The sequence below is a fragment of the Massilia sp. TWR1-2-2 genome (genome assembly GCF_049897565.1).
Lineage (GTDB): Bacteria > Pseudomonadota > Gammaproteobacteria > Burkholderiales > Burkholderiaceae_D > JAFCUW01.
On sequence record NZ_JAFCWM010000025.1, the window covers coordinates 1 to 56,141 of the forward strand.

Below are 56,141 nucleotides of genomic sequence, written 5' to 3' on the forward strand. Positions count from 1 at the left end.
AGACGAACTGACCGCGGTGCAGTCGACGCAGGCACATCCAAACGCCATTGCCATCCCAGCAGACCAGCTTCAAACGAGTGCGGCGTCGGTTGCTGAACACGTACGCCGTGCCGTCGCAGGGGGCGCAGCCCAACGCCTGCTGCACATGTAGCGAAAGCCCATCGATGCCGGTGCGCATGTCCACAGCCTGAGTGGCCAACAAGAATGACGCTGCCTGCAGCTTCATGCCAGAGCGCGCAGCAATTCTGCGACCCAGCTCGTCGGCAACGCCGGCGGCAGCGTCACGATCCATCCGCTTGGGCTGCGCAAGTTGATTGCCGGTGCGGTGCTGACGGGATGCTGGATCGAGAGCGGCAGCAGCGCCGGCGCCGCATCGACCGTGCTTAAGCGGCGGGCCCAATAGTTCAGCTGCCGCTGGGGGTAGCCATGATTCAATGCAAAGGCTCGCTGCGACTGACCGCTATCGCGCCACTGCGCTACGCGCCCTTCCCACAATGCCGCTCGTCTGTATCCGCCATCCCAGATCTCCATTTTGAAAAATGGAGTATGGCCACCTCACATCGGCAATGGAAGGTGGATGGGCTGGACGCTTACCACCTAACTACGTTGAGAGTTCATGGTCAAGCGATATGCTTGCGACCCATTTTTTGCCATGGTATGTCGCCCGGCGGCCATCGGTGAAAAATGGGGTAAGTCGAGAGGTGGGTTAGCGGAGGGACAGGGATTTCGCGGGGCTGAAGAAGAGTACGTTGAGGATCGGGGTGGTGACACCAACCGGCCCAGTGAGATTGATTCGGTGTGGAGATACCGGCTAAGCTGCATTATTAGCGGGAGAGGTTCGAGCGAATCGGGTCGCGGCTGCGCCCTGGAAGCGTCCGCCCCAGCGCGCGCAATTCAATCTTCGTCACCCACCAGGCATCGCCTTGGAAGGTAAGTTCAATCGCGTCCATCTTCAACGTCATGCCTTCGATGGGGCGCTGCGGCTTCGCTGGGAAGTGACTGTTCCACTTGCTGGTGTCCTCATTGTTAGTTTGGTAGTACGCCGATGCAGCACAACGAGCGTTTTCAGTAGCCTTGTATCGTTTCGTGCCACAGACTGGCAGCTTCCAGCCGCGTCGCAAAGCTGAAGCGGGAAGGCCACGAAGCGGTCGACACGATCCACCATTTCGGCCTGGCTCAGGTGGACGAAAACCCAGCTGAGAACTGCCGAGACGTCACGCGCCTGCTCCAGTACGCGCGCATTTTCCTCATTGATCCAATGGCGCATCGAGTCTTGCGCCGCGAAGCCTTTGTCGCCCCGGCCAATGACGTCATTAACCCGCCAGCCCGCGTCTTCCCTCACGAGCAGGTACCGCAGTGTGCGCTGCTCAGATTCCCCCTGTTGCGGCCAAACGTTAAAGGAAACGTCGATTGTATCGATGCCCGATCGTAACTGCCCTGAACTGGGACTTCTGGAAGTTCAGATCGGGTGCGATCTCGTGTGCGTTCAGGACGTTGTCACCGCAAACAGCATATCCGCACTTTTCGTCGCCCCTGGACAGCGTGCTGCAGAGGCGCTTGTTGGTGGTAATCGCCGCGTCCGCGTGTTTCGAGTAGAACGCGCCGGGCCGCATATCAAAATGCGCCCTAATCTGAGGCCGGGAGAGATAGGCTTTGTAAAAGCCGCTGAGGAATTCTATCTGTTGCTGCGCGTCTGAATATGAAGACTTGGCCAACGCGAGCGCCGTTATTACTGCGCACAGGACAAGCGCTATGGGTACGGCGAGGGAATTCTCTGAAGTTTTCATGGCGTCGCTGAATTTTTTGGACGTCTGCATTGTCGGTCTTGGATGGAGCCGGAGGATTGGCCGTCGTCAATGGCCTATTGGCTTATGGGGCCGCTCGAGATGCATTCTTCTCTATCCGCCAAAGAGATAGCGGCGGCGCCAGCCTACTTCGGTCATTGCGTTAGCTCAAGTAGAGGTTTCCCGACAGCAGCATGATGCTGAGTCAGACCGACCGGAGAGCCGAATGAAATCGACCGTTTGCATACTGATTTTTCTAAGTCTGCTTACCCCAATGTGTGCTGCGCAACCTGCCAAAGTTGCACCCCGCATGACAGGCCAACAGCTTGTTGATCAGTTCCTCGGGCCGCCGAAAGAGTACGGGAAGATGAGCGGCCGCACATACACGTACCACCAGCTCGCGCAGGGATACCTGGACGGCATCAACGACGCGACAGAAGGAAAACTCTGGTGTTACACGGGCCGCTGGAAGCCGCATGAGCGAGACAGCGAGCTGATCCTGGAACTGTCGAAGTTGCCGGCGGCTACCCTCAAAGGCACCGCAGCGCCGCTGGTGCTCGAATTTCTCATCAAGAAGTATCCCTGTCACACCTCGCCCAACCCCAATCAGTGAGACTGCAATGAAACCTCGATTTGCGGCGGTCGCCGCTGGCTATCCGACAAGCCCTCCCCACGATACGGCAGCACTTTTTAGCATTATCGGATGGGAGGACTTGGTTACCAATGGAAATTATGAAAATACCTGCGCTATTCGGGTCAGCATCGCGCTTGCCAGTGCAGGCGTCCGGATTCCAGGGCGAATGAGTATCAGGAAAGGTACGCTGAAGGGGCGCTTGATCGAGCCTGGTCAGGCGCGTCTGTCGATGATTCTCGCACGACGGAATATGCTCGGGGCACCAGAAAAATTCAAAGGCTCGCCTGCCGCCGAAAGGGGTATCGGGATGCGGTGCGGGATCGTTTCGTTCTGGCGCCTTTATCCAACGCGTGTCGGCGACAATCAAGGGCATATCGACGTCGTCTCGCCAAACGAATATAACTTCCTGACGTGCAAAGGCCACTGCTATTTCGGCGCAGCGGAGATTTGGTTTTGGCCGCTAAGATGACACTGCTTGCGATGGGCAAGCGCGTCGACTTGCATTAGTGGTCGCGCCCCTCGGGCTGATGGGGCCGATTGGTCAAAATTTGATGCATGTCACAATTATTCCGCCTTACTTGTGGAAAACTACGACGCATTGATATTGATCAAACTCATTGCCGATGAAGACCGAAATAGACATCTCGCGCCTGTCAGTGCTCCGAGGCGGCGACGCCTTGCTACGCCGATGCTGTGCGCTCGCGGCGCTCCTGTTGGCAGCGCAGTGTGCCTGGGCCGGTTCGGTGCCGGAACGCATCCGTTCACTGGCCAGCGAATACGCGCAGGCCGTCCGCACTGCCGCATCGCCTTACGACGAACGGGCATGGCTCGAACGCTTCTACGGCGCGCGCGACTATGCGCCGGCCTGGACGGGTGGGGCGGCGGCGCAAGCGCAGGCGTTGTTGGGCAAGGCCGAGGAACACGGTCTGGCGGCGCAGGATTACGATCCGCGCGCGTTGGCGGTACGCATGCGCGCGCACGGTTCAGTGGCCGCGGACGAGGCCGCCGACCAGGACGCCGCGCTGACGCTGGCGCTGCTGCGCTACCTGGCCGACTTGCACGCCGGGCGCGTCCGCTCCGACTTTGCGGTGGCGCGCGTGGTCGATCCGGTCAAGTTGCTGCAGCAAGCGCTGGCCGATCGCAATCTGGCAGCGGCGGTCGAGGCGGCCGAGCCGCGCCTGGCGGTGTATCAGCGGCTGAAGGCCGCGCTGGCCGAATACCGCAAGCTCGCTGCATTGCCGAGCGCGGCCGTCCCTGCGATCCCGTCCACCCGCGCGATCGAAGTCGGCGCCGCGTACGCCGGTGCGCCTGAGCTGGGCGCGCGCCTGGCGCTGCTTGGGGACTTGGCCCCGGAGGCCGTTACGCCGGCCAGCACCTACAGCGCCGAACTGGTGCAGGCGGTCAAGCGCTTCCAGGATCGGCATGGTCTCGACGCAGACGGCAAGCTCGGTCGGCAGACGGTGGCGGCGTTGAACGTGCCATTGTCGGCGCGCGTGCGTCAGATCGAACTGTCGATGGAACGGCTGCGCTGGCTGCCGGACCTGTCGGGCGGACCGTTCATCGCGGTCAACCTGCCGTCGTTTCGGCTGTGGGCGTTTAAAGCGGCCGGCGCCGCGCCGGTGCTGGCAACGCGCGTCATCGTCGGCAAGGCGGTGCGCACGCAGACGCCGTTGTTCATCGGCACGCTGCGCTATATCGAGTTCAATCCGTACTGGAACGTTCCGCCCAGTATCCTGCGCGATGAAATATTGCCGGCGGTGCTGAAGGACCCGGGCTACCTAGTCAAGAACGACATGGAAGTAGCCGGCTCCGGCGCGCAGATGGTCGATGCGGCCACACTTGCCGCGCTGCGCTCAGGCAAGATGCGGGTGCGCCAGCGGCCCGGCCCGAAGAATGCGCTCGGCGGCATCAAGTTCGGCTTGCCAAATACGATGAACATTTATCTTCACTCGACGCCGGCGCGCGCATTATTCGCGCGTTCACGGCGCGACTTCAGTCATGGCTGCATTCGTGTCGAGGATACTGTGGCGCTGGCCAACTTCGTCTTGGGCGACCAGGCCGGCTGGACGCCAGAAGCGATCGACGCGGCGATGGCGCCCGGCCCGAATCGCACGGTGCAACTGAAGGCGTCGATGCCGGTGGTGATCTTCTACGCCACGGCCATCATCGATGTCGACGGGCGGCCGCTGTTTCCGGACGACGTCTACCGGCTCGACGGCGCGCTCGAACGTACCCTTGCGGCCTTTTCTGCCCAGTCGCTATAAAAAGCCCATGCGCCGCCCAGATCCGCGGTCCGGCTTGGCCCGCCATTCGAACGCCAGTTCGGCGAGCCACTCATCCGCGCCAGCCTCACACCCGAGCAACGCGAATCGCTTCCGCACATTGGCAAAATCACCTGGCGTCAAGCCGTCCATCGCTTCCAGCGCTTGCAGGCATGGCCGCGACAGCACCGGCTCATGAAGAAGGTCGCCCAGCATGCGCGCCCGTTGCGCGAGGGTGAGCGGCTTGAACTCCAGCCGAAACGTAAAGCGGCGGAGCAACGCATTATCCAGGCGGCTTGCGTGGTTCGTCGCGCAGAGGAAGACGCCGGCAAACGGTTCGAGCTGGCGCAGGAATTCAGCGGTGACCGTTTCGGTGCAGCGATGCGCCGCCGCGTCGCGCGCGCCCAGCACGGTCTCGGCCTCGTCGAGGAAAATCACTTGCGATTTCGGATCGCATTCGCTGAACAGGCGCGCGACGTTCCGCTCCGATTCGCCAAACCACTTTACGTTGATGTCGGACGCCGTCAGGTACAGCAGCTCGCGCCCCAGGCTGTCGGCGATCTGGCGGGCCAGCTGCGTCTTGCCGGTGCCGGGCGGTCCGTTCATCAGCACCGTGCCGGCGCCATTGCGCGCGATCGCATCGATCACCTGGGCAGCGGTGAAGGCGCCTTCAAGGTGCAGGTAGCCGGTATCGAAGGGCGTCACCGGCTGCGGCAACGCGCCGCCGGCGGAAATCTGCAAGACCCCGGCGTGACTGTTCAGATGCGTCATCACCACGCGGTCGTGCGCGCCGGCCTTGCCGTCCGCAAGGCCGACCGCCCGCGCACACTGCGCAAGGAGCCGCGGTGAAAAGTCGCGCCGCTGCGCCACCGCGGCGATGGCCGCACCGGAGACGCCGGCCGGCTCCAGCAGGCGCTGCGCAATCTGGCGGCGTACCTGGATGTGCTGGGTGTCGAAGCGCAGGCAGAACGTGAACGGGGCGAGGTCGAGGCCATCTGCCTCGGCGACGATCCATACCGTCGGGTGGACGCTGGTCGGCATCGCGCGGTCGAACCACGCCTGGCTGCCGATCGCGCCCGGCACTGATATGCGCCGCGATCCGCCGGCTGCATCCGGGAATACGCCATCGGCCTCGTCAACCACCAGCAGCGCCGGCGCGGCGGGGCCGAGCAATTGGCCTGCGGCCTGTAGCGCGGTCAGTCGTTGTATGCGCGAGGCGCTGCTGCCTTCCTTGTCCCTGCCTGGCACCTGGTATGCCGGACACGTGAGCCGGCCGGCCAGGTGGCGGGCGAATGCGCTCTTGCCGGTGCCCGCCGCGCCCACCAGCAGGATGTGGATGCCGGCACTGCGCCGCGCGAGCGCGGTTTCCACTATCGCGTGCACCATGCGTTCCTCGTCTTCAAGGCCGGGCCATTGCAGGGGCGCTTCGGCAGGCCTGGCAACTGGTTCCACCATCGCCAGCAGGAGCGCTTCGGCGCTGGCGCGCGGCTGCTCGAAAAGGCGCCGGCCGAACGCGGACAGGTGCAGCATCTGGCCGAGCGAACGATCGTCCGCCAGCGACGGCGGCAGCAGGCCGGCCTGGTACAGGCGGCCGCCGGGAGCGAGCGCGCCCCGTACCTGCTCCGCGGTGGACCCAGTGGCGGCGGCGAGCGCGCGGTAGACCCGCTCCACCGGGGTGCCGATGTCGAGGCACGACAATCCGCCGACCGACAGTTCGCACGCTGCGGCCAGCTCGAGCAGCAGGTACTCGGTGTCGTCGAGATCGAACAGCGCGCGCACCTGGCGCAGGTTGTCGCCGATGCCCAAACCGGCAGCGCCGCGGCCAGCTCCGAGCGCTGCGAGAACGGCGCGGTACATCGGCTCCAGCGCTGCCGGCGTGTTCGACAGCTTCTTGCCCAGCCATAGGTGCAAGTCATGCGCGGTGCCGGCAGCGGCGGCGTCGAACAGTGCGATCCATTCCGGTCCGTATTCCACCGCCGGCAGGGCGTCGAATTCGGCGCGCGCCGCCATGGCAGCCGGCCGCAGCGCACGTCCGAGCTCGTCGTGGAAGTGGCCGTTGACGCTGTCCTGCTCGGCCAGCGAAATTCGGACGGCGGCAATCAGGACGTGCAGGTTGGCGGCGTCTTCGCGCTCGCGGGCATTGCGGGAGGTGTCGTTTGGCATAGAGTCAATGTCGTTGAACAGGTATGCATTATTGGCGCGGGTAGCGACAAGCTATGTCGCTAGCGAGGATGCGCGCACGATCGCCACGCCATGCGTTCGCTGGCGGCGCAGGAACGCCGACAGCGCTTCCCGCGTCGATTCAAATGGCAGCGCCGCGCCAATCGCAATGACGTCGAGCGGCAGCGCGCCGATATCGATCGCAACGACCGCCACCAGGCGATTGTCGACCACGACGAAGTTGATCCCATCGTCGGCTTGCGCGGTCGCACCCAGCGCGATCGCTATCCATTCGCGCTCGTGGCATGACGCCGGAGCACGAAAGCGCATCAGGCAGGCGCCGATACATTCGCGGAATTTGTCCCAGCATGGCGTCAGCAGCTCGGTGCGATGCTGTTCGCCGAAGCGATTGACGGCGCTGACGAAATAATCTTCGCAGCACTGATACAGCGTTTGCACGATGGCGAGCTGCTGTTCATGCGAGTAGATGGCCGGCAGCAGCTGCATGTTGGCCCCCGCATGCGCGGCTGTAAAGCGCCGACAATCCGCGTCGCAGGTGCCCCGTCAGCCGCCGGCGCTATATATATGCGACATTTTGCCGACCATTTCCCTGATCTGCGCGCGCAGTGATGCCGGCGCCAGCACCTCGACGCCGTCCCCCATCCCCAGCAGCCACCATTGCAGTTCCCTGGTATTGGGAACCGTCGCGGTCAGTTCGAGCCGGCCGTCGTCAAGCTCCACCAGCCGCTGGCCCCTCGACAGCGCCGTCTCGTGAAGGTGCTCTCCCGCGCGCCGCGAGAACACTGCCTTGAGCTCGACCGGATCGCCGTTGCGCACGCCCAGGTTGCCCGACTCGATATAGGCGTCGATCGAGAAGTCGGCCTGCTTGCGGCTGGCCAGGTACAGCATCTCGGCCGATTGCACGCGGTGCATGGCGAGCGTGCGCACGTCGTCGTAGTCGGCGAACAGGCACACCAGGTAGATCAGCGGGCCGCGCTGGATCACCGCCAGCGGGTGGACCGCTTCGTAGACGACGGCAGAAGCGACGTCGCGCTTCTTGTAGGCCAGCTTCAGCTGCCGGTCGCGCATCAGCGCGTCGTACACCACGCGCTGGCATTGCTGGTCCACTTGCGGCGCAATCAGCGGCTGCATCGGGCTGATGGTGCGCACCTTGTCGAGCCACGTATTGGTTTGCGCATCGGTCTCGATGGCGCGCAGCGCCTGCCCGGCCGACTTGAAATACGGCTGCAAGGCGTCCAGCGTGGCAGGCGGCAGTGCATTGGCCAGGTGCTGTTCGACCAGGGTGAAGGTGAGCGCCTCCGGCACCGACAGGCCGGGCAGGTCGAAGTTGGGTGAGTCGTGGCGCCAGCTCCAGCCGAACGGTTTGTCGCGGTCATCGACCACCAGCGGGAATACCTGCAGCAGCTCCTGCAGGTCGCGCTGCACGGTGCGCTCGGTGACGATGAATTCCTCGATCGCCAGGCGGTCGCGGATGTCCTGCACCGTGATTTTTCGCGGCGCGCGCGGAATCATGTGCAGCATGTGCCATTGCCGGAGGAGGGTGTGCTGATTCGTCGCCATGCGCTGTGTCCGAGTTGGTTGCCAGCCGACAATGTAGCAAACATCCGGCTTGGCCGGGGCGTTTGCGACGTGGCTTGTCGCATTGGTCCATATGATGAAAGCCTGCACAAAACAGGAGGAACCCATGCTGATTACGATTTCACCCGAGCAGGTCGAGCGCGTGCGCGCGCTGGTGGCGCCAATCACCGCGGCGCATTTCGACGAGGGATGCGAGCCGCCCGGCTACTCCATTCACGTCTGGTTCGGCGGCCCGTACGGCAACAGCGCCGAGGCGCACTGCGGAAGCCAGACGGTCGATCTTGGCGAGATGTCGGTGCAGCAGGACGGCTGGAATACCGCCGATGCGGCGAAGGACAACGCCGATGATTGATTGCGAATCGGCGGCACTCTTTGATCTGGGCGCGCTGCACGACGACCCTGATGCGGGCCGGTTCGACCTGGCCGAAGCCTTGCGCTGCTACCGCCTGGCGGCGGCGCGCGGCAACGACATGGCGCAATTTAACCTGGGCGTGATGTATGACCTGGGCCGCGGGGTCGAGCAGGATGCCACGCGGGCCGCGCGCTGGTTCTATTGCGCGGCACTGCAGGGCAACGCATCGGCGCAAAACAGCCTCGGCGTCATGGTCGAGCATGGCCAGGCCGGCGGCGGCCACCTGGCCCGGGCGGCAGAGTGGTATCGCCTGGCGGCCGGGCAGGGCAACGCGGAAGCGCAGTGCAATCTGGCGGCGCTGTACCTGCACGGCCGCGGCGTTGCGCAAGATTATGCCAGGGCGCTCGCGTTGTACTGCGCGTCGGCCGGGCAAGGCAACGCAGAAGCGCAGGCGTGGCTGAGCGCCATCGGCAATGCGCTGCCGGCTGACATTTTCAGCTAGAAAATTTTGCGATATGATCGCTTTTTAAGCACAACGCAAAGGGAATGAACGTGAAAGATCTGATGGGCGAATTCATCGAGCGGCAAAGCGCGCTGGCCACCGAAATCGAGAACAGGTTTGCGGAGTATTTCCGCGCCGCTGTCGTGCCACCGTTTGGCGACAACGGACCGGTGCGGGCAGGCTATGGCATTGTGTCGCGTCTGCTTGCGTCGCCTGGCTGCAGCGCCGAGGCGGTGGCGAAGCGCATCGCCCAGCTGCCGTCGGGCCAGGGCGTGTATGTCATCATGACCGATTACGCGGTGCCGGGCGCCGGCGCCTCGAGCTTCGGCGTGCCCGGCAGCGGCCTGAAGGCAATCTACCGCGGCCACTCGTCGAACATCCGCGAACGCGTCATGGGGCATGTGACGCATGGCGCCTACATGGCCATGTGCGCCAGCAAGAAGGACAAGAAACCGTGGAGCGCATTCTTCAAGATCGAGGACGCGCCCGGTGATGGCGGTCTCGACATTACAAGCGCGCCCTACAACGGCGCGACGTGGGCGATCGTCGCGTTCGAAATGAAGGACTCGACCAGGCCTTTGCGCGAACTGGCCGAGAACGGATTTTCCGGCGCCTTCGGAACACCGGCAAGATCGGTCAAGGAACCGAATACCCCGCTGGCCAATTTTGCCGTGGCGGCATAGCAGCGCCGGCGAAGCCTACGCGTGCACGAACAGGCGCGACAGCAAGTTCACCTTGCGCATCTGCTCCGGGGTACTGACCCTGGTTGTTACCAGCCCCGGATGCATCACCACCACCGCCAGGCTTTGCGCGCGCGATACGGCAACATTGAGGCGATGCTCGTCGAACAGGAACTCCATGCCGCGCGGCGAGTCGTTGGCGTCGCTACTGCACATCGACACGAACACGATGGCCGCTTCCTGGCCCTGGAAGCGGTCCACCGTGCCGACCTTGGCCGCGTCGCCGCCGGCCAGCAGCGCGAGCCGTGACCTCAGCTTGTTGACCTGAAAATTGTACGGCGCGACGAACAGCATGTCGTCCCAGCCGACCTGGCGCTCGTTGCCGTTCTTGTCGACCAGTGTGCGGGTCAGCAGTTTGGCGGCGAGCGCGGCGATTGCTTCTGCTTCTTCGTCGCTGGCCTGGCTGTTGCCGTCGTGGCGCACCGGCACGATGACGATGCCGGCGTCTCGGTCCAGGGCGCCGGCATAGCCGTCGGGCACGCGCACCACCTGGCGTTCGTTGCCGTCGGCGGCGCGCAGGCGGCCTTCGTAGATGGCGTCGGAAATGAAGCGGTTCACGGCCGGGTGCATGCGCGACGTCGTGTCGAGGAACACGCCGGCGTCTTCGGCGATGGTGGCCTGAGCGCCCATGAAATAATCGAGCGTCGACATGCCGCTTTCGCCGGGGTGGGTGCCCTGGGTCGGCTGGCCCAGCTGCATCTGGTCGCCGATCAGGACGATGTTGTCGGCGGCATGGCTCATGCCCACCAGGTTGGCGACGCTGACCTGGCCGGCTTCATCGACGAACAGGTAGTCGAACTGCTTCTCCAGCTCTGCGCGGCAAAATCCCCACGCCGTGGTGCCGGCCACGCAGCCGGGCTGGATCCATTCCGCCAGCGATTTATTGTCGAGCACGACAACGCCCAGATCGTCGAGGACGGCGTCGGTATGCTTGGTGCAGGCAAACGCGGCGACGATGCCTTGCTTGCGGCACACCTCGGCCGTGCGGATCAGCAAATTGTTGATCGCCTTGTGGCTGTTGCTGCTGATCCCCACCTTCTTACCTTGCCGCATCAGCTCGGCAATAACGTGCGAGGCGGTGTAGGTCTTGCCGGTGCCCGGAGGCCCCTGGATCGTCAGGCAGGTTTGCTGCAGGCCGGACACGGCTGCAATGATGCCGGCCAGGCGATCGGCGCTGCCATTGCCGGTGACGATCGGCTGGCCGGGCACAATGCCGGCGATGCGCGGCGGCCGGCGCTGCAGGAAGTCGACGATCGCCGACGTGCCGGCGCCGCCATCGAGCCAGGCTTGCGCCACGCGCTCGATGGCGCCGGGAATCGGATCGGGCTTGACGAATTCGTTGGGAATGAGCGTGATGTGTGCCGGCGGCTCGGCCCTGGTCCTGATCAGCACCTGGCCGGCGGCCGAGTCGATCGCCGCTACCGTGATCTGGGCGTCGGGCGCTTCCAGCACGTAGTAAGCGCCCGCCAGTCCTTTGCATTCCTGGTTCGGATCATAGCGGTATTCGTACGTGAGGTTGCGCTCGCCGGGCTTGGACTTGAACGGCGCGCGGTCGGTGCGCCGGCAGCCGGCTATGCAGTCGAGGTCTTCGAACAGTTCGCTCTCGGTGTTGCCCAGCCGGTCGAACAGTCGCCAGAACATCGGCTTGTTTTCGCGCCGGTGAAATTCGAGCAGCCAGGCCAGCGTTTCGGCCAGCGGTACGCCGGCAGCGCCTGCGTCGCGTTCGCGCGCGGCCATCGCCAGCAGGTCGGCGTGCAGCGGCGGCGGCTCGATGTGCACTTTCGGCGCCGCATCTTGCTCATGCGCGGCGGTTGACCCGTAAGCGATGCCGTTGACCTGCTGCTGCTCGCGCAGCCAGTCGACCAGCTCCTGGGTCGAGTCGCAATCGTCCTTGTTGTAGTCGCGGATGTCGGACAGGCTCTTGTCCTGTTTCCACGCGTCGGGCGGCGGCGTGCGGCCGGCGTTGTCGAGCGCGAACTGACTGCGCCAGGCGTCGTAGACGACGACCGAATCGCCGCCGTTGGCCACTTCCGTGTTGCGCTTCGGCCGGTAAAGGTGTTCGACGTTCTTGATCGAATAGCGTGGCTCGCCCAGCAGCAGGCATCCCTTGACGACCTTGTACAGGTCGACGAACACCTCGTTGCGCAGCAGCTGGTCCACTTCCATTTCGCAGATGCCGTGCCGGCCCATCAGTTTCCGGCAGGCAGTGATTTCGTAGCTCGCGTAGTGGTAGATGTGCATGCCCGGATCGCGCAGCCAGCGGGCGTAGGCCCACGCGATGAAATCGGCGAAACACTGCTTCTCCTGGGCGGCGTCGTGCGCCCAGAAATCGATGAACTGGCGCTGCCCGTCGTCGTCGAAATAAGTGCTGCCCCACAGATATTCGAGGCCGCCTTTTTCGAGCGGAAAGCCTTCGATATCGAAGAAGATATCCTGCGCCGACGGCGGCGGCAGCAGTTCGAGCCCCTGGCCGGTTGCGCGCAATATGTCGAACCGCGGCCGCTCCAGATTGGCGCTGGCGCACTGGATCGCTGCCTGCGCGCGCAGCCTGGCGAGCACCGGCGCGTTGATGCCCTTGATGGCCGAGCCCAGCGGCAATTCGGCCAGCTGGCGCATGGTGGCGATGCCGGCGGCGTTGAGCTTGCCGATCTGGCTCTTGCGGATATTCGCCACCTGGATCAGGTGGTCGCGCTCGAGCAGCAGGCCGTTGGCGTAGTCGGACCAGTGTCCCCACGCATCGGAATCGGCCGGGTCGGGCGGTGCATCGCTTTCGAAGCGCGCCTGCGCCTGCAGGAACTCGGCCTTGATGCACTGATAGTAGGACAGGTAGTCGGTGGTCTTGAACGGCTGGTCGTCGCCATTGCCGAGTGCCACGGTCAGCGTCTCTGGCAGGCGCTGCTGCACCGGCGCCAGCATGTCGGCGTAGCAGCACATCTGCAGCAGGTAGGCCGGCTTGACGGCCGACGACAGCTTGGTGTCCCACACGACGTAATGCCAGTCGCCCAGCGCCGACTGGCCCGCCACCTTGACGAGGAAATCGGCAACGCCGGCAAACGGCGCCAGCTCCAGATAAGCCTGGTAGATGATGTCGGCGCCTGCATGCAGGGCGGCGCGGGTGGCGGCGGCGCGTTCCTCGCGCGGCCCGTCGGCCGGAATGACGTGGACGCTTTTTCCGGCGGCGCGAAACAGTGCCAGCCTGGCCGACTCGTGCGCGAGGCCGCGCTCGGCCAGCAAGGTCATCAGGCCATCCGGCGCGTCCGCCGCCGGCACCCGGTCCCGGTGCTCGAGCGCAAAGCGCGCCATCCAGCTGGCAAACGGGCTGTCGACAAACGTCGTCAGGTCGGTCGGGGAATACACGATGGCGGCGCCATTTTTCTGCATGTTGTTGTCCTGGTCAGGAGTCCGGCTAAAGGCGCATCCCGGGGTGGTCAGTTTGCCTGTTCACCGGTAGGGCGGGAGTGAGAAAGTATCTCATGGGCAATTTTTCGGCGCAAGGCGGTCCCTCGCTTCGCGAGCTTGCTTGCAGACTGCCGACCAGCCAGTCGGCAATTTGGCTGACACGGATGAAGCGCTTGAATGGCAGGGTGAGGAAACGATTGCACACCGCGGGTTGCGAGGCAGCCGGCGCGGCCTAGTCCGCTGGCCCGGCTTCCTCGCGCAGCCGGGCCGGCCACAGGAAGCTCGGCAGCGACAGGCGCACTTCATCGTCGGTCTGGTCCGGCACGGCGCGCAGGTCCAGCGCCCACTCGCGCACGACTTTGCCGGCAGCGATGTCGAGATAGAGTTCGTCGTCCCAGACTTGCTGAGGCGGGTAGCCGGTGTAGCGCCGGCGCCCGCGCGAGGCGCGCAGTATCCCGCTGAACCACGTCGCGTCGATTGGGTCCTCGGCGTGCGGAAACAGCGCGAGAGCGTCGGCCGCATGCGCGCTGAGCCTGGTCAGGCACATGACGCGGTCCTGCCCGCGATGCCGGAGTTCCCAATCGGCGTAATAGCCGTTCGAACAGCCCGGCCGGCCACGAAAACGGGGACGCGACGGCAGCAACGCCAGGTAGGCATCGAGCGGGAAGCAATCGATCGAAAAGCGCGTGCCGTCGACGTGCAGCGGTTCGGCAAAATCCATGCTCATGGCGCGTCCCTTCGGTTGTCAGGCAGCTGGCCGCGGCTGGCCGGCAGATGCGCCGAACGCCTGTTCGGCCAGCACCTGCAGCAGCCTGACCTGGTCCGCGCCGATATCGTCACGGCCCAACACCTCGTCAATGAGCTCTTGCCCGCGCGCCGTATCCTTGAGTGCATCGACCAGTTCCGTGCCGGTCGGGCGCACGCCGCGTCGCAGCAGAAGCGCCACCATCTCGGCGCGCTGGGCGACCAGGTCGGATTCGTCCGAGTAGAGGTCATACGGGCGCGACGTCAGCGCGGTGCGCAGGGCCAGTTCGCCGGCGCCCTGCAGGTCAGCGCCGGCCGCCAGCAGCATCTCGACGGTTGCCTCGTCGAGCGAGGCGACGCCGGCAATCAGCGCCGCGTCGCCGTCTGCGTGCAAGTTTGCGCCGTGCGCGAGCAACCAGCCGAGGGCGTCGATGGCCATGTCCCTGGCGGCGGCTGCCAACGCTGCGGCGCCATCGGCGCGGATGTCGGCGTCCTCGGCCAGCAGAAACTCGAGCATGGCCGTGTTATCGGCTGCCGCGGCTGACGGCAGCGCCGCGGCCAGCATGTCAGCGCGGTCGAGGCCGCCCTCCAGCAACGCCAGCAGGATGCGCTGGTAGTCGGCATCGGTGCGCTCGGGCGTCAGGTGGCCGTCCTCGTGCAGGAAACGCGTGTGCACACCCGCTGCAGGCGTGCGCAACGCGGCATACCCGTCCGCGCGGGGATCGGCGCCGTGCTGCAACGCCAGGCGTACGCCGTCATCTTGCGCATGCCGGCAGGCCGTCTCGAGGAATTTGTTCCAGAACGCGGAGCGCCAGTCGTCAGGGCGCGTGCCATCATGGCTGAAGGTTTCGCGCAGCCCTGCCATGCGTCCGGCAACGAAGGCGCCCAGCCACGCGTCGCTGGTCGTGACCGGCAGGCGCGGGCCGTTGGCCATGACGGCGTCGGCGACCGCTTCCGGCCATGCGGTGTCGAATTCGTCGATGTGTTCGCTCAGCAGTCCGACTGCGAGCCGAAAATCAAAATCGAACGCGGACCCGTTGGCCAGCACGGCGGCAAGCTTCAGGTGCGGCGCCAGCGCCGATGTGGCGAGGAAACAAAGCATGGCGTCCTGGTAGCGCGGCACGTTGTGCATCGGCGTCATGTGGTGCTGTTCGAGCAGCCCCTGCCATTGCCGGCGGATCTCGTCCAGGGTAGTGCATCGTTCGAGCGGAAGATGCCAGTGCAGGTTGTCCATGGTTTGGTTCGGGTGGTGAAAGTTGAAGTGAAAAGCCTGGCGACGGCCGCTGACCATAGTATATATTGGCGCCAGGAAATATTCTCATCTACGTTTTATTCGACAGGAACGCGAAATATGGTTCAACAAACTAAAAGCCGCAAAGGGCTGACGCTCAATGGCATCGCCTGCCAGATCGTCAATGCAATTTTGCTGTGGGAACGGGGCGTGCCGGACAACGACAAGTACGGCACCCGCAATGATTGCCATCTCGTCATCAACCGGCTGATTCGGGAATATCATGACCGGCTGGAAGTGGAACGACGGATTGCGCCAGCCCAGTACACGCCGAAAGCGCTGGCCGCGAAGGCGAGGAAGGAACGGCTCGTCAAGGAGCATGCTGTGCCAGTCGCCTGCATCATGCGGGAACTCATCGACCGCCAGTGCAAGGCGGCAAATGGCGACATGGACGCGCTGGTGCCGAAGGTGCACGAGATCTTGCTGTCCACAGCGAGGCGCACCTATATTGCGCAGGAAGAAAACCAGGCGCTCCGTGGCTATGAAGACAGGATGCCCGAAGGCCATGAAATCTACCCGTGGCAAAACATCTGGATCAGGCACGAACGGGCGGGCATTCCGCTGGTGCACCTGCAGGCTACCGCGCTGATGTAAGAAGCGATGCCGTCGGGCAGGGCCGGACGGCATCCGCCTTGCGCCTAACCGCGGATCATGGCATCGGCATGGTCGGTTGCAGTCACGCCCATCAGATGCAGCGCCAGCTTCAGCTTTTGTATCTGCGCTTCGTAGTGCAATATTCCACGAACGCCTTCCATCCTGACTACGAGTCCATTGGTCAATTCCATGGCGGTCAAGGCGTGCCGGATGGCCGCGATGACGATCGCATCCCGTTCGGCCAGGACAATAAAATCTTTTGCTTCCATCGTCGGTCTCCCCGAGGAATTAGTTGCAGTTCGGTTCCCAAAACGGCTTTCTACGCACTTCGGCGTGACATGAAAGCGATGGTGTTGGAAGGCTCAGTCCGCTTTTCGGCGAAATCAGAAAAGCGGACAGGCGCAACTTTAAGTGCGCTTGGCGTACGCACAATTGAAGTCTTACAACCCCTTACAAGGTGGTGAGTTTGCTTACATGCCCGTGACGCATAAATGGCTGGCGCGGCCGCAAAATGGCAGCACTACTGCAGGCGGATGGCGGTGTCGAATGCCCAGGTGCGGCGGATTTCGATCACGTCGTACTGCCGCGCGATTGCCGGCGTGAACACAGGATAGGGCGCCTGGCTGGCGACAACTCGCCGGATTGCCGCGTCGATCGCGGGAACGCCGCTGGACACGTCGAAAGTTACTTTCTCGACAGAACCATCGGCGCGCACGGCCACCGTTACCATCGGCCTGGCGTGCGGCTGTTTCACCGCGTCGCGCACGATGTCGAACGTCTGATTGAGCTCGATCTTGCGGCTCATCGCTTCGGCGTACAGGACCAGGTCGTTGTTCGGATCGGCGCGCCCCAGCAGCCATCCGCGGCGCAGGCCGCTTACCGTCGGCAGCAGCGAACGCGTGGGATCCGCCGCGGCGTTGCGCTGGGCCGCTTCCGCGTTGAGCTGCTTGCCGATCGCGCGCAGCCGCTCCTCGCGGCTCGCTTCCTGTTCGGTCCGTTCGCGCTGGGCCAATTCCTGGCGGGTCCGCTCTTGTCGCGCTGCGTCTTGCTTTGCCGCATCCTGCCGCGCTGCCTCCTGCGCGATGGCGTCCTGTCGCACCCGTTCTTGTCGGGCTGCTTCTTGCTTTACGGCATCCTGGCGCGCGGCCTCCTGCGCGATGGTGTCTTGCCGTGAGCGCTCTTGTCGCGCTGTTTCCTGTTTTGCTGCGTCCTGCCGCGCCGCTTCCTGCGCTATTGCGTCTAGCCGTGCACGTTCTTGTCGCACTGTCTCCTGCCTCGCCGCCGCCTGACGGACCACCTGCTGTGCAATCGCCTCTTGCCTCGTCGCCTCCTTCGCCGCGTCGCGCCGTGCCGCTTCTTGTTTGACGGCCTCTTGCCGCGCGGTTTCCAGCTGGGTCTGCCGCGCCGCATCAAGCTGGGCTTGCCTCGTTTGCTCTTGTCTTGCGGCTTCTTTCTTCCCGGCTTCCAATCGCGCAGCGTCAGTGCGTTCCAGTTCCTGTCGCGCGGCGGCCTGCTGCGTCTTTTCGTCCCGCTTTGCCCGCTCCTGACGCAGGGTCGCTTGCCGGGCCAGTTCCTGACGCTCGTTTTCTACCCGCGCCGCATCGCTGCTGGCCGTTTGATCGGCGCGTGCGGTGTCTTGCCGTAGCTGTTCTTGCCGCGCCGCTTCCCGTTGCGCGGCCGCCGCTAGCGATATCTGTCGTGCCCGCTCTGCGCTCTGCTTCTCCTGCTCGAGCCTGGCCTGCTCGAGCGTACGCGCCTGGGTCTCCTGGTCGATCTGCTTGCGTGCTGCAGCGTCCTTGTCGCTGGACACGGGCATTTCAATGACCTGGGTTGGGAAGTTTGGCGCCGGCGCCGCCCCCGCTTTTGGCGGTGGCGTTTCTGGCGCAGCAGGCACGAGCACGCTGGTGCGTTTCGGCGCCGTGACGGCTGGCTCCGCAGGCGGCGCGGGCGTCGCTTGCGCGATTGCGGCGGGAGGCGCCGCGCTTTGGCTCATGGCAGGTGTCGACTCGGACAACGCTGGCAGACTGCTCTCGGCTATGGGCTGGTCAGCTGCTGCGGTCTCCGGTTTGGCCACCGTTGCCAGCGCAGTATCGGTCGGCGTGGACGGCGCCGCGGTGGGCTGCGCCGCTGCAAGACGAATTTGCAAGTCGTTGGCCGTCAGGCGCCTTTCTTTCCACGGAAGGTTCAAGCCCGGCATCCCGAATGACTGGCCGCCGATAACCATGCTCAACAGCAGCGCGTGAACCAGCAAGGACACCAGCAGCGCAGCGTTGAACCGCACGGGAATCCGCTGAAGGAACGATGGGCCAAACGATCGAAGGGCTGGCTGGTAAGTTGAAAAAGTCATGTTTGTGAGGCCGGCTGGCGGCCGATTACTGTGCAACGAGGTATCGACCAGTGTCTGCCATTTCATCGGGTCGATTGTTTGGCCGTTTAAGAGATTGTCAATTTTGTAAGATCATACAGCGGTCTGATCGACGGCGGCCCCAATCGCTTAGCTAGCTCGGTTGTTCCGCGTGTTATTGCGCAGTCTGCAAGCAAAGAAAAACCGGGTCTGACCCCTGGCGCAGCATGCGGTCACAACCATACCGCCTCATGCTCGAGTGCCAGGCCTTGCTCGGACATCGCCTGGCACAGCGCCACCACGGTGGGCGGCATGCCGAGCGTAGCGAGCCGTGCAATGGCGGCGGCGTAATCCCGGTGCGTGTTTTGCCACACCTTGTTGCTGCCATATTGCCGCAGGCGATCCGCCCAGTCCGGCATGAGCCAGAATTGCACCGGCGCCAGCGACTTCTCGCGCAGGCGGGCGTAGTTGAGCAAGCCGACACCGTCGTAGTCGGGAAAGAACATGAAGCGCTCGGCGCGCGCGCGCTGCGCCGTCCATTCCAGCAGTAGCCGGCTCAACTGGCCGCCGTAGTACACGATCGAGCCATGCGCATCGGCCGGCAGCCAGTCCAGGCGATCGAACAAGGCCTGGTTTTCCACCAGCCAGATGGGCGCGTCGCTGTGCCAGCCGTCCTCCACCTCGATGGCGATGGCGGCGGCGCCGCATAGTGTCGTGCCGGCCGAGATGTCGGCAACGGCGCCGTCGCCGCGCCGCCACGTCACGTCCGGCCCGATCGCTTTCAGCAGCAGGTAGCCGGCGCGGTGGGTGTGGCCGCGCCCTTTGCTGTCGCGCATCCTGGCGATGTTGTTGGCGCGCGCCGGCAAACTGGCGTCGAGCGCGGCGATCGCCGTCGGCCGCAGTGCGCTCAGGTGCACGCGCGCCAGCGCCGCGTCGGTCACCAGGTAGCTGGCGCCGCGCCCTTGCGTGATCAGGCGCACGCTGCCGGTCTGGCGCGCGAAGCGGTCCAGCTCGCGGCGCTGCGCCACCGTGAACAGGCTCGCCGCGCACGGCGCCGCAACGTTCATCAGCTTGTCGAGCGCGTCGGCCAGCGCGCGGCTCATGTCGCCGGCTCGCCCAGCGGCTCGAGCAATTGCCAGTGCTGGCGGCTGATGTGGTTGTACCCGCCGTGGCTGCTGATCGGCACGCAATAGCGGGCCGTCACCAGCGGCGCAGGCGAGGCGAAGATCAGCGCGAAGCCGAAGTCGTCGGCCGTTTCGATCAGGCTGCGCTGGTTTTTCTGGTCGAGCGCCGACGCCTCGTCGAGGTAGCACACCGCCTGCACGCGGTGGCGCTTGTCCTGCATCAGGTGCAGCAGCGCCAGCCCGGTGATCAGCTTGGCCATGAGCACGGTGCCGTTCGAGGCCGCGCTGTCGATGTCGGTAAACGATTCGGTGGCGCGGCCGGCCTTGCCGACGATGAATTCGAGGCGGAACAGGTGCTCGACCCGCAGGCAGCCGCGCGCTTCGCCCTCGCCGATCAGCACCTGCTTGGCGCGGTTCAGGGCGTCGTCGTCGAGCACGCTGGCATGGTTGAACAGCGAGAACGATTCGCCGTCGTCGACCTGCTCGGCCTTGCCGATCAACAGTTCGATGGCGTCGACCAGCACCAGTTCGTCAACCGGTTCGATCTTGAAGACGGCCAGGTCGGACAGCTGGCGCCGGCTGATGAGGCGGTTGAAGTCGCGCATGCGGCTCTTGAAGGTGAGCAAGCCGTCGCGCAGTTCGCGCAGGCAGGCGGTGACGTTGACGACAGCGCTGCGCGCCTTGCGCTCGAGCGCTTCGGCTTCTTGCGGCAGGTGGGCGGCGAAGGCGATCATGCGGTCGATTTCAAGCTCCTCGCCACCCATGTAGCTGAACTTGGTCAGGCCGCCGGCATGCAGTTGGGCGACCTGGTGCGGCAACTGTTCGTTAAGCTGCAACAACCGGTGGCAATCGTTGCTGTAGCTTTCCAGCTGCTCGGGCAGTTGCTCGAGGGCGAATCCTGGCGCGCCGGTCCATGCCTGCTGCGGCAGGTCGGCCAGGTAGGAAAACACCGATGCGGTGTCGCCGCGGCGCTCGCGCCGCTGGACGATTTCCTTGTGGGCGGTGCGCAGGCTGGCGAGCTGACGCAGGCTGTGCGCTTCCAGCTCGCGCTGGTGCTGGACGGCATTGTTCGCCTGCGCCTGTTCGGCCTCGATCGCGTCGATTTCCGCCGACACCTCGGCCAGCGCCGCCGCGCGCTGCGCCGCCGACAGCGTCAGCGCGCCGAGTTCGTCGAACAGGTCGAGCTCGCGTTCGATTTGCCGTACCGCTTGCTCGAACTGCTGCTTGCGGGCGCGGGCGGCGTCCAGCGCGCGCGCCGTGTCGCCCTGCCGGAGCAGGTCGTCGATCTGCTGATCGAGTTCGCCGATGCGCAAGGCAATGTCGGCGGGCGTGCGCTGGCTGTGCTGCGCGTCGAGCGTGCCGAGCGCCACGGCGATGCCGGGCAGGCTGATGCGGCCGCCGTCGATCAGGCGGTCGAGCCCGGCGCGCAAGGCGGGCACTTGCTGCGCATCGATCGTGAACTGGTCCGCCCCCAAGGTCATGACCTGGCGCGCCAGCAGCACGTTGAGCGCGGCGAGCTGGTCGGCGCTGACGGCGGCCTGCAGGCGCAGGTACAGGTTGTCGGCCAGGGTCGCCTGCTCGCGCTGCAAGCCGGCCCGTTCCTGTTCGGCGCTGCGGCGCTCGCGCTCGATCGCGTCCACGCTGCGCGTGCTGGCCTGTTGCACCAGAGCGATCTGCGACTCGAGCGCCTGGCGTGCTTCGGCGTGGCGCGCTTCGAGCGTGCGGCGCTCGGGCAGCAAGGCGAACTGCTGCGCCAGTTCGGCGTGCCGCGCGGCCACTTGTCGCAATTCCTCGCGGCGCTGGCGCTTCAACAAGCGTTGCTCGGTCAGTTCCAGTTCGCGCGCGCGCAGGCGCTGCTGTTCGCGGCCGCACCCGGCGATGCTTTCCTGCAGGCCCGTTTCGCCGTCCGCCACATGGCGGTCCCAGTCGGCCAGCGCGGCGTCGATCAGCGGCCGGTTGTGGACCAGCTTGCCGCGCAGGACGAGCCGCTCGCCGGCATCGCGTTCCAGCGCGGCGATGTCGTCCTGGTGCGCCAGCGCCGCCTGGTATTGGGCGCGGTCGGCGTTGACATCGGCAAACGCCTTGTCCCACTCGGCCTTGAAATCGATGTTGGCGTCGGGCAGGTCGCGCCGGAAGATGCTCAACAGGTAATCCTTGACCTCGCCCGAACGCAGCTTGTCGAGCCGCAAGGTGCGCGTGAGCACGCGCTGGAACGCCTCGGCCAGGCTGGCATGTTCGAGCTTGAAAATGGTGAAGTCCGGCTCGTGGTCCTGGCGCTTCTTGCGGCTGCCGTAGATGGCGTCGGAAAATTCGCCGGACGAATAGCTGAACACCAGTTTGTCGCGGGTCGCCAGGTGCGCTTTCAGCTGCGGCTGGGTCACGACGCTGCCGTTGGGCAGGCGAAAGTCCTCCATGTCGAGCTGGCCCTTGTAGGCGAAATAATCGTAATCGTGGCTGACTCCCTTGCCGACGCAGCCGAGCACGACCGTGCCGGTGGTCGGCAAGGCCACTTCCAGCAGGATGTACGCGCTGTTGTTGGGGAAATAAAAGCGGCGGCTCTTTTCGATGTCGTGGGCGCCGAAATCCATGCGCCGCTTGTCGACGATGAGCAGAAACTGCAGCGCATTGATCAGGCTGGTCTTGCCGGTGTTGTTCGGCGCGATCAGCGACACGGCCGCATCGAGCGGCAGTTCGGCGCGTTGATAGCCGGCGCTGCCGAGCATGACCAGGCGCTGGAAGCCGTACTGCATCATGGCGCTTCCCCTTGCTGCGCGGCCAGCGCGATCGATTCGCCGGCGAGATCGGCATTGCCGGCCAGTTCTTCGAACCGGTCGAGATAGCGAAACACCGCCGGCAGCAGGCGCCAGGCGCCGTTGGCGGCGTCGGCAAAGCCGTAGCGCACCGCCGTGTCGAGCAATTGCTGCAACGCGTCGAGTTCGGCGAGGCCCTCGGCGTCGAGCAGCGCGCGATTCTTGTCGAGCAGCGCCGTGAGCAAGGGGCGGTCGATGCGCCACTCGACGAAACGGCCGAGGTGCTGGCCGGCATCGGCCTGCTGTTCGAAAATGAGCATGAACAACAGCGCCAGCTGGCGCGTCGCCTTCGATACGGTGCCGCTCGCTTCGCCGGTCTGGAACCAGGCGTAGCCGCGGCCGTCGATGCGCAGTTCGTAGCCGAGCGCGCCGAACACCCGTTCGTACTGGGCCGCCTCGCGCTCGAGTTCGGCCCACAGGACCGGCTCGGCCAGGCGGTTGACGTGACGTCCGGCGTTGAGCATGGCAAACAGATCCTTGAGGCGAGTGAGTTTGTCGAGCGCGATCGGCGCAGGGGGATAGTTGAGATTCATGCGGCTTCGATGGCGTGCGGATACAGGGTGACCCGCACGGTGTTGAGGGTAACGCTGCTGGCGACGCCGCTCTGGACGGCCTGCCAGTCATCGCGCGCGATCAGTTCGTGGTACAGGCGCAGCAACGTGGCGTCGTTCAGGTGCGGGTAATGGGCGCGCAGCCAGTCGAGCAGGTTGGCGACCGGCATGGCGGCGCGCAAGCTGGCCGTCAGGGCTTGCTCATCGACCAGGTCGAGCGCCGGCATGGCGCCGGCCGCGCGCTCTTCGGGGAAGCCCACCAGCACTGGCGCGTAGGCGCGCGCTTCGCTCATGATGGTCAGCACCTCGGCGCCGACCGACACGCTGCGCGACATCTCGCGCCGCCACAAGGGCAGCTCGGACACCGGCAAGCTGCGGTTCAGGCCACGCTTGCGCACCCGGCCGAGCAGGGCGCTGATGGCCGCCGACAGCACGTTGTGCTGCCGCACTTCCTCGCGCAGCGGCAACAGCGTATCGCTGCAGTGCTTGAGCACCTCGCGGCCGAGCCGGCGCAATTCCTTGGCGTGGTAAGCGACATGGCGCAACGCCAGCCGCTGAGTGTAGAGCGCGCCTTGCACCGTCAGCACATCGACGGCGTTGTCGAGCGCATGCTCGGCCTGTTCGAGGTGACGGTAGAAGGTGCCGCCCGGGCCGCTGTCCATCATCGCCGCCATCGGCGCGACGTAGTTGTCGTAGGCGTCGAGCACTTCGCGGTAGCGGCGGGCGATCGGCATGTCGGTTTGCTGCGCCTTGGCGCGCTCGGCCAGTTCGAGGATCGCGTGGCGGTCGCCGTCGAGCTGCTGGCTGATCTGGCGGAACAACTCGGACAACTTGTTGGCGGATTGGCGCAGCAAGTCCATGTCGCGCCCCTGCACGCCCTCGTTGAGCTTGCGGGTGGCGTCGGTGATGGCGTTGATGCGCGAACCGAGCACCGCCGACAGGCCAAGCTCGTGCTCGCGCGTCAGGCCGCGGACGAATTCGAGCACATAGGTGTTGAGCTGGTACGACTGGCCGCGCGGCTGGGCCTGGAGGATGTCGGCATTGACCAGGTGGCGCAGCGTCTGCTGCTGCTGGTCTGGCGAGGCGGCCGGCGCCAGGCGCGCGACGACCGCCAGCACGTGCTCCGCTTCAAAGCTCGGCATCTCGCGCGACAGCTGGGCCAGCCACTCGACGGTGTCCCAGTGATCGTACAGAGCGGACACCAGCGATTTTGGAGTAGCCAATTATGTGCTCGGGTTGATCGTCGGGCTGATGGATAGGGTGCGGCAACTGTGCGCAGTATACGGCAGTTGCGCTGCCCGTGCCTATGCCAGGATGCCGTAGCCGAGCCCGCGCGCCGCCTTGCGAAATTTCGCTTCCTGATCGAGCCGGACGACGAGGTGGCGTTGGCCCGCGCGCAGGCACAGGCGAGCGGTGTCCTTGTGCGCGGCGAGCAGGTCGGCGGTGTCGGCGTCGACGCATTCGATCAGCAGGCTGGGCGCCAGCACTTTCATCGCCTTGCCGCGCTTGTCGCAGGCGCGCATGAACGCTTCCACCAGTGCCGGCAGCGGCTGGCCGTCGTGCGCTTGCAGGAACGCGGCGAGCTGCGCCACGTCGTGACCGCGTTCGATTGCCGCAACGGCTTTCTCGCGGTCGAGGCGCCAATGCAGCGGGTCCTGTTCGACCGCCCAATTGTCGAGCATGAGGCGCTCGTCGGCCGACAAGGCGCCCTGCGTCACCTTGACCTGCAGGCTCGCCTGCACCGCCAGCGTGCAGCTCGCCGCGGCGGCAATCGGCGTGTAGCTGGCGCTGGCCCCCAGGCAATACGCGCCGAGCGGGTTCAGGCGGAAGTACATCAGGCCGTCGTAACGCGACAAGAAAGTCATGTCTTCGGTGCCCCACAGGTCGCCAAACCCGCGCGCGTCGTGCGGGGTGCGGTAGGCGACGTCGATCATGCCAAGCGTGGCGCAATATTCGAACAGCACACACAGCAGATAGCGCAGCTGCAATACGTTCCAGCTGTGCGCGCCGGCGTAGGCCAGGCTGCCATAGTTCGGGTCGCAGACGTAGAGATTCCAGATATCGTCGCTGATCGCGAGGGGAATGCCTTCTGCGCGCATATGGCGTGACCACTCGTCGACGCCGATCCAGGTGTCGACCGGGCATCCCCGCAACGCAGCGCCGACGATGGCGCGGCGCGGCGCCGTCGCGCTCATGCGGCCCTTGCCCTTTTGTCCCTTGATCTCGTCGACCCGGCTGAATTCATCGAACAGCGTCGATGTCAGCCATGTGCGCCAGATGTCACGCAGGACGTCGGCTGGCGCCGCATGCAGCGCCTTCACGCCGGTCGCCGTCAGGCCCAGCTTGGTCCCGGTCGGCTGCGCCAGCCCACCGGCCTGCATCAGCAGCGGCCAGGCCATCGCCTTGATCGGGCCGATCGATTGCTCCCATTCGTCGCGCGGAGCGACAATGCCGTAGAAGTCGCCGCCGGCGATCTTGTCGAGCACGAAACCTAGCGCGGCCACGCCGGGAAGGCGTGTCTTGTCGCTGACGGCGATCAGCTTCTGGTCGATCGCGCGCAGCATCACCACCACGTCGTGCAGCGCGTCGGGCGCGGTGCTGCGCATGGTCATTGGCGTTCCATCGGCGTCCGCAGCGGGCAGGATCGCAACACTTTGTAGTGTATTTGGCGCCGGTACGGGAACAAATGCTTTCAAGCGCACACGCAAGTCGGACGGAATAATCAAATGCTCGCCGAATCTGTGCATCAACAGCATCAGCGCGGTCTGTGCGCCGCGGCTTCGATGTGCTTCCGGCGGATGCTCGAAGCTCGGCTCCTGACCGTATTTCGCGGCGAAGCGCTCGCCGTCGAACATGCCGCGCGGCTCGTGCGTGGCCTCGCCGACCGCGAGCCGCTGGCATGGATCGAGTTGCTCCCAGATTCGCAGCAAGCCATCGCCCGATAGCTGCTGCGACAGCGTTGCAATCAGAATCTCCTTGCGTCCTACCTTGTCGACGTTGGGAAAATGCGCCAGCAGTTGCTTGATGTCGCTGACGGTGGAATTTTCGAGCAGCAGTCGTAGCGTTGTCATTGATTGGCGCCGAATAAAAATAAAACGACAAGAATGTCGATTCCACACACGGCCGTCAAGCGCGACACTACTTGCGGTGGTCGGGTAAACCGTCGTCTTGACTTTTTCGCTTCGCCGGAACCACGGCTCATTTGACGGTTCGGCTAAATATAGACTATATTTAGCCATAACCTGCAAACACCACGGAGCTGAAGCGATGAGCCTTGCTACCCAAATCAAGCCGATTTCATATCTTAAGAGCAATGCCGCCGACATTGTGAAGGAGTTCGCGACGAACCCCGAGCCACTCATCATTACTCAAAACGGTGAAGCTAAAATGGCGGTGATTGAAATTAACCAGTATGAGAGCCAACAGGAGCAGTTTGCACTTCTTCGTCTGATCGCCCTTGGGCGAAAGGAGTTTCAAGCTGGCAACTACACCGATGCGCAATCCTTCTTTGATGAAATGGACAAAGAGGAATGACCCGAAAAGTCATCATTCTGAACGTCGCCAAGGCCGACTTCCGGGAAATCAAGACACATGTGAAGTCTCATTTCGGTGACGCAGTTTGGAGCGAGGTCAATAAGGAATTGAAGGCCACGATCCACAGCATTGAATTGCATGCCGAAGCTGGCAAAGAGGTCGAGGAGCTCAAGGAGTTAGGACAAGGGAACTTTAGAACAAGAATGGTGAGGCAGACCAGAATAGTCTACGAATACGACGACAAGGAAGTTTTGGTTCACATGTTCATTCATGCCAAACGCGATTTCCGAGCCCAGTTAATGCGGCGGCTGTTTAGCGTATAGGGACTGTGATCGGCTGGAAGTCCAAAAAGAAAAATGCCCGGCTTTGCCGGGCGTTTCCTTGTCGGGCGCCCAGCATGGGCGCACTCCTGTGGGTGAAAGTCCCGCCGCGAGCTGACGACAGTGAGCGAAGTGAAGCGCAACTGCATCAGGGCAACCGGGTATGCGAAGGAAGCGTGGAGCATAAATCATGAGCCGATGGACAAGCGCTGCATGGAAGGCGCTGCCAATCAGGACGAGTGGGCTAATATCCGCGAAGTTCTTGTGGTCAAGGAGAGGCTGCGTAGATGCGGCGGTTGGGTGATGAAGGAGTGCGGCCCTTACCTGGGGACGCCCCGCCTTGCGCCTGAGAGGGCGACGGCGAGAGCCGGAGTGGGGTCTCGCAGAGGTCATACTATCAGCTGGCGAAAATCTTCAGTAACGCCACGGCCGGCGACGCAGATCCGATCTTTCGGTTTGTCTGGGCCGCCTCGAGGACTTCAACAAGTTCATCGTATTTATCGGCTTGTCTGTCGTTCAAGTTAGTCATATTCATGCTCCACCGCGGAAACGTCCGGAAGTTTGCCGGCTCGTTGTAGAGTATCCGCGAATTTTTGTGCCGCGGGTCGAGTTCGATTTTATTGTAGAGTGTATCGAGCGTCGACGCTGGACCTTCCAATACTTGCAAGAACCAACCGCCGTTGTAAAACAAGCTACCGGTTACGTCGAGTGGGCCATTGTTCGTCTTTGCCTTTTCCTGGATCGCGGAAAGATCGGCTGGAGACATCTTACGGACTGCTTGGCTTATGTACACAAGTTGATTAATTGGCATTGCGTCATCCTCTTTTTGTGTTAAAACTGATCCGATAGGAGTCAGGTCGTCGTGATATGTCCTGGACAAATAGTACACTAGGGCAAGACATAATGCAAAGACGTATTTCGACCATTGTGTTCAAAAAGCGGTATTGGTTTTTGTGACAACTCGTGTTGGCGCCGACGCCAAATTGACATTGATGGCGGACGCCGATGTGGCGCTGCTTCGAGGCGGTGCCTTTGGCGTCGTCGCGCGGCCAGCGCATTTCGCCGTGCAAGTGCTATCGCGTCAACCAGGCCAGGCTCTTGCCGTTGACTGTATGAATGTACAAGCGCTCCGCCGTTTCGGTAGCGCCGGTCGTGATGGCCGAATTACCGGTCGGGTCTTGCCGGTCAGCCACCACTGCGCCGTCTTCGCTAAAGGCAATCACATGGCCATAGGGTGCTGGGCTCTTCCACAGTACGCGGGGAATGCGCAGCACCAACCGGCGCAGCGCCGGCCGGTAGCCGGGCAGGTTATCGAACAGCACCCGGGCCAGCGCGGAGTGTGACGCCACGTCGACCTGGTCGGCGCTGACGGCAATTTTCCATACCCGATACTTGCCGCTCTCGCTGACGAACAGGGTGGCCTGGTCGCCGCTCCAGACAATCCCGTTGGCCATGCCGTTGGAACATTGTTTAGCCATTGCGCTGACGCGCTTTTGCGGACGGGAATGCTGCCCAGCCTGTGTTCGATCTGCGCGTTGGCGAGTATCGAAAAAAAGCCCATGGATCGCATGGGCTGTCGTTGCAACACTGCCAGCTTTGGCATGCCTACAGGCGCTTTACACGTCGATATTGTCGGCGCGCAGCGCGTTCGATTCGATGAAGGCGCGGCGCGGCTCGACGTCGTCGCCCATCAGCGTGGTAAAGATCTGGTCGGCGGCAATCGCGTCTTCGATCTGCACCTTCAGCAGGCGGCGTACGGTCGGATCCATCGTCGTTTCCCACAGCTGCTCCGGGTTCATCTCGCCCAGCCCTTTGTAGCGCTGCTTCGAGACGGTGCGCTCGGCTTCGTCGCGCAGCCACTGCATCGCCTGGTGGAAGTCGTGCACCGCCGTTTCCTTCACGCGCTCGCCTTCGCCGCGGCGGATAAAGGCGCCGTCGCCGATCAGGCCCTTGAACGTGGCCGCCGCCGCTTCCAGCACGCGGTAGTCGGCGCCTTCGGCAAAGTCGGCGTCGATCGAGCTGACCTTCACGTTACCGTGATGCATGCGCTCGATGCGCAGCGACGGCTTCTCGCTCAGTTCATCGATGCGCACCGAGACCTTCACGGCGCGCTCGTTGATGGCAGCTTCGAGCGCCTTGGCCGATACGTCCGCGCTGTCGGCCGACGTCATGTCGAGCGTCACGCCGGTCATGATGGCGGTCAGAGCGGCGCGGTCGATCACGCGCGTCAGGCGCATCATGATGGCGTTGGCCAGGTTGAACTGGCGTACCAGCTCGGCCAGCGGGTCGCCGGTGATGGCGTCGGCGCCTTCGCGCGGAATCAGGGCGGCGGTGTTGAGCGCCACCGTCATCATGTAGCTCGCTTCTTCGATGTCGTCCTTCAGGTAACGCTCGTCGCGGCCGGCCTTGACCTTGTACAGCGGCGGCTGCGCGATGTAGATGTGGCCGCGCTCGACCAGCTGCGGCATCTGGCGGTAGAACAGCGTGAGCAGCAGCGTGCGGATGTGGGCGCCGTCGACGTCCGCATCGGTCATGATGATGATGCGGTGGTAGCGCAGCTTGTCGACGTTGAATTCGTCCGGCCCGATCGAGGTGCCGAGCGTGGCGATGAGCGTGGTGATCTGCTCGGACGACAGCATCTTCTCGAAGCGCGCCTTCTCGACGTTGAGCACCTTGCCGCGCAGCGGCAGGATCGCCTGGAACTTGCGGTCGCGCCCCTGCTTGGCCGAGCCGCCCGCCGAATCACCCTCGACGATGTACAGTTCGCACAGCGCCGGATCCTTTTCCTGGCAGTCGGCCAGCTTGGCCGACAGGCCCAGGCCGTCCATGATGCCTTTGCGGCGCGTCAGGTCGCGCGCCTTGCGCGACGCTTCGCGCGCACGCGCAGCTTCGACGATCTTGGCGCAGATGATCTTGGCGTCGTTCGGCTTTTCGGCCAGGTAGTCGGTCAGCGTCTTGGCGACGATCTCTTCGACCGGTCCGCGCACTTCGGAGGACACCAGCTTGTCCTTGGTCTGGGAGCTGAACTTCGGCTCCGGTACTTTGACGGACAGCACGCAGGTCAGGCCTTCGCGCATGTCGTCGCCGGTGATTTCAACCTTCGCTTTTTTTGCGTACTCGTGTTCATCGATGTACTTGTTGATCACGCGCGTCATCGCGGCGCGCAGGCCCGTCAGGTGGGTGCCGCCGTCGCGCTGCGGAATATTATTGGTAAAGCACAGCACCTGCTCGTTGTACGTGTCATTCCACTGCATCGACACGTCCACGGTGATGTTGGTATGCTGGTCCGACATGCGCTCGCCGGTGGCCTGGAACACGGTCGGGTGCAGCACCGTCTTGGAGGTGTTGATGTATTCGACGAAGCCGCGGGTGCCGCCTTCGAACGCGAACAGTTCTTCCTTGCCGGTGCGCTGGTCGGTCAGCTTGATCTTCACGCCATTGTTCAGGAACGACAGCTCGCGGATCCGCTTGGCCAGGATCTCGTAGTGGAATTCGACGTGCGTGAAGATCTCTTCGTCGGCCCAGAAGTGGACGTCGGTGCCGCGCTTGTCGGTGTCGCCGATGACCTTGATCGGGGACACGGCAAAGCCGTCGACCATCTCGATTTCGCGGTTCTGCGGCACGCCGCGGACGAACTCCATGTAGTGCACTTTGCCGTCGCGGCGGATCGTCAGCTTGAGCAGTTTCGACAGGCCGTTGACGCACGAGACGCCGACGCCGTGCAGGCCGCCCGAGACCTTGTACGAGTTCTGGTCGAACTTGCCGCCGGCGTGCAGCTCCGTCATGACGATTTCGGCGGCCGAGCGCTTCGGCTCGTGCTTGTCGTCCATCTTCAGGCCGGTCGGCACGCCGCGGCCGTTGTCGGTGATCGAGATCGAGTTATCGGAGTGGATCGTGACGTGGATTTCGGTGCAGTGTCCGGCCAGCGATTCGTCGATCGAGTTGTCCAGCACCTCGAACACCAGGTGGTGCAGGCCGGTGCCGTCCGAGGTGTCGCCGATATACATGCCCGGGCGCTTGCGCACCGCTTCCAGGCCTTCCAGGATCTGGATCTGTGCGGCGCCGTACTCTTCGACCTTTGCGGGGATGATTGGTGGTGTGTTCTCGGACATGGACTGCTTTCTCAAAAAACGATACTGAATCTGTTTCGGTGTGCTGCTTGAAAACCGGGGTCTGACCCCACAAAACGGGTCAGACCCCGGTGGCGCCGTCGCTCGTGACGATGGCGCCAGCTTTGCTTCCACCACCAACCCCGGAACCGTCGTTCCCGCCTGCGCGGGAATGACGAGCAGGGGCTGGCGGTTTTCTTAGATCCGCATTGGCATGACGACGTACTTGAAGTCGGCGTTGTCGGGAATCGAAATGAGCGCCGACGAATTCGAGTCGCCCAGCGCGATGTTGATCTGGTCGCATTTCAAGTTGTTCAGCACGTCGAGCAGGTAGGTGACGTTAAAGCCGATGTCGACCGCATCGCCGCCGTAGTCGATCTCGAGTTCTTCGACCGCTTCTTCCTGGTCCGCATTGGTCGAGCTGATCTTCATGCTGCCCGGCGTGATGATGCAGCGCACGCCCTTGAACTTGTCGCTCGTCATGATGGCGGCGCGCTGCAGCGAACGCAGCAATTCGTCGCGGCCGATCGTGAAGTCGTTCTTGTAACCCTTCGGGATCACCCGGGTGTAATCGGGGAACTTGCCCTCGACCAGCTTCGACACGAGCTCGATGTCGGCAAACGTCAGCTTGACCTGGCCGGCGGCGATGTCGAGCCGGACCGTCTCGTCGCTTTCTTCCAGCAGGCGCTGCAGTTCGATGATGGTCTTGCGCGGAATGATTACTTCCTGGCGCGTGAATTCCTGCTCCGTTTCGACCTGGCAGAACGCCAGGCGGTGGCCGTCGGTGGCCACGGCGATGACGTTGCGCCCGTCGAGCACCAGCAGCAGGCCGTTCAGGTAATAGCGGATGTCCTGCTGCGCCATCGAGAAGTGCACCATCTGGAACAGGTGCTTCAAGGTCTTTTGCGGCAAGGTGACGGTGGCGCTGAAGGTGTCGGCGACATTGACGGTCGGGAACTCCTCGGCGGCCAGCGTCTGCAGCGCGAAGCGCGACTTGCCGGTCTGCACGGTGAGGCGCTTGTTCAACAACGTCATCGTGACGTCGCCCGATTCGGGCAGCGCGCGCAAGATGTCGAGCAGCTTGCGCGCCGCGACGGTGGTGCCGACGACGTCGGCGCCCGAACCGATGGCCGCGTGCGTGGTGATCTGCACTTCGGTGTCGGTCGACAGGAACGAGACGTTTTCGCCGTCCTTGCGGATGAGGATATTGGCCAGAATCGGCATAGTGTGCCGACGCTCGACAATACCGCTCACGATCTGCAGAGGCCGGAGAAGGGTATCTCGGGTGGTTTTGACCAATTGCATAGTAATCCTCGGTAGGGTTTATCGTAAAAACGGGTGTTGCTAATTTGATAGTAATGCCGGTTGCTTCAAACACTGCTATTTTGCCAGAAATTGCTCGGACAACATACTAAGGGCCGAGGGGTCAGACCCCAGGGGAAAAACCGGGTCTGACCCCTAGCCCTTCAGCGTCTGCTCCAGCACGTGCAACTCATGATTGCACTCGGCATTCTTGGTGCGGTCCAGCGCGATCTTGCGCACCGCGTGCAGCACGGTGGTGTGGTCGCGCCCGCCGAACAGCTCGCCGATTTCCGGCAAACTTTTCTGCGTCAGTTCCTTCGCCAGGTACATCGCAATCTGGCGCGGCCGCGCAATGTTCGCCGGCCGGCGCTTCGAATACATGTCGGCGACCTTGATGTTGAAAAAGTCCGCCACAGTCTTCTGGATGTTTTCCACCGAGATCTGGCGGTTCTGCACCGACAGCAAATCCTTCAGCGCTTCCTTGACCACGTCGATCGTGATGTCCTTGCCGTGAAAGCGCGAGTACGCCAGGATCTTGCGCAGCGCGCCTTCGAGCTCGCGCACGTTCGAGCGCAGATGCTTGGCGACGAAAAACGCCACGTCGTCGGAAAAATTGACGCCTTCCGAATTGGCCTTTTTGAGCAAAATGGCCACCCTCATTTCCAGCTCCGGCGGCTCGATCGCCACCGTCAGGCCGGAATCGAAGCGCGAGATCAGGCGGTCGTCCATGCCGGTAATCTCTTTCGGATACGTGTCGCTGGTGATGATGATCTGTTTCTTCGCCGCGATCAGCGCCTCGAACGCATAGAAGAACTCTTCCTGCGTGCGGCTCTTGCCGCCAAAAAACTGGATATCGTCGATCAGCAGCATGTCGAGCGAATGATAGTAATGCTTGAAGTCGTCGAAACCTTTGCGCTGGTACGCCGTCACCACGTCGCGCACATATTGCTCGGCGTGGATATAGCGGATCTTGGCGCCAGGCTGGTCGGCCAACACCTGGTTGCCGATTGCATGAATCAAGTGGGTCTTGCCGAGGCCCACGCCGCCGTAGAAGAACAGCGGGTTGTACGACACGCCCGGATTGTTGGCGACCTGGATGGCGGCGGCGCGCGCCAGCTGGTTGGCCTTGCCGGTGACGAAACTGTCGAACGTCAGGTCGGTGTTGATGCGGCTCTGTTCGCGGCGCGGCGAATTGCCGATGTTGAACATCTCCGGCGACGGCGCCGCTTCGTTGGCCTGGCGCAGCATGCCGGGCGAGCCGTCTTGCGGCGCCGGCACTCGCACTGCCTCTTTTTTAGGCAGGTTGTTTTTCGGGTCGAGCACGAACTGCACTTCGATCGGCGCTTCCCAGTACTGGTGCGCCAGCGCGGTGATGCGGTTGGCGAACTGCGTCTTGACCCAGTCGAGCTTGAAGCGGTTCGGCGCGGCGATGCGCAGGCGGCCATCCTCGTAGTCGAGGGCCACGAGCGGCTTGATCCACGCGCTAAATTGTTGCGGCGTCAGTTCCAGTTCCAACTGCGCGGAACAGGACTGCCAAAAGTTTTCCATGAATCGTCTTGTGATAAATAAGGTGTCGAGGGGCGGTTCCATTGCTTGCCGCTGCGCGTGCGTCGCGCCGTGGGTGTGCCACACGTAACACGCTATTCTACCCGCAAAGAGCAAAGTTATCCACAGGCACGCCAGGCATTTTCGTTGCCGGATGCCAGCGCCGAAGGCAGGATAAATGCACGGTGCGCAATGCTGCGGCGCGACACGGCGCGCGGTCGAAAGTAATGCCGACCTTGACAAGCCGAGCCGAAATGGAGTCTAATTCAGGGTTCCCCGCCCGTATTTTGTGCAGAACAGTCAATACGCAGCATGTTGGCTGTGTGCGCTAGCGGGCAAAAAGAGTAATTGCTGTTGGCGTGTCGCTGGCTTAACCATCTGCGAAATGTCATTGGCGCCGAACGCTGACGCGACGTCAGACCCGATTTTGCATTTTATTTTGCTTTAAGCGAGACCACCATGAAACGTACTTACCAACCTTCCGTCGTTCGTCGCAAGCGCACGCACGGCTTCCGCGCTCGTATGGCTACCCGTGGCGGCCGCGATGTCCTGAACGCTCGCCGCGCCAAGGGCCGCAAACGCCTGGCAGTATAAGGCTACGAATGACTAGCGAAGGTTCACACGACTTCGCGCGCGTTCGGCGTATCGTTAAAACGGATGAATTTTCATCCGTTTTTCGTTTGCGACCAGCGCAAAAAACGGCGCATTTCGTGCTCTACACCCGCTCCAACGAATTGCCGCACGCGCGGCTCGGCGTCGTGGTGGCGAAGCGCTTTGCGCCGCGCGCGGTCACGCGCAACACGATCAAGCGCGTCACGCGCGAGCTGTTTCGCGTAGCGCAGCTGCCGGCGCTGGACTGCATCGTGCGCCTGGCGCGTCCCGTCAACGCCAAGACCGGCCCGGCCACCACGGCGGCGCTGAAGGCGGAACTGCGCGTTGAAATTGCGCGCCTGTTCGCCTCGCAGGCGCCGCGCGCGCCGAAAGTGGTCTCGCCATGAACAAGCTGCTCGTCTGGTTGTTGCGCGCGTATCAGCTGTTGCTGTCCCCGATGCTGGGGCAGAGCTGCCGCTTTTACCCCACGTGCTCGAACTATGCGATCGAAGCGATCGGCACGCATGGCGCCGCGCGTGGCGCGTGGCTGTCCGCGCGCCGCGTCTGCAAATGCCATCCGTGGCACGATGGCGGCGTCGATTTGGTGCCGCCCGTGGTGCCGCCCGCCCGCGACAAGAATTCATCTCCGACGAATTCGTCTTCAACCGCCCGCGGTTGCAACCACTCCTGACTTTAACTCCTGCCCAATACCTCAATGGATATCAATAAACGCACCATCTTGTGGATCGTGTTCGCCGTATCGCTGGTGATTCTCTGGAATGACTGGATGGTCTCGAACGGCAAGCAGTCGATGTTCGCGCCGACGCCGCCGGCGAAAGTCGCCACTGGCGCCGGCACTGCCGGCGCGCAGGGTTCCGCCGGCGCCGGCGCCACCACCGGCCTGCCGGCCACCAGCGCCACGCCAGCCGGCGCCGCCGTCCCTGGCGCGGTGCCCGCAGCGGCGGTCGCCGCCAAGCGCGAGACCATCACCGTTACCACCGACGTCGTCAAGGCCGACATCGACACCGCCGGCGGCGTGCTGCGCCGCCTCGAGCTGCTCAAGTTCAAGCAGGCCGGCCACCCGGGCTGGTTCGGCGGCTGCTTCGGCCTGTTCGAAGTGTGCAAGCCGCGCGTCGACAAGACCAAGAACGAAGTGCTGTTCGACGAAGGCATCAACCACGCCTACCTGGCGCAGACTGGCCTGATCGACGGCGTCGATCTGCCGAACCACAACACGGTGTTTACCGCGAAGCCGGCCACCACCATGGCCAACGGCGACGTCCAGCTGGTGCTCGAAGCCGAAGCCGGCGGCGTCAAGCTGACCAAGACCTACACCTTCCACAAGGGTTCGTACGTCATCGACCTGCGCCACGACGTCGCCAACATCGGCGCCGCGCCGGTCAAGCCGACCCTGTACCTGCAGCTCCAGCACGACGGCAACAAGCCTGAAGGCGACTCGATGTTCAACTCGAGCTTCACCGGCCCGACCCTGTACACGCCGGAAGAGAAGTACCAGAAGCTCGACTTCGCCACCATCGAAAAGAAGGGCAAGGCCGAACACGCCACCAGGTCGAACGACGGCTGGGTCGCCATTTCGCAGCACTTCTTCGTGTCCGCCTTCGTGCCGCAGCCGAACACGCCGCGCGAGATCTACACCAGCAAGGTCGACGCCAACCGCTACGCGATCGGCACCAAGATCGCGCTGCCGACGATTCCGCCTGGCTCCATGGTGAGCAGCTCGGCGCGCCTGTATTCGGGTCCGCAGGACGAGCGCCTGCTCGAAAGCGTCGCGCCGGGCCTCGACCTGGTCAAGGACTACGGCTTCCTGACGATCATCGCCAAGCCGATTTTCTGGGTCATCACGCAGATCCACAACGTGCTGGGCAACTGGGGCTGGACGATCGTCGCCTTCACCATCCTGATCAAGCTGGCGTTCTTCCCGCTGTCGGCGGCCGGCTACAAGAGCATGGCCAAGGTCAAGCTGGTGACGCCGAAGATGCAGGCTATCCGCGAGCGCTACAAGGGTGACCCGGCCAAGATGAACCAGGCCACGATGGAGCTGTACAAGACCGAGAAGATCAATCCGCTGGGCGGCTGCCTGCCGATCCTGGTGCAGATGCCGGTGTTCATCGCACTGTACTGGGTGCTGCAGTCGTCGGTCGAGTTCCGCGGCGCGCCATGGATTGGCTGGATCCAGGACTTGTCGCAGCATGACCCTTGGGTGATCCTGCCGGTGCTGTACGCGATCTCGATGTACATCACGACCAAGCTCAATCCGGCGCCGGCCGACCCGATGCAGGCGAAGATGATGATGTGGATGCCGCTGGTGTTTTCGGTGATGTTCTTCATCTTCCCGTCCGGCCTGGTGCTGTACTGGGTGGTCAACAACATCCTGTCGATCGGCCAGCAGTGGGTCATCACCAAGAAGTTCGCCGAGGCTGACGCGACGAAGAAGTAGTCGCTGCAGCTGCGAAGCAAAAAAGCCCGCGAGTTCGCGGGCTTTTTTTTCGTCCGCTGCGCGGCGCACCCGATACGCATGCAATGCGAAGGGTTTGCGCTGACGTAATACTTGCACACAATCCACACCTAATATTCGATGTTGGCTCGTGCGGCTTTCGCCATGCGGCTTTTCCCAACAGGGAGGCAATGTGGACTATCTTGCTGCCGGTGCGCTGTTCTTCATTTTTTACCCGATCGTTGTCGGACTGTTCTTTTCGCGACGAGGTGGTCGGAACGATGCGATTGAGGCCGAACTGGCCTCGTTGCGTCGCCAGATGGCTGACGTGACTGCGCGATTGAAGAAAGCAGAGTTCGCCGCAGCGGGTGAGCACACCCCACCTGCGGTGGAAAAAGTCCAGCCAGCAGTTGCACCGCAAGCTACCCGCCCGCCGCCGGTAACCCCGCCTGTCGCGTTGGAAACGAACGCCGCGGCCGATGTCAAACCAGCACTGTCAAACGCAGCAGCGGCGGCTATGGCGGCGGCAGCGAAGGCGCCCGCTGCAAGCGAAGGCATCTCGGCTTTTCGCGCCCGCGGTGTGCGTGGGAATACGGAGGATGGTCGCCGGGTTCCTTCAGATGATGATCTCTCGTCAGGGCCACCGAAGCCCCCAGCGCCGCCGCCGGCCTGGTTGGTCGCCATGAAACAGTGGCTGTTCAGCGGTAACATGGTGGCCAAGTTCGGCCTGCTGATCCTCTTCATCGGTGTCGGCTTCCTGCTGAAATATGCCGCCGAACGCGTGACCGTTCCAATCGAAGTCCGCCTGGCGGCAGTGATCCTGGCCGACATGGCGCTGCTTGCCTTCGGCTGGCGCATCCGCGCAACGCGCCGCGCAATCGGCTTGCCGGTGCAGGGCGCCGCCCTCGCCATCCTGATGCTCACCGTGTTCGGCGCGTTCCAGCGCTACCAGCTGATCCCCGCCAGCATGGCGTTCGCGCTGCTGTTCATACTGACGGCGTTTACATGCTTGCTGGCGGTGCTGCAGAACGCGGTCTGGCTGGCGGTGTTTGGCATCGCTGGCGGCTTCGCCGCGCCCATCATGATATCGACCGGCCAGGGAAACCATATCGCCCTGTTCTCGTACTACGCGCTGCTCAATGCCGGCATTCTCGCCATCGCCGTCAAACGTTCATGGCGCATGCTCAACCTGCTCGGCTTTGTGTTCACCTTCATCATCGGTACCGGCTGGGGTGTGCTTCAATACAGCCCGGAGAACTATCTGTCGGCGCAGGGCTTCCTCATTTTGTACTTTCTTTTTTATGTCGGGCTGGCGTTGGCACACGCGGCACGGCAAGCGCCGCAGATGAAGGAGTATGTCGACGCGACGCTGGTGTTTGCCACGCCCGTATTGGCGATCGGCCTGCAATACGCGCTGGTGCGCGACAAGCAATTCGGCATGGCGCTGTCCGCGCTGGCACTTGGCCTGTTCTACGCTGGACTGGCCATCGTGCTATGGCGTCGCCGCGGCGCCAACCAGAAGCTGCTGATCGATTCGTTCCTGGCGATGGGCGTGGTGTTTGGCACCCTGGCGCTGCCGTTCGCGCTCGACCAGCGCTGGACCTCGGGCGCATGGGCGCTTGAAGGCGCCGGCATCGTCTGGATCGGCCTTCGGCAAAAGCGTGTGCTGACGTGGATGTTTGGCCTGCTGGTGCAGGCCGGCGCATGGATTTCGTTCGTCGCCGCACTCGCAGGAATCGACATTGGCACGGCAGCCAATTCGAACGTGTGGCTCGGTTTCCTCCTGCTCGCTGGCGCTGCGTTCGCGATGGCGGTAAATTTCCGCGCGCAGGAAGGCTCGCGCGGTTTTCTGCGAACGGCGAACGTTTTTCTCGCCCTGGCCGCACTCTGGCTGCTGGGCGGCGCCTGGGCCGAGGTGATTGTCAATGCCGAACGGCTCGACGCCGTCCTCGGTACCTTGCTGGTGGCCAGTGCGATGGCCACGGCCGTTGTGCTGGCGCTGATCGCGCGCCGCATCAACTGGCAGATAGCCCGTGCATTCGCGCTGTGCGCGCAGCTGCTTGGCGGCGCTGCGCTGCTGTACCTTGCGCTATTCCACTGGTCGTCGGTCCTCGGCGCCGAGCGGATGCTTGCTGGCGCCCTGATGATCTGCGCCGGCGCGCTGTTTTCCGGCTGGACGGCCCATCGTACCCTTGCCGATCGTCGTGGACGCTGGCTCGCCGCGTCGTTGTTGGGATGGGGCGCCTGCTGGTGGTTCGGACCGGTACTGGTCACCGTCGCTGAGTGGGCCGCGCCATTGGTGAAGGTGTTCAACGTGATCGATCTGTACCTGATCGGCACGGCGCTCTGCGCGCTGACGTTCGCCCGTGCGGCGACCCGCTTCGACTGGCCTGCGATGCGCTTTGTCAGCGCCAGTGCCTGGGTCGCCCTGACGGCAGGAACATGCGGGCTGCTGCGGCTCGTGTATGAACAATCGGCTCGGTTGCCGGGCGCATCTGTCTGGATGACCTTTGCCGTGCTGTGGGCGGCAGGTGAGTATCTGCTGGCGTATTGGGCAGCGCGCGCGTGGGCGCTGAATGCTCGAGTCTTGAAAGCGCTGCACGTAGTGCGCACGGTGGGCCCGTGGCTGCTGATCTGGCCTGTCGCCATCCGATCGATCAATACCTGGCTGTTTGGCATGCCAGTCGAGCAGCAGGAGCTGCTGGCCGGCGCAGGCTGGCGCGTCAGCGGCGACTGGGCACGCTGCCTGACGGTGTGGCTGATGATGGCCGCGTTGTTCTGGCTGGCCGGACGTGGCCGTAGCGAGCGCTGGCCCACCACGCCGGTCGCAATGTGGTACCGGAACGCGCTGATCCCGATCGGAACGGCGTGGGCGCTGATGATGACCGTCGTATGGAACCTGCAGCAGGACGGCGCCATGGCGCCCTTGCCCTACCTGCCCATACTGAATCCGCTGGACCTGACCACCGGCTTCGCTGCCCTGCTGGCGATAACCTGCTACCGCGCGCGCGGCGCCGACGCGGCGGCACCGGCCGTCGCTGCGGTGCTCGCCAAGCTCCCGACGGTGGCAAAGTTCGCCGCTTATGCCTGGTTCAACCTGATGCTGCTGCGTACGGCGGCGCAAGTGCTTGGCATCGATTACCACGTCGATGCGTTGGCGGCGTCCCAGGTCGTGCAATCGATGCTGTCGCTGACCTGGTGCGTGACGGCGCTGATCGTGATGCGGCGCGCCGGCCGACGCGATGACCGCGCGGCGCGGCTGCGTCAGTGGCTGACCGGCGCCGCGCTGCTCGCGGTGGTCGTCGCCAAGCTGTTCATTGCCGATCTCTCCAACGTCGGCAGCATGGCCAGGATCGTGTCGTTCGTCGGCGTCGGCGTGCTGATGCTCATTATCGGTTACCTGGCGCCGTTCCCCGCCGCCGCGCCGGCGCCCGAACCGGACAGCGTTCCAGCATGATCAACCCGCGTAGAGGATCGAGACGATGAGCAAATCAGGAATGAACAGTGGGGCGTTCGCCCTCGCGCTGGCGTGCATGCCGCCGCTGGCGCAAGCGGCGCCTGCCGGTGCCGGCCAGGCCGACGCGCCGGCGCGCTACACGCATACGATGGAATTGGCCTTCAGCGGTAAGGAATCGCTGGTGCAATTGCGCCTGCCGAAAGAAATCTACCAATCGGCGCGTGCCACGGACCTGGCCGACCTTCGGGTTTTCGACCGCGACGGCAAGCCCGTTCCATTCGCTTTTCTGGATCGCGGCAGTCAGGCTCTCGTCAGCGTCAAGAGCACGCCGGTGTCGATCTTTCCTGTCATGGCCGAAGCCGAAGGCAAGCACCAGCCTTCGCTCGACATTCGTACCTCCGCGGACGGCACGCTCGTGTCGGTGAACGCACGCAGTCAGAACGGTCGCGCCGTCGGTAACAGCAAACTGGCGGCGCTCGTCCTCGACACCCGCGCCGAGGAGGCGGCCGGAGCGCCACCGACCGAGATCGCGTCGCTGCGCCTGACCTTGCCGCCCAATGTGGACAACTACACGGCGCGCATCAGGCTGGAAGTCAGTGACGACCTGAAACAGTGGGAGAACTTGGGCGAATCGGTCGTCAGCTGGATGACCAATGCCGATACCAAGGCTCTGTCGAGCGATCGCATCGAATTCGATGCACAGGCGTTCCGCTACGCGCGGCTCAGCTGGCGCGAAGGCACGCCGCTGCTGTTTTCGAAGGTCCTGGCAGAGCGGCACTCGCGCTCTGACGCCGCGCGCGTCGTTGATTCGATGATTCTGGCGCCGCAGCCTGGAAGGTCGGGAAGTGACATTGTCTACCGCGCCGCGCCGGCGATACCGGTCCATTCGTTCGGGCTGCAATTCATCGATGCGAACGTCGTCGTGCCTGCGCTGGTGGGACGCTATGTCGAACTGCCCGCCGTCAAGCAGGGCCAGTCGAAGCGATGGGACTTCCAGCCTGCCTTCCGGGCCACTTTCTTCCGCCTGACTCAGGGCGGAAAGATCCGTACCTCCGGCGACGTGGCGATTGGCGACAGCCACGTCGGCGAGTGGGTGGTACGGCCCAGCGTCGAACTTTCACCCGCACCCAGCGTGCGCATCTCGTGGCAACCGGCCAGTATCGTGTTCCTCACCGGTGGCAAAAAACCATACAGCCTCGCCATTGGGCGCGACGCCGCCCCAGGTGCCGCAGTGCGGCAGTCCAGCGTCGCGCCGGGCTTCGGCGCGGCCGAATTGTCCGCCCTCGAGCACGCGACAGTCGGGGCGATCCGCCAGCAGAGCGCAGCCAGACCGGCGATGAGCGAAGCGAACGTGGCCGGTATATCCGCGCGCGGCCGCACCGCCGTCCTGTGGGGCGCTTTGCTGGTTGGGGTGCTCGCGCTTGCCCTGATGGTCCGACATCTGGTCAAGCAGATGCCAGGCTGAGATCAACCCCGCGCAAAACCGCCTGGCTGACAGTTGAGAGCCCCCCGCCACGCTTGTCCGGTTGGGCCGGGCAGCGCTCTGGAATAGGGCGGGAAGGAGGTACAATCCTCCTATGCAACTTAACTCCTCCCCCATCGCCGCCATCGCCACCGCACCGGGCCGCGGCGGCATCGGCGTCGTGCGCGCCTCCGGCAAGGATCTCGCGCCGCTGATCGCCGCGCTGTTCCCGCACGCCGCACTCAAACCGCGCCATGCTACCTACACCGACTTCAAGGCCGCCGACGGCGCCGTCATCGACCAGGGCCTGGCCATCTTGTTCAACGGCCCGCATTCGTACACCGGCGAAGACGTCCTCGAACTGCAGGGCCACGGCGGCCCGGTGGTGCTGCAGATGCTGCTCGCGCGCGTGCTCGAAGCCGGCGCCGCGGCCGGCGTGCGCCTGGCCGAACCGGGCGAATTCACCCGCCGCGCCTACCTCAACGACAAGCTCGATCTGGCCCAGGCCGAAGCGGTGGCCGACCTGATCGACGCCTCCACCGAGGCGGCCGCGAAGTCGGCGTCGCAGTCGCTGTCCGGCGCCTTTTCGAAAACCATCCACACGCTCGTCGAGCTGACCATCAACCTGCGCATGCTGGTCGAAGCCACGCTCGACTTCCCGGAAGAAGAAATCGACTTCCTCGAAAAATCGGACGCACGCGGCCAGCTGGCCGTCATCATCGATTCGCTCGACAAGGTGTTCAGGCAGGCGGCGCAAGGCGCGCTGCTGCGCGAGGGCCTCAACGTGGTGCTGGTGGGGCAGCCGAACGTCGGCAAGTCGTCCTTGCTGAACGCCCTGGCCGGCGCCGACGTCGCCATCGTCACGCCGATCGCCGGCACCACGCGCGACAAGGTCAGCGAGACGATCCAGATCGAAGGCATCCCGCTGCACATCATCGACACGGCCGGCATTCGCACCATCGACGACGCGGTCGACGAGGTCGAGCGCATCGGCATCTCACGCACCTGGGGCGAAGTCGGCAAGGCCGACGTCATCTTGCACCTGCTCGACGCCAGCTACGGGCCGACCGGCGCCGACGAGCATATCGTCGCGGCCTTCCCGGACGGCGTGCCGGTACTGCGGATCTGGAACAAGATCGACCTGTCGGGCCACAGGCCGGCGGTCGACGAGGCCGCCGATGCGGTCAACGTCTACCTGTCGGCGCACGAGCACGACGGCATCGACCTGCTGCGCGCCGAACTGCTGCGCATCGCCGGCTGGCAGCAGACCGGCGAATCGCTTTATCTGGCGCGCGAACGGCACCTGATCGCACTGCGGGCGGCGCGCCAGCATCTGGACCTGGCGGCCGCGCACGCGGCGCAAAGCGATCAGTCGCTCGACCTGTTCGCCGAGGAGCTGCGGCTGGCGCAGGCGCAGCTGTCGAGCATCACCGGCGCGTTTTCGTCGGACGATTTGCTGGGCGTGATCTTCGGCAGGTTTTGCATCGGAAAATAGCTCACCTTCCAGGCTGTTCCAATCGCATCCACAGCTGGATGACGTCGCGGCGCTCCTGCCGTGGAATATGAAGGATTTGCATGCCCCGGATTCAACCAGCGGCGTGACTCCCTGAACAGTCTGGGGTTGATGGATCGCTGACCTGCCTGGAACGCTTAAGCGCGCACTCTCACGCTTGCAGTCCAATACGCCAGGCGGAGCGGACTCCCCGGTTTGATCACGCGCTGACCAGGATGGAACGGCCAAACTACAATACGACGGGAGTTGCGCGAGACTGCTATTTCATGCCTGCGAATGCAAAGTCCACTTCCGGCCGGCAGCCCGAGACAATATCGGCAAGCGCGCGACCCGATCCGCACGCCATCGTCCAGCCGAGTGTGCCGTGTCCGGTGTTCAGGTACAAATTCGGGTAGCGCGTCTTGCCGATGTATGGCACGTTGGACGGTGTCAGCGGCCGTAAGCCGGCCCAGTAGGCGACGCTGTTGTAATCGCAGGCATGGGGGAACAGCGCCTGCACGCGCCGCGTGATCGCGTCGCACCGGATTGAATTGAGCGCCCGCGAATAGCCGTTCAGCTCGCAGGTGCCTGCCACGCGAAGACGCGATCCGAGCCGCGACATCACCAGCTTGTGGCCATCGTCGGTGAGCGATACCGTCGGCGCGGCATCTGGATCGATGATCGGATATGTCGCCGAATAGCCCTTGCCGGGATAGATATCGAGCCGAATACCCAGGGGTGCGAGCAGTGCCGTCGAAAAGCTGCCGAGCGCGATGACGAAAGCATCGGCGCGCAACAGCCGATGCCTTCCGTCGCCATCGATGATCTCGACGCCGCTTACAGCGTCACCTTCGCTTATCAGGCGGGTGGCAGTTGTGTTGTAGCAGAACTCGATTCCTGCAGTCTCGCCCTTGCAGGCCAGGATAGATGTGAATTTGTAGACATCACCGGATTCGTCGCTGTCAGTGAAATCGCCGCCCACGAGCTTAGCCCGCACGCCAGCCAGCGCAGGTTCGATGCGCACCACCGCGTCGGCGTCGATCGTCTTGCGCAAGCAGCCCAGATCGCGCATCGCCGACGCGGCGTGGACGGCCTTATCGAATTCTCGTTGATCAGTATAAAAATGCAGCAGGCCGCGCGCCAGGTTATCGTATTCAATTCCGAGCTCGGCGCGCAAGGCGATCAGGCTGCGCCGGCTGTAGTCAGCGATAGCGACGATCTGGCAGAGGTTGGCGGCCACCCGGGTTGGCAGGCACTCGCGGACGAACTGCATGCACCAGCGCCACTGACGTGGATCCGCGCGCAGCCGAAACAGGAGCGGCGCGTCGGCGCGGCCAAGGTCGCGCAGGATTTTCAGCAAGGTAGCCGGATTGGCCCATGGTTGCGCGTGTGAGACCGAAATCTGGCATCCGTTGGCAAAACTGGTCTCAAGCGCCGGACCACCCTGGCGTTCCAGCACCGTCACTTCGTGCCCCGACTGGCGCAAATACCACGCCGATGCCGTACCAATCACGCCAGCACCCAACACAATGACTTTCATGGCGTCATTTCACGAAAAGCTGCGCAAATTCGTGCATCGCGAGCTCGATCGACGGCGCCCCGTACACGCTGCTGATCGCAGCGACCATATCAGCGCCGCGCGCGACCAGTGGCGCAGCGTTTGCCGGCGTCATCCCGCCGATCACCACGCACGGCAGGGCGATTTCGGCTTTCGCCCAGTTGACGATATCGGCCGCTGTGGTCACCGGATATTGCTTTACTTTCGACGGGTAGAAGCCGCCGAAAGCGACATAGCTTGCCCCATTGGCGGCGGCGTCGAGCGCAAGCTGCCTGTCGCCGTAGCACGATGCGCCCAAGATTTTTCCGGCGCCGAGCAGCTTGCGCGCCTCGGCCACGGACGCGTCGGTACCGCCCACGTGAACGCCGTCGGCGTCAAGCTCAAGGCACAGGTCAACGAAGTCGTTGATTATGAACGGCACCGCATGGCTTCGGCAGAGCGCCAGCAACTGGCTCGCCTGAGCCAGCCGAAGTTCCGGGCTGGCGCTCTTGTGGCGATACTGGACCACCGCCGCGCCGAGGCGCAATGCATGACCGGTGGCGTCCACCATCGCGGCGGTGTCGTCCCAACTGGGCGTGACAAGATATAGCCCTTTCATGAATTCCTCTCGATAGTGAAATTGCAGCGCAGCGGAATGCGCTGGCCATCGGCGATGGTGAACGACGTTTCCAGCGCGCGGTGGCAGAAGCGCTGCGCGGTCTCGAGCGCCTGCTCCATCTGGTCGCCGAGTGCCAGCCGGCCCGCAATGGCGGAAGCGAGCGTGCAGCCGCTGCCGTGAAACGTGCCGGGCAAACGCGGCCAGCTCCAGATGCGTTCGCCGGCGTTGCTGAACCAGCGGTTGGTGACCAGCGCGCCCTCGGCGTGGCCCCCGGTGATCAGCACATTGCCGCAGCCGCGCGCCAGGAGGCTGGCAGCCTGAGCGATTACAGAGTCGCCTTCGGTGCACAAGGCGCTCGCTTCCGGCAGGTTGGGCACGACGACGGTTGCCAGAGACATCAGCGGACCGAGCGCGTCGATGCGCGTCAGCCTGTCGCCGGCGCCGCTGGCGAGCACCGGGTCGAGCACCACCGGCAGGTTTGGCTGGATGCGGCGAAGCTGGCCAATCAGCTCGGCAATCGCTTCGGCGTTGGCGCGCTTGCCCGGAATGCCCAGTTTTACTGCGTGGATCGTCACCTTGTTCATCAGTGCCACAACCTGGCGGCGCAGAACGTCGCTGTCGACCGGCAGCACTTCATACACGCGGTCGTTGTCCTGCACGGTGAGCGCAGTGATCACCGGCAGCGCATGTGCTCCCTGCGCCCCGATCGCGAGGATGTCGGCGGCGATCCCGGCCCCGCCACTCGGGTCCGCGCCGGCGAAGACCAGCACGGTCGGCCTCGATGTCATGTGATGCGCCCCGCCATCGGCGATGACGGCGATGCCGAGAACCTTCTTGGGATGCGCCCGGCCAAGTAAGCCTCGCGGCCGGCCTCCACTGACAAGCGCATCGCGCGGGCCATGCGCACCGGATCGCGCGCGCCGGCGATCGCACTGTTCATGAGCACGCCGTCACAGCCGAGCTCCATCGCAATGGCCGCATCCGACGCCGTTCCGACGCCGGCGTCCACCAGCACAGGGACGTTGGCCTGCTCGATGATCAGCGACAGGTTCCATGGATTGAGGATACCCATCCCCGAGCCGATCAGGGACGCCAGCGGCATCACCGCGACGCATCCGATCTGTTCGAGCAACCTTGCCTGAATCGGATCGTCGCTGCAGTACACCATGACATCGAAACCATCCTTCACCAGTCTTTCGGCAGCGACCAGCGTTTCCGGCATATGTGGGAACAGCGACTTCTCATCTCCCAGCACTTCGAGCTTGACCAGCTTGTGGCCGTTGAGCAGCTCGCGCGCCATCTGCAGTGTGTAGACCGCATCGTCCGCCGTGTAGCAGCCGGCGGTGTTGGGCAGTATCGTGTACCGCGACGGCGGCAGTACGTCGAGCAGGCTCGGCGCGTTCGGATCCTGGCCGATGTTGACGCGGCGGATCGCCACCGTGATGATCTCTGCGCCGGCCGCATCGGTCGCTTCGCGCGTCTGCGCCAAATCACGGTACTTGCCGCTGCCGACCAGCAGGCGCGATCGATAGGTCTTGCCAGCGATTGTCAGTGCTTCGGTTGATGCATTCATCTCATCTCTTTCGTATGTGGTCAGCCGCCGCCGATGGCGTGCACCAGATCGACCTGGTCGCCAGCCTGCAGGCCACGCTCGCGCCATTGCTGGCGCGGGACGACGGTGCGGTTGACCGCCAGGGCCAGCGCCTGTTGCGACAGTGTTAACGCTTCGATCAGATCGGCGAGCGTTGCTCCCGATGCGACCTCGTGGGGGGCGCCATTCAGAATAATCTGCGTCATCCGATCACCTCATTGCTTCTGGTAGATTTCAGCGCCCCGTTTGACGAATTCAACCGATTTCACTTCCATGCCCTGTTTCAGGGCTGCGATTTCGGAAATTCCCTGTTTGGCGGCGTATTCGCGCACTTCCTGGGTGATTTTCATCGAACAGAAATGCGGACCACACATGGAACAGAAGTGCGCAACCTTGGCCGAGTCTTTCGGCAGCGTCTCGTCGTGGAATTCGCGCGCCTTGTCCGGATCGAGACCGATGTTGAACTGGTCGTCCCAGCGGAATTCGAATCGCGCCTTCGACAGTGCGTTGTCGCGAATCTGTGCGCCAGGATGGCCCTTGGCCAGATCGGCCGCGTGCGCCGCAATCTTGTATGTGATGATGCCGTCCTTGACGTCCGCCTTGTTCGGCAAACCCAGGTGTTCCTTCGGCGTGACGTAGCAAAGCATCGCGGTGCCATACCAACCGATGGTGGCCGCGCCGATGCCCGACGTGATGTGGTCGTAGCCGGGTGCGATGTCAGTTGTCAGCGGCCCGAGCGTGTAGAACGGCGCCTCGCCGCACTGCTCCAGTTGCAGGTCCATGTTTTCCTTGATCATGTGCAGCGGCACATGGCCTGGACCTTCGATCATTACCTGTACATCGTGCTTCCAGGCGATCTGGGTCAGTTCGCCGAGTGTCTTCAGCTCTGCCAACTGCGCTTCGTCGTTCGCGTCGTAGATTGACCCTGGACGCAGACCGTCACCGAGGCTGAACGAAACGTCGTAGGCCTTCATGATTTCGCAGATGTCTTCGAAGTGCGTGTACAGGAACGACTCTTCATGATGCGCCAGGCACCACTTGGCCATGATCGAGCCGCCGCGTGAGACGATGCCGGTCAGCCGCTTGGCCGTCATCGGCACGTATCGCAGCAGCACGCCGGCATGGATCGTAAAGTAGTCGACGCCCTGCTCTGCCTGTTCGATCAGCGTGTCGCGGTAGATCTCCCAGGTCAAGTCCTCGGCCTTGCCGTTAACCTTCTCGAGCGCCTGGTAGATCGGCACCGTCCCGATCGGCACCGGGCTGTTGCGGATCACCCATTCGCGCGTCTCGTGAATATGTTTGCCGGTCGAGAGGTCCATGACGTTGTCGCCGCCCCAGCGGATCGCCCAGGTCATCTTCTCAACTTCCTCACCGATCGACGAGGTCACCGCCGAATTGCCGATGTTGGCATTGATCTTGACGAGGAAATTGCGGCCGATGATCATCGGCTCGACTTCTGGATGGTTGATGTTGGCGGGGATGATGGCGCGACCGCGGGCGACTTCCTCGCGTACAAATTCTGCCGTGATTTCGGCCGGGATGCTTGCGCCGAACGACTGGCCGGGATGCTGGCGCCCCATCAGGTCGGCCAGGCGGTTGCCCATCGGGCCCGACGCCTGCAGTTCCGCCAAGTATTGCTTGCGGCGCATGTTCTCGCGGATGGCGACAAACTCCATCTCCGGGGTGACGATGCCGCGGCGCGCGTAGTGCATCTGGCTGACGTTGGTGCCGGTCTTCGCACGGCGCGGCTTGCGATGCAAGTTGAAACGCAACGCGGCGAGCTCCGGATCGGCGAGCCGTTCGATGCCGTAGGCTGAGGTCGGGCCAGGCAGCTCGTCGGTGTCGCCGCGCTCGTCGATCCATGGGGTGCGCGGGCACGGCAGCCCGGAGCGGATGTCGATGGCGACGTCCAGGTCCGTGTATGGGCCGGAAGTATCGTAGACGTAGATCGGCGGGTTCTTCTCGCCGCCGAACGAGTCGGCTGTATCAGACTGGCTAATTTCGCGCATCGGCACGCGGATATCGGGTCGGCTGCCCTCGACGTAGATTTTGCGCGACATGGGCAAGGGACGAATTGCGGCTTCGTCCACAACGGCGGTAGCGGACAGGAATTTCGGGGTGATGGCGTTCATGTGGCTCCTAAATAGCTTCTCGATAAATTGAGCAGGAGCCAGCAAAGGAGTGTAGGGAAACGGCGCGCGGCCGGTGTCACTATGCTTCCCTTCGCTGGCATTATCCAGATCAGGTTCAGAGGGTGTATCTCACCCGCGCATCGCCTTCGCGACTTGCAGGACCCCTAGCGTTTGCCGTGGTTCGGCAGCGCTGATTCTATACCCAGTCGAAGCGCTTTGCCAGCGGCTTTCGTAAAACACTGCGCGGGATGTATATCGGTCACTCAAGGCCCGAGCAGGATTTTGCACTTGTACTTTTCCGTTGCTGCAGGGTTTGATGATGCGTGAAGGGACGATTGTCGATGCCACCTTGATCGCGGCGCCGCCGTCCACGAAGAACAAGGACAAGAAACGCGGTCCAGAAATGCACCAGTCCGAGAAGAGTAACGACTGGTCACGGGTGCCCCAGGCCTGCGGTTCCATGCGGGAGCCCTGTTGAAGACCTCGGATGGCGTGCCGCTGGGTACGCTGTGCGTGCTCGACGTGCAGCCGGGAAAGTCGGCGCGACTGTCAATTTGACGATCAGGCGATACAACCACGGCAGAAAATACCGTCTCCTGTGCATGGCATGAAGCGGCGTTGATGATGCGCGATTTTTTCTGTCGTCTATAATGAGATATTTCCACAGGGATACGTTTAGTGCGCACGGACATCTTTTTAAACCGCTCAGGCCATGGCACTGTGGAGCTGTTCCGGGATGGCGAGGTAGACACCGTCGCGGCGTCAATTCGAGCGCTGTATCCGTACACATGGACGGTATGAAGCCCCTTCTGCCTGGAAGCGTAGCTGACCGAGCCGTTGCGAATGCAACAGGTTTTTCGGAATGTGTGATTACGCTGCGCCGTGCGCTGAATGCCACTCCTGTCGGCTGGCTGCTTGCGGTATGGTTTTGTTGGGGCACTGTCCCCCAAACTTCCATTGTGCTTTGGGTGGGTACGGCTGCTGTTGTATGGACGTTCAGCCTGTGGGCGTTGCAAGTCGTAATCCGCGAAGGCTCGAGTTTTGAACGCCATCGCGCGCGCATCCATTGGGTCGCCGTACTGGATGGACTTGCCTGGGGACTGATGGCCTGGTTTCTGATGGGACACGCCGCCATCCTGGACGCTACGCTAATGGCGCTGCTGTGTGGCGTTATCGCGATCAATGCACAAGCTTATGGCACCTACGCGGTGGCCTACTATCGACAAATTGGCACGATCTTGGCAGTGTCGGTCTTCGGCCTGTTGCTGCACGTCGCTGACCGGAAGAGTGCGACGGATTTTGCAGCCGGGTTGACCGTTTTTGTTGCGTTAATCGCCTACCACACGCGCGAAATAGCTAAACGCCTGCTGGAAGGCATCAGGTTGCAGCACGCCAATGCCTTGCTTGCTGAGCAATTACATTTGGCACTGCAAAAGGTTGAACTGGACGCGGCTACCGATGCGCTGACTGGGCAAGGCAACCGCAGGGCACTGGACGACGTCCTCAAACGGCAAGCGGAGCTGTACATTTCCAGCGGAAGATCTTTTTCCATCCTGATGCTGGACATCGATTTCTTCAAAACGATCAACGATGGATTCGGTCACATGACCGGCGACGACGTCCTGCGTGCCTTCTCCCAAAGGGTCAGCGATTATTTGCGCCCGACGGATTTCTGCGCGCGTTTTGGGGGCGAAGAGTTTGTCATTGTCCTGCCCGGCACCACCCTGGGGGAAGCGCGGGAAGTGGCCGAGCGTTTGCGTCTTGGCGTGGCACAGTTACCCCTTCTGCGAGCCCCGACGGTACAGGTTACGGTATCGATCGGTGTTGCAACGTTAGCGCCCAACCAGACTGTGGGCGATCTGCTCGCCACTGCGGACGCTTCAGTGTATGCCGCCAAGAACGCGGGGCGCAATCAGGTGCATCCCTGAGCAGTGCACGCTCAGCAAATATCGCTTTCGGCACTCAGGCGCCACCCATTTCCGGTGGATTGGCGCCACCCTGGCTCCCGGCTGAGGAGATCAGGCGCGTGACGTCGTCGCCGCCGGATTCGTCTGGACTTCAGACTGCAAAAAAATATATTTCCAATATTGGGGAATAAAGTGACGGCAGATCCGTTCACCTCGGTAGCAACGTCACTTTTCGATTCGCCCCACCTAACCAGGACAATCTCATGATACAGGTCACCTTCGCCGCGATACTCTCACTGGCCTCTATCGGCTTCGCGTTCGCCAGCCCGGTCAGCGACGCCGCCCAGGTTCGCTTCGCTGCCATCGGTGGCGGGGACACGTCGATCATCATGCGTGGTTACGCAGAAAATCCACAACTGACCTGGGTCGGTGGCCCGCTCGACGGCGTGTACGCTGGTGACAGTGCCATTCGCGCTACTTGGGAAAAATTCGGCAAGGCGGTTGGGCCGGCGCGCGTGACCGTGCTGGCGTTGGAAGAATCGGCGAATCCTAAGGGGGCGACGATTGTCGCCAAGGTACAGTTCGATGGTAAAACGCAAGTGAAAGTGCACTATGTGCTGACTTATCGCGACGGCAAACTGGTCAATGAAATCTGGCAGATCGATCCGAAACTGGCTGCCATGGCTTACTGATACTGCGGCCAGCCTCAAATGACCGCCGCCATGCCCGAGCCGCGCGATCAGCTGCTAACCTGTATTCCCCGCCTGCGCCGCTACGCGCGCGCGCTGGTCGGCGACCGTGCCGGGGCTGACGATCTTGTTCAGGATACGGTAGAACGCGGGTGGGCAGGATTGGCCGGGTGGCACGGCGGTAGCGACATGCGGGCTTGGCTGTTCAGCATCATGCATAACGTGCGTATCGATCAGGTAAGGCGTCCCTCGCTCGCTACTGAATCGCTGAGCGAGGAGACGCCAATGGCTGCGACACACGGTAGTCCTTCGCGTGGTCTGGAACTGCGCGACATCGAAACGGCCTTGCGCGCGTTGCCCGAGGAACAGCGCGAGATCCTGCTTCTGGTGGCGCTGGAAGAATTGAGCTACGACGAAGTGGCGCAGGCACTCAAGATACCAATCGGGACTGTCATGTCGCGCCTGTCGCGCGCGCGGGAAAAAATGCGCGCGAACATGGAAGGCCTGCCCTGCGTGGCGGCGTTGAAGGTGGTCAAATGAATACGATGCCCATTACGGAAGCTGATCTGCACGCGTATGTCGACAACAAGCTTCCGGACGCGCGGCGGGCTGAGGTTGAACGATATTTGGCGCAACGCCCGGATGAGGCGGAGCGACTGCGCGCGTATGCAGCGCAGAACAGTGCACTGGGCGCGCTGTTCAATCCTGTGCTGGACGAACTGGTGCCGAGCCGTTTGACGGCGCCGAAAAGACAAGCACGGCAATGGCAGCGGCTGGTGGCTGGCTTTGCGATAGCGCTGGTGAGCGGCGGCGCCGGGTGGTCGTTGCACGGCTTCGCCGCAGGGGACGTCCAGCGCGTTCAAATCGATGACGCCAAGGCCAGACCAGCGCTGTATGCGACCAGCCTGGCGCACCAGGCCGCAGTCGCCCACGTGGTCTACAGTCCCGAAGTGACGCGGCCGGTCGAAATCGGCGCCGACCAGGAAGTACAACTGGTCGCCTGGCTGTCGAAACGACTAGGCAGCACAATTCGCCCGCCCCGGTTGGGCGAGCTCGGCTACGAACTGATTGGCGGGCGCCTGCTGCCGGGCGCCCAAGGCGCAGTGGCCCAGTTCATGTATCACAATAAGGCCGGGCAGCGCCTGACCGTGTATGTCTCGACCGATCAATCGCACAACAAGGACACCGGGTTTCGCTTCGCCCAAGAGGGACCGGTGAATGTGTTTTATTGGATTGACGGGAAATTTGGCTATGCGTTGTCCGCCGGTATCAACAAGGGTGAACTCGCCCGCGTCGCCACCGCCGTGTATGAACAATTGGAGAAACCATCTTGAATATGAGCCGCGCCGTCCCGCACGGTTTTACCGTGACATCCCTCGTTTTAGCCTGCACTTTCGGTGGCAGCGCATTCGGGCAGGACCAGCACCACCAGCACCGTACTATTGCGCCCGGGAAGGCGCCGGTATTCATCGCCAGCACGGCCAAACCGTTCGCCGGCTTGATGGGAGATGCGATGGCTGTCATGGACGACGGCATGAAGCGCGCGCCAATGAATGGCGTTTCGGAACATGATTTTGTAACGATGATGATTCCGCACCACCAGGGCGCGATTGACATGGCGAAGGCGCTGCTGCTCTACACCAGCGATGCCGAATTGAGCAACGTCGCGCAGGGCATCATCACCGAACAGCAAAACGAAATCAAGGTCATGCAAGCATGGCTTCAGCGGTACCAGGCGCCTCGGATCAAAGCAGCACCCTTTTCGACCCTCAAGAAAGAATGAACATGCCAATCCGTGAATTTGTTGTCACCCTTGCGGTCGGCAGCTGGCTCGCCGCCTCGGCGTCTGCCGCGCCTGGCCCGCAAGATCGCGTCTATACCGCCGACCAGAATACCAATACGGTTTCGGTAATCAACCCGGCGACGAACATGCTGCTCGGCCAAATCAAACTGGGCAACCAGCGCCCTGACGTATTGTCCCCGCTGTACAAGGGCGAAATCAATGTGCACGGCCTGGGCTTTTCGCCCGACCATAAAACCTTGATTGCGATTTCAAACGGATCGAACTCGGTGGCCTTCATCGATACGGCGACCAACAAGGTCAAGGGCACCACCTACATCGGGCGTTCGCCCCACGAGGGCTTCTTTACTGCGGATGGACGCGAAGTGTGGGCCGTGGTACGTGGCGAGGATTACATCTCGGTGATCGACCCGGTCACTTTCAAAGAGAAAAAACGGATCGAGACCACCGCCGGCCCCGGCATGGTGCAGTTCCTTCCCAACGGCAAGCTGGCATTCGTCGTGTCCAGCTTCAACCCGGTGGTCGACGTCATCGAGATGAAGTCGCACAAAGTCGTCAAGCGCGTGAAGGTCGTCAGCCCGTTCTCACCGTTCTTGCAGTTCACTCCAGACTTCAAGGAAATGTGGATGACGCACAAGGATGTCGGAAAAGTGACGCGCATCGATACTGCCAGTCTGGAAGTGAAGGGCGTCATCGATACCGGTTTCATTACCAATCACTTGGCGTTCGCGAAAACTGCAGCGGGTACCCGTGCGTACGTGACGATCGGCGGCGAGAATGTCGTCAAGGTCTACACCACCGACGCCACGCCAACGCTGGTGGCGACGATCCCGACCGGTGCGCTGCCGCACGGCATCTGGGCCTCCGATGACGGTAGCCGTTTGTATGTGGGACTGGAAAACGGCGACGCGGTCGATGTTATCGACAGCGCCACCGACAAGGTGATTGCGCGCGTGCCGGTCGGGCAAGCACCGCAGGCACTGGTGTACGTCTCGAACGCCGTCCCGCGCGGCGAAGGCACGAGCAACCTGGTCCCGCGCGCCAGCAGCGAGCCTGTCAACATCGCGCTGAAACCGGCTGCCGGCGATGCCAAAGGCTTCATTGTGGCCCGCAACCTGGGTGTGGTGGACTCGCTGGAAGTATCGTTGTTCAAGCTTAAGCCACAGACAGTGTACAGCGTGTTCGTCACTGGCCAGGCTGCCCCGGTAGCCAGTTTCAAAACCAATCCGATGGGCATGGCCAACGGCACTGCGATCGGGCCAATGCGCGACGTCAGCAACAGCTTGAACAACAAGGCCGTGACGGCGAGCCGCGTCCTGGTGATGGAAGGCGATTTGTCGGCCGATCCACAAAAAGCCGTATTGAGCAGTGTGCAGTAAGCATCGCTTGAGGCCGTGTCCGGATGTCGGCACTGACCCCGCGTGGATGTGGTCGGCTCAGCCGCTCATTTTCCGTGCCACGCGATGCGCCGCTCGAGATACAGCCGCAGCCAGTTGGCGTTTTCCTCAAGGATTTCCTTGCCCAATGCCATGAGCAGGTCGGCCGGGTCGCCGCCATCACGCTCGATCGCTTGCAGCGCCTGGTCGGCGCGCTGGTAGACGGCGCGCAAGTGCGCGGCCTGGCGCAGGTTCTCGGCATGCGCCATCTTGCCGTTGAACGAAAGCCAGGCCGCGCCGGTGTCGGTCAGCAGCTTCATGGCGATGATCAGCGCCAGCATCACCAGCGCGTTTCTGCCCAGGCCGGCCAGGAGCAGGACGACGCTAACCAGCGCGCCAACCAGCGCGCAAACCAGCCCGCCGACCAGCAGCTGCTGGCCCCAGGCCGCTTCCAGGCGCTGCTGGCGGCGCCGGCGCGCGATGTTCGGGCCCTCCAGATAGGACAGCTGGGCATCGATCCAGCCGCGGGCAACGCGCGCCGGCGGCATTGCCAGCACGGCCGGCCGGCAGGTCAGTGCATCGAGCGCGTCGCGCACCCAGCCGGCGTCGGCTCTCTGCTTGACGAGATAGTGGTCGGTGACGAGCGCCTTGCTGCCGGCGGCGAGCCAGTACATCTGCACGCGCAACCCTTCGGCCAGCGCCCGGTAGCCCAGGTAGGCGTTGCGGCGCCCGGCCCGCCCGACCCACAAATAGGTGCCGACGGCGATGGCGGCGCCGCCGCCGTAGCTGAGCGTTTCGATCAGTTCGCCGTAGTCGTCGCTGATCAGCCGCAGCAGCGAGGACGAGGCAGCCAGCACGGCGCCGAGCGCGATGACGATCCAGCTCAGGCGCCAGCTGCGCTTGGCTACTTCGGCCTGCACGTCGGCCACCGCGAAGCTGCGCGCCAGCGCTGCCAGCGCCGGGTCGCATGCAGCGTCGGCGGCGCCGAGGCTGGACAGGAAACCGGTGCGCACCGCGGCCAGCCGTGCGCCGTAGCCGGCGGCGTCGCCGGCGAGCGCGGCGCGGTGGCGGCGATTCAGGGTGTCGAGTTCGGCGCCGGCCGCCAGTATGCAGCCGCGCGGATCGCCGCCGCCTGCAAGCACGCGCAGCGCATCGGACGCCATCGGCGTATGCTGCCTCGCGCGGCGCACCGGCACATGCAGCGCGCGCCCGAATTCGGGCAGCGCCAGCCGGCCGGCGCTGCCCGAATCGGCGCGGCGGTCGAAACCGCGCACCAGCGATTGCACCATGTCGAGCGTGCCGCCCGGCGCCGCTACGGCCGTGGCGTCGCCAT

Annotated in this window: 51 protein-coding genes, 1 pseudogene and 1 riboswitch (1 of these 53 running past the window's edge); of the genes and pseudogenes, 23 read left to right on the plus strand and 29 right to left on the minus strand. The window is 63.4% G+C overall.

Annotated features, from left to right (window positions below; genetic code table 11):
• From tnpB to ACP7DD_RS20365, 4 genes are all read right to left on the minus strand, one after another.
• The coding region (tnpB, locus tag ACP7DD_RS20350) for an IS66 family insertion sequence element accessory protein TnpB (protein WP_426176640.1) at positions 1–292 on the minus strand (292 nt) is incomplete at its 3' end.
• The gene (tnpA, locus tag ACP7DD_RS20355; protein ID WP_426176641.1) at positions 223–531 is read right to left on the minus strand and encodes an IS66 family insertion sequence element accessory protein TnpA; all 309 of its coding nucleotides are present in this window, start codon (positions 529–531) and stop codon (positions 223–225) included. The genes tnpA and tnpB, both read right to left, overlap by 70 nt.
• Before the next feature lie 293 nt (positions 532–824).
• A complete protein-coding gene (locus tag ACP7DD_RS20360; protein WP_426176642.1) occupies positions 825–956 on the minus strand; it encodes a hypothetical protein in 132 nt (43 codons plus the stop codon).
• Between the two features lie 438 nt (positions 957–1,394).
• A complete protein-coding gene (locus tag ACP7DD_RS20365; RefSeq protein WP_426176643.1) occupies positions 1,395–1,817 on the minus strand; it encodes a hypothetical protein in 423 nt (140 codons plus the stop codon).
• A 193-nt stretch (positions 1,818–2,010) separates the two neighbouring features.
• On the opposite strand from ACP7DD_RS20365, the gene ACP7DD_RS20370 reads away from it, so the two are divergent.
• The 3 genes from ACP7DD_RS20370 (at position 2,011) to ACP7DD_RS20380 (ending at position 4,682) form a co-directional block, all read left to right on the plus strand.
• A complete protein-coding gene (locus ACP7DD_RS20370) occupies positions 2,011–2,397 on the plus strand; it encodes a Rap1a/Tai family immunity protein (RefSeq protein ID WP_426176645.1) in 387 nt (128 codons plus the stop codon).
• A gap of 7 nt (positions 2,398–2,404) precedes the next feature.
• Positions 2,405–2,887 carry a T6SS effector amidase Tae4 family protein gene (locus tag ACP7DD_RS20375; RefSeq protein ID WP_426176646.1) on the plus strand — a complete coding sequence of 161 codons (483 nt, stop codon included), beginning with the start codon at positions 2,405–2,407 and terminating at the stop codon, positions 2,885–2,887.
• A gap of 244 nt (positions 2,888–3,131) precedes the next feature.
• On the plus strand, positions 3,132–4,682 hold the full coding sequence (locus tag ACP7DD_RS20380; protein ID WP_426176647.1) for a L,D-transpeptidase family protein: 1,551 nt from the start codon (positions 3,132–3,134) through the stop codon (positions 4,680–4,682).
• On the opposite strand, the gene ACP7DD_RS20385 is transcribed toward ACP7DD_RS20380, so the two are convergent.
• From ACP7DD_RS20385 to ACP7DD_RS20395, 3 genes are read right to left on the minus strand one after another with little or no spacing between them, the layout of a single operon-like run.
• Positions 4,677–6,842, minus strand: coding sequence for an AAA family ATPase (locus ACP7DD_RS20385; RefSeq protein ID WP_426176648.1), 2,166 nt, complete (start codon positions 6,840–6,842; stop codon positions 4,677–4,679). The genes ACP7DD_RS20380 and ACP7DD_RS20385 overlap by 6 nt on opposite strands.
• Positions 6,843–6,893: 51 nt before the next feature.
• Complete coding sequence (locus ACP7DD_RS20390) at positions 6,894–7,346, minus strand: hypothetical protein (RefSeq protein WP_426176649.1); 453 nt, start codon at positions 7,344–7,346, stop codon at positions 6,894–6,896.
• 57 nt (positions 7,347–7,403) lie between these two features.
• Positions 7,404–8,420 (minus strand): helix-turn-helix transcriptional regulator, encoded by a 1,017-nt coding sequence (locus ACP7DD_RS20395; RefSeq protein ID WP_426176650.1) that lies wholly within the window; start codon positions 8,418–8,420, stop codon positions 7,404–7,406.
• A gap of 124 nt (positions 8,421–8,544) precedes the next feature.
• Here ACP7DD_RS20395 and ACP7DD_RS20400 point away from each other — a divergent pair, with 124 nt between their 5' ends.
• From ACP7DD_RS20400 to ACP7DD_RS20410, 3 genes are read left to right on the plus strand one after another with little or no spacing between them, the layout of a single operon-like run.
• Positions 8,545–8,790, plus strand: coding sequence for a hypothetical protein (locus ACP7DD_RS20400; protein WP_426176651.1), 246 nt, complete (start codon positions 8,545–8,547; stop codon positions 8,788–8,790).
• The gene (locus tag ACP7DD_RS20405) at positions 8,783–9,292 is read left to right on the plus strand and encodes a tetratricopeptide repeat protein (protein WP_426176652.1); all 510 of its coding nucleotides are present in this window, start codon (positions 8,783–8,785) and stop codon (positions 9,290–9,292) included. The genes ACP7DD_RS20400 and ACP7DD_RS20405 overlap by 8 nt, the downstream gene beginning before the upstream one ends.
• Positions 9,293–9,342: 50 nt before the next feature.
• Positions 9,343–9,975 carry a hypothetical protein gene (locus tag ACP7DD_RS20410; RefSeq protein WP_426176653.1) on the plus strand — a complete coding sequence of 211 codons (633 nt, stop codon included), beginning with the start codon at positions 9,343–9,345 and terminating at the stop codon, positions 9,973–9,975.
• Positions 9,976–9,990: 15 nt separating this feature from the next.
• On the opposite strand, the gene ACP7DD_RS20415 is transcribed toward ACP7DD_RS20410, so the two are convergent.
• From ACP7DD_RS20415 to ACP7DD_RS20425, 3 genes are all read right to left on the minus strand, one after another.
• The gene (locus tag ACP7DD_RS20415; protein WP_426176654.1) at positions 9,991–13,413 is read right to left on the minus strand and encodes a TM0106 family RecB-like putative nuclease; all 3,423 of its coding nucleotides are present in this window, start codon (positions 13,411–13,413) and stop codon (positions 9,991–9,993) included.
• Positions 13,414–13,663: 250 nt separating this feature from the next.
• Complete coding sequence (locus ACP7DD_RS20420) at positions 13,664–14,158, minus strand: hypothetical protein (RefSeq protein WP_426176655.1); 495 nt, start codon at positions 14,156–14,158, stop codon at positions 13,664–13,666.
• 18 nt (positions 14,159–14,176) lie between these two features.
• Entirely contained in the window at positions 14,177–15,409 is a 1,233-nt protein-coding gene (locus tag ACP7DD_RS20425; protein ID WP_426176656.1) for a hypothetical protein, read from the minus strand.
• 117 nt (positions 15,410–15,526) lie between these two features.
• Between ACP7DD_RS20425 and ACP7DD_RS20430 the strand changes: the two genes are divergently transcribed.
• Positions 15,527–16,060: a hypothetical protein gene (locus ACP7DD_RS20430; RefSeq protein ID WP_426176657.1), complete on the plus strand. Its 534-nt coding sequence runs from the start codon at positions 15,527–15,529 to the stop codon at positions 16,058–16,060.
• A gap of 44 nt (positions 16,061–16,104) precedes the next feature.
• Here ACP7DD_RS20430 and ACP7DD_RS20435 read toward each other — a convergent pair whose 3' ends face one another.
• The 7 genes from ACP7DD_RS20435 to ACP7DD_RS20465 form a co-directional block, all read right to left on the minus strand.
• Positions 16,105–16,329: a hypothetical protein gene (locus ACP7DD_RS20435; protein WP_426176658.1), complete on the minus strand. Its 225-nt coding sequence runs from the start codon at positions 16,327–16,329 to the stop codon at positions 16,105–16,107.
• A 251-nt stretch (positions 16,330–16,580) separates the two neighbouring features.
• Positions 16,581–18,407 carry a TonB C-terminal domain-containing protein gene (locus ACP7DD_RS20440; protein ID WP_426176659.1) on the minus strand — a complete coding sequence of 609 codons (1,827 nt, stop codon included), beginning with the start codon at positions 18,405–18,407 and terminating at the stop codon, positions 16,581–16,583.
• 230 nt (positions 18,408–18,637) lie between these two features.
• Positions 18,638–19,507 (minus strand): hypothetical protein, encoded by an 870-nt coding sequence (locus tag ACP7DD_RS20445; RefSeq protein WP_426176660.1) that lies wholly within the window; start codon positions 19,505–19,507, stop codon positions 18,638–18,640.
• Positions 19,504–22,281 carry a hypothetical protein gene (locus ACP7DD_RS20450; protein ID WP_426176662.1) on the minus strand — a complete coding sequence of 926 codons (2,778 nt, stop codon included), beginning with the start codon at positions 22,279–22,281 and terminating at the stop codon, positions 19,504–19,506. Before ACP7DD_RS20450 ends, ACP7DD_RS20445 begins: the two co-directional genes overlap by 4 nt.
• Positions 22,278–22,871 (minus strand): condensin complex protein MksE, encoded by a 594-nt coding sequence (locus ACP7DD_RS20455; RefSeq protein WP_426176663.1) that lies wholly within the window; start codon positions 22,869–22,871, stop codon positions 22,278–22,280. The genes ACP7DD_RS20450 and ACP7DD_RS20455 overlap by 4 nt, the downstream gene beginning before the upstream one ends.
• A complete protein-coding gene (locus tag ACP7DD_RS20460) occupies positions 22,868–24,112 on the minus strand; it encodes a hypothetical protein (protein WP_426176664.1) in 1,245 nt (414 codons plus the stop codon). The genes ACP7DD_RS20455 and ACP7DD_RS20460 overlap by 4 nt, the downstream gene beginning before the upstream one ends.
• Before the next feature lie 81 nt (positions 24,113–24,193).
• Positions 24,194–25,960, minus strand: coding sequence for a hypothetical protein (locus ACP7DD_RS20465; RefSeq protein ID WP_426176665.1), 1,767 nt, complete (start codon positions 25,958–25,960; stop codon positions 24,194–24,196).
• A 196-nt stretch (positions 25,961–26,156) separates the two neighbouring features.
• On the opposite strand from ACP7DD_RS20465, the gene ACP7DD_RS20470 reads away from it, so the two are divergent.
• Both ACP7DD_RS20470 and ACP7DD_RS20475 read left to right on the plus strand, forming a co-directional pair.
• Positions 26,157–26,423, plus strand: coding sequence for a type II toxin-antitoxin system Phd/YefM family antitoxin (locus tag ACP7DD_RS20470; RefSeq protein WP_426176666.1), 267 nt, complete (start codon positions 26,157–26,159; stop codon positions 26,421–26,423).
• Positions 26,420–26,746, plus strand: coding sequence for a type II toxin-antitoxin system RelE/ParE family toxin (locus tag ACP7DD_RS20475; RefSeq protein ID WP_426176667.1), 327 nt, complete (start codon positions 26,420–26,422; stop codon positions 26,744–26,746). Before ACP7DD_RS20470 ends, ACP7DD_RS20475 begins: the two co-directional genes overlap by 4 nt.
• Before the next feature lie 394 nt (positions 26,747–27,140).
• Here ACP7DD_RS20475 and ACP7DD_RS20480 read toward each other — a convergent pair whose 3' ends face one another.
• From ACP7DD_RS20480 to dnaA, 5 genes are all read right to left on the minus strand, one after another.
• A complete protein-coding gene (locus ACP7DD_RS20480) occupies positions 27,141–27,554 on the minus strand; it encodes a BLUF domain-containing protein (RefSeq protein ID WP_426176668.1) in 414 nt (137 codons plus the stop codon).
• A 262-nt stretch (positions 27,555–27,816) separates the two neighbouring features.
• Positions 27,817–28,308 (minus strand): SMP-30/gluconolactonase/LRE family protein, encoded by a 492-nt coding sequence (locus ACP7DD_RS20485; protein ID WP_426176717.1) that lies wholly within the window; start codon positions 28,306–28,308, stop codon positions 27,817–27,819.
• 51 nt (positions 28,309–28,359) lie between these two features.
• A complete protein-coding gene (gyrB, locus tag ACP7DD_RS20490) occupies positions 28,360–30,855 on the minus strand; it encodes a DNA topoisomerase (ATP-hydrolyzing) subunit B (RefSeq protein WP_426176670.1) in 2,496 nt (831 codons plus the stop codon).
• 195 nt (positions 30,856–31,050) lie between these two features.
• A complete protein-coding gene (gene dnaN, locus ACP7DD_RS20495) occupies positions 31,051–32,157 on the minus strand; it encodes a DNA polymerase III subunit beta (protein ID WP_426176671.1) in 1,107 nt (368 codons plus the stop codon).
• A gap of 153 nt (positions 32,158–32,310) precedes the next feature.
• Positions 32,311–33,702: a chromosomal replication initiator protein DnaA gene (gene dnaA, locus ACP7DD_RS20500; RefSeq protein WP_426176672.1), complete on the minus strand. Its 1,392-nt coding sequence runs from the start codon at positions 33,700–33,702 to the stop codon at positions 32,311–32,313.
• 456 nt (positions 33,703–34,158) lie between these two features.
• On the opposite strand from dnaA, the gene rpmH reads away from it, so the two are divergent.
• From rpmH to mnmE, 7 genes are all read left to right on the plus strand, one after another.
• Complete coding sequence (gene rpmH / locus ACP7DD_RS20505) at positions 34,159–34,293, plus strand: 50S ribosomal protein L34 (protein ID WP_010401996.1); 135 nt, start codon at positions 34,159–34,161, stop codon at positions 34,291–34,293.
• Between the two features lie 8 nt (positions 34,294–34,301).
• Positions 34,302–34,697 (plus strand): ribonuclease P protein component, encoded by a 396-nt coding sequence (rnpA, locus tag ACP7DD_RS20510; RefSeq protein WP_099786405.1) that lies wholly within the window; start codon positions 34,302–34,304, stop codon positions 34,695–34,697.
• Positions 34,694–34,981 (plus strand): membrane protein insertion efficiency factor YidD, encoded by a 288-nt coding sequence (yidD, locus tag ACP7DD_RS20515; RefSeq protein WP_426176673.1) that lies wholly within the window; start codon positions 34,694–34,696, stop codon positions 34,979–34,981. Before rnpA ends, yidD begins: the two co-directional genes overlap by 4 nt.
• Positions 34,982–35,005: 24 nt before the next feature.
• Positions 35,006–36,748 (plus strand): membrane protein insertase YidC, encoded by a 1,743-nt coding sequence (yidC, locus tag ACP7DD_RS20520; protein WP_426176674.1) that lies wholly within the window; start codon positions 35,006–35,008, stop codon positions 36,746–36,748.
• Between the two features lie 679 nt (positions 36,749–37,427).
• On the plus strand, positions 37,428–40,202 hold the full coding sequence (locus ACP7DD_RS20525) for a DUF2339 domain-containing protein (RefSeq protein ID WP_426176675.1): 2,775 nt from the start codon (positions 37,428–37,430) through the stop codon (positions 40,200–40,202).
• Positions 40,203–40,227: 25 nt separating this feature from the next.
• Positions 40,228–41,667: a DUF3999 family protein gene (locus ACP7DD_RS20530; protein ID WP_426176676.1), complete on the plus strand. Its 1,440-nt coding sequence runs from the start codon at positions 40,228–40,230 to the stop codon at positions 41,665–41,667.
• A 112-nt stretch (positions 41,668–41,779) separates the two neighbouring features.
• Positions 41,780–43,159, plus strand: coding sequence for a tRNA uridine-5-carboxymethylaminomethyl(34) synthesis GTPase MnmE (mnmE, locus tag ACP7DD_RS20535; RefSeq protein WP_426176678.1), 1,380 nt, complete (start codon positions 41,780–41,782; stop codon positions 43,157–43,159).
• A gap of 277 nt (positions 43,160–43,436) precedes the next feature.
• Here mnmE and ACP7DD_RS20540 read toward each other — a convergent pair whose 3' ends face one another.
• From ACP7DD_RS20540 to thiC, 6 genes are read right to left on the minus strand one after another with little or no spacing between them, the layout of a single operon-like run.
• Entirely contained in the window at positions 43,437–44,696 is a 1,260-nt protein-coding gene (locus ACP7DD_RS20540; protein ID WP_426176679.1) for a D-amino acid dehydrogenase, read from the minus strand.
• A gap of 4 nt (positions 44,697–44,700) precedes the next feature.
• The gene (thiE, locus tag ACP7DD_RS20545; RefSeq protein WP_426176681.1) at positions 44,701–45,312 is read right to left on the minus strand and encodes a thiamine phosphate synthase; all 612 of its coding nucleotides are present in this window, start codon (positions 45,310–45,312) and stop codon (positions 44,701–44,703) included.
• Positions 45,309–46,100, minus strand: coding sequence for a bifunctional hydroxymethylpyrimidine kinase/phosphomethylpyrimidine kinase (gene thiD, locus ACP7DD_RS20550; protein WP_426176683.1), 792 nt, complete (start codon positions 46,098–46,100; stop codon positions 45,309–45,311). Before thiD ends, thiE begins: the two co-directional genes overlap by 4 nt.
• Positions 46,097–46,885 carry a thiazole synthase gene (locus ACP7DD_RS20555; protein WP_426176685.1) on the minus strand — a complete coding sequence of 263 codons (789 nt, stop codon included), beginning with the start codon at positions 46,883–46,885 and terminating at the stop codon, positions 46,097–46,099. Before ACP7DD_RS20555 ends, thiD begins: the two co-directional genes overlap by 4 nt.
• A gap of 20 nt (positions 46,886–46,905) precedes the next feature.
• Positions 46,906–47,109, minus strand: coding sequence for a sulfur carrier protein ThiS (gene thiS, locus ACP7DD_RS20560; protein ID WP_426176686.1), 204 nt, complete (start codon positions 47,107–47,109; stop codon positions 46,906–46,908).
• A gap of 9 nt (positions 47,110–47,118) precedes the next feature.
• Positions 47,119–49,035, minus strand: coding sequence for a phosphomethylpyrimidine synthase ThiC (gene thiC / locus ACP7DD_RS20565; RefSeq protein ID WP_426176687.1), 1,917 nt, complete (start codon positions 49,033–49,035; stop codon positions 47,119–47,121).
• A 69-nt stretch (positions 49,036–49,104) separates the two neighbouring features.
• Positions 49,105–49,211: riboswitch (TPP riboswitch) on the minus strand.
• 131 nt (positions 49,212–49,342) lie between these two features.
• Here thiC and ACP7DD_RS20570 point away from each other — a divergent pair.
• The 7 genes and pseudogenes from ACP7DD_RS20570 to ACP7DD_RS20600 all read left to right on the plus strand — a co-directional run.
• Positions 49,343–49,468, plus strand: a pseudogene (locus ACP7DD_RS20570) (IS5/IS1182 family transposase); the annotation flags it as partial.
• Positions 49,469–49,832: 364 nt separating this feature from the next.
• Positions 49,833–50,963 (plus strand): diguanylate cyclase, encoded by a 1,131-nt coding sequence (locus tag ACP7DD_RS20575; protein ID WP_426176689.1) that lies wholly within the window; start codon positions 49,833–49,835, stop codon positions 50,961–50,963.
• Between the two features lie 242 nt (positions 50,964–51,205).
• Positions 51,206–51,634: a nuclear transport factor 2 family protein gene (locus ACP7DD_RS20580; protein ID WP_426176691.1), complete on the plus strand. Its 429-nt coding sequence runs from the start codon at positions 51,206–51,208 to the stop codon at positions 51,632–51,634.
• A gap of 30 nt (positions 51,635–51,664) precedes the next feature.
• Positions 51,665–52,171, plus strand: a complete 507-nt coding sequence (locus tag ACP7DD_RS20585; protein ID WP_426176719.1) for an RNA polymerase sigma factor — start codon at positions 51,665–51,667, stop codon at positions 52,169–52,171.
• Positions 52,168–52,965, plus strand: a complete 798-nt coding sequence (locus ACP7DD_RS20590) for an anti-sigma factor family protein (RefSeq protein ID WP_426176692.1) — start codon at positions 52,168–52,170, stop codon at positions 52,963–52,965. The genes ACP7DD_RS20585 and ACP7DD_RS20590 overlap by 4 nt, the downstream gene beginning before the upstream one ends.
• A gap of 2 nt (positions 52,966–52,967) precedes the next feature.
• Positions 52,968–53,414, plus strand: a complete 447-nt coding sequence (locus tag ACP7DD_RS20595) for a DUF305 domain-containing protein (RefSeq protein WP_426176720.1) — start codon at positions 52,968–52,970, stop codon at positions 53,412–53,414.
• Positions 53,415–53,416: 2 nt separating this feature from the next.
• Positions 53,417–54,811 (plus strand): YncE family protein, encoded by a 1,395-nt coding sequence (locus tag ACP7DD_RS20600; RefSeq protein WP_426176721.1) that lies wholly within the window; start codon positions 53,417–53,419, stop codon positions 54,809–54,811.
• 65 nt (positions 54,812–54,876) lie between these two features.
• On the opposite strand, the gene ACP7DD_RS20605 is transcribed toward ACP7DD_RS20600, so the two are convergent.
• Positions 54,877–56,141, minus strand: partial view of a hypothetical protein gene (locus ACP7DD_RS20605; protein ID WP_426176693.1) — the 3' portion only. It continues 481 nt past the right edge of the window; the window shows 1,265 of its 1,746 coding nt (coding positions 482–1,746); the start codon falls outside the window, past its right edge — the gene reads right to left on this strand; its stop codon occupies positions 54,877–54,879.

Bases quoted from the DNA above. Each gene is read 5' to 3' on its own strand.
- gyrB (WP_426176670.1), bottom strand. From the start codon at position 30,855: ATGTCCGAGAACACACCACCAATCATCCCCGCAAAGGTCGAAGAGTAC.
- ACP7DD_RS20400 (WP_426176651.1), top strand. From the start codon at position 8,545: ATGCTGATTACGATTTCACCCGAGCAGGTCGAGCGCGTGCGCGCGCTG.
- ACP7DD_RS20390 (WP_426176649.1), bottom strand. From the start codon at position 7,346: ATGCAGCTGCTGCCGGCCATCTACTCGCATGAACAGCAGCTCGCCATC.
- ACP7DD_RS20555 (WP_426176685.1), bottom strand. From the start codon at position 46,885: ATGAATGCATCAACCGAAGCACTGACAATCGCTGGCAAGACCTATCGA.
- yidC (WP_426176674.1), top strand. From the start codon at position 35,006: ATGGATATCAATAAACGCACCATCTTGTGGATCGTGTTCGCCGTATCG.
- ACP7DD_RS20465 (WP_426176665.1), bottom strand. From the start codon at position 25,960: ATGACAACGCTACGACTGCTGCTCGAAAATTCCACCGTCAGCGACATC.
- ACP7DD_RS20600 (WP_426176721.1), top strand. From the start codon at position 53,417: ATGCCAATCCGTGAATTTGTTGTCACCCTTGCGGTCGGCAGCTGGCTC.
- ACP7DD_RS20450 (WP_426176662.1), bottom strand. From the start codon at position 22,281: ATGATGCAGTACGGCTTCCAGCGCCTGGTCATGCTCGGCAGCGCCGGC.
- ACP7DD_RS20415 (WP_426176654.1), bottom strand. From the start codon at position 13,413: ATGCAGAAAAATGGCGCCGCCATCGTGTATTCCCCGACCGACCTGACG.
- ACP7DD_RS20530 (WP_426176676.1), top strand. From the start codon at position 40,228: ATGAGCAAATCAGGAATGAACAGTGGGGCGTTCGCCCTCGCGCTGGCG.
- ACP7DD_RS20540 (WP_426176679.1), bottom strand. From the start codon at position 44,696: ATGAAAGTCATTGTGTTGGGTGCTGGCGTGATTGGTACGGCATCGGCG.
- ACP7DD_RS20525 (WP_426176675.1), top strand. From the start codon at position 37,428: ATGAAACAGTGGCTGTTCAGCGGTAACATGGTGGCCAAGTTCGGCCTG.
- ACP7DD_RS20585 (WP_426176719.1), top strand. From the start codon at position 51,665: ATGCCCGAGCCGCGCGATCAGCTGCTAACCTGTATTCCCCGCCTGCGC.
- rpmH (WP_010401996.1), top strand. From the start codon at position 34,159: ATGAAACGTACTTACCAACCTTCCGTCGTTCGTCGCAAGCGCACGCAC.
- dnaN (WP_426176671.1), bottom strand. From the start codon at position 32,157: ATGCAATTGGTCAAAACCACCCGAGATACCCTTCTCCGGCCTCTGCAG.
- dnaA (WP_426176672.1), bottom strand. From the start codon at position 33,702: ATGGAAAACTTTTGGCAGTCCTGTTCCGCGCAGTTGGAACTGGAACTG.
- ACP7DD_RS20455 (WP_426176663.1), bottom strand. From the start codon at position 22,871: ATGAATCTCAACTATCCCCCTGCGCCGATCGCGCTCGACAAACTCACT.
- ACP7DD_RS20475 (WP_426176667.1), top strand. From the start codon at position 26,420: ATGACCCGAAAAGTCATCATTCTGAACGTCGCCAAGGCCGACTTCCGG.
- ACP7DD_RS20370 (WP_426176645.1), top strand. From the start codon at position 2,011: ATGAAATCGACCGTTTGCATACTGATTTTTCTAAGTCTGCTTACCCCA.
- ACP7DD_RS20365 (WP_426176643.1), bottom strand. From the start codon at position 1,817: ATGCAGACGTCCAAAAAATTCAGCGACGCCATGAAAACTTCAGAGAAT.
- ACP7DD_RS20435 (WP_426176658.1), bottom strand. From the start codon at position 16,329: ATGGAAGCAAAAGATTTTATTGTCCTGGCCGAACGGGATGCGATCGTC.
- rnpA (WP_099786405.1), top strand. From the start codon at position 34,302: ATGACTAGCGAAGGTTCACACGACTTCGCGCGCGTTCGGCGTATCGTT.
- ACP7DD_RS20580 (WP_426176691.1), top strand. From the start codon at position 51,206: ATGATACAGGTCACCTTCGCCGCGATACTCTCACTGGCCTCTATCGGC.
- ACP7DD_RS20590 (WP_426176692.1), top strand. From the start codon at position 52,168: ATGAATACGATGCCCATTACGGAAGCTGATCTGCACGCGTATGTCGAC.
- ACP7DD_RS20420 (WP_426176655.1), bottom strand. From the start codon at position 14,158: ATGAGCATGGATTTTGCCGAACCGCTGCACGTCGACGGCACGCGCTTT.
- ACP7DD_RS20430 (WP_426176657.1), top strand. From the start codon at position 15,527: ATGGTTCAACAAACTAAAAGCCGCAAAGGGCTGACGCTCAATGGCATC.
- yidD (WP_426176673.1), top strand. From the start codon at position 34,694: ATGAACAAGCTGCTCGTCTGGTTGTTGCGCGCGTATCAGCTGTTGCTG.
- mnmE (WP_426176678.1), top strand. From the start codon at position 41,780: ATGCAACTTAACTCCTCCCCCATCGCCGCCATCGCCACCGCACCGGGC.
- thiC (WP_426176687.1), bottom strand. From the start codon at position 49,035: ATGAACGCCATCACCCCGAAATTCCTGTCCGCTACCGCCGTTGTGGAC.
- ACP7DD_RS20575 (WP_426176689.1), top strand. From the start codon at position 49,833: ATGAAGCCCCTTCTGCCTGGAAGCGTAGCTGACCGAGCCGTTGCGAAT.
- ACP7DD_RS20405 (WP_426176652.1), top strand. From the start codon at position 8,783: ATGATTGATTGCGAATCGGCGGCACTCTTTGATCTGGGCGCGCTGCAC.
- ACP7DD_RS20595 (WP_426176720.1), top strand. From the start codon at position 52,968: ATGAGCCGCGCCGTCCCGCACGGTTTTACCGTGACATCCCTCGTTTTA.
- ACP7DD_RS20440 (WP_426176659.1), bottom strand. From the start codon at position 18,407: ATGACTTTTTCAACTTACCAGCCAGCCCTTCGATCGTTTGGCCCATCG.
- ACP7DD_RS20425 (WP_426176656.1), bottom strand. From the start codon at position 15,409: ATGGACAACCTGCACTGGCATCTTCCGCTCGAACGATGCACTACCCTG.
- thiD (WP_426176683.1), bottom strand. From the start codon at position 46,100: ATGACATCGAGGCCGACCGTGCTGGTCTTCGCCGGCGCGGACCCGAGT.
- ACP7DD_RS20385 (WP_426176648.1), bottom strand. From the start codon at position 6,842: ATGCCAAACGACACCTCCCGCAATGCCCGCGAGCGCGAAGACGCCGCC.
- ACP7DD_RS20445 (WP_426176660.1), bottom strand. From the start codon at position 19,507: ATGAGCCGCGCGCTGGCCGACGCGCTCGACAAGCTGATGAACGTTGCG.
- ACP7DD_RS20480 (WP_426176668.1), bottom strand. From the start codon at position 27,554: ATGCCAATTAATCAACTTGTGTACATAAGCCAAGCAGTCCGTAAGATG.
- ACP7DD_RS20395 (WP_426176650.1), bottom strand. From the start codon at position 8,420: ATGGCGACGAATCAGCACACCCTCCTCCGGCAATGGCACATGCTGCAC.
- thiE (WP_426176681.1), bottom strand. From the start codon at position 45,312: ATGAAAGGGCTATATCTTGTCACGCCCAGTTGGGACGACACCGCCGCG.
- ACP7DD_RS20375 (WP_426176646.1), top strand. From the start codon at position 2,405: ATGAAACCTCGATTTGCGGCGGTCGCCGCTGGCTATCCGACAAGCCCT.
- thiS (WP_426176686.1), bottom strand. From the start codon at position 47,109: ATGACGCAGATTATTCTGAATGGCGCCCCCCACGAGGTCGCATCGGGA.
- ACP7DD_RS20470 (WP_426176666.1), top strand. From the start codon at position 26,157: ATGAGCCTTGCTACCCAAATCAAGCCGATTTCATATCTTAAGAGCAAT.
- tnpA (WP_426176641.1), bottom strand. From the start codon at position 531: ATGGAGATCTGGGATGGCGGATACAGACGAGCGGCATTGTGGGAAGGG.